This window comes from Candidatus Ozemobacteraceae bacterium (genome assembly GCA_035373905.1).
Classification (GTDB): Bacteria; Muiribacteriota; Ozemobacteria; order Ozemobacterales; family Ozemobacteraceae; genus MWAR01.
In genome coordinates this window covers 115343-173013 of the sequence record DAOSOK010000006.1, presented here as the reverse complement: position 1 = coordinate 173013, position 57671 = coordinate 115343, and the positions used below count along the sequence as shown (strand labels likewise).

45 protein-coding genes and 3 tRNA genes (2 of these 48 running past the window's edge) are annotated in these 57671 nt (G+C 62.6%); 27 read left to right on the top strand and 21 right to left on the bottom strand.

The window, feature by feature from the left end:
* Window positions 1-217, bottom strand: partial view of a hypothetical protein gene (locus tag PLU72_04670; GenBank protein HOT27460.1) — the beginning only. Its footprint begins 269 nt before the window's first position; only the first 217 of its 486 coding nucleotides appear in the window; it begins with the start codon at window positions 215-217; the stop codon falls past the left edge of the window.
* Between the two features lie 162 nt (window positions 218-379).
* On the opposite strand from PLU72_04670, the gene polX reads away from it, so the two are divergent.
* The 10 genes from polX (at window position 380) to PLU72_04620 (ending at window position 9114) form a co-directional block, all read left to right on the top strand.
* On the top strand, window positions 380-2107 hold the full coding sequence (gene polX / locus PLU72_04665) for a DNA polymerase/3'-5' exonuclease PolX (GenBank protein HOT27459.1): 1728 nt from the start codon (window positions 380-382) through the stop codon (window positions 2105-2107).
* A 5-nt stretch (window positions 2108-2112) separates the two neighbouring features.
* On the top strand, window positions 2113-2859 hold the full coding sequence (gene nth / locus PLU72_04660) for an endonuclease III (GenBank protein ID HOT27458.1): 747 nt from the start codon (window positions 2113-2115) through the stop codon (window positions 2857-2859).
* A 55-nt stretch (window positions 2860-2914) separates the two neighbouring features.
* Window positions 2915-4024: an alpha/beta hydrolase fold domain-containing protein gene (locus PLU72_04655; protein HOT27457.1), complete on the top strand. Its 1110-nt coding sequence runs from the start codon at window positions 2915-2917 to the stop codon at window positions 4022-4024.
* Window positions 4025-4166: 142 nt separating this feature from the next.
* On the top strand, window positions 4167-4454 hold the full coding sequence (rpsF, locus tag PLU72_04650) for a 30S ribosomal protein S6 (GenBank protein ID HOT27456.1): 288 nt from the start codon (window positions 4167-4169) through the stop codon (window positions 4452-4454).
* A gap of 15 nt (window positions 4455-4469) precedes the next feature.
* Window positions 4470-4916 (top strand): single-stranded DNA-binding protein, encoded by a 447-nt coding sequence (gene ssb, locus PLU72_04645; GenBank protein HOT27455.1) that lies wholly within the window; start codon window positions 4470-4472, stop codon window positions 4914-4916.
* 66 nt (window positions 4917-4982) lie between these two features.
* Entirely contained in the window at window positions 4983-5228 is a 246-nt protein-coding gene (rpsR, locus tag PLU72_04640) for a 30S ribosomal protein S18 (protein HOT27454.1), read from the top strand.
* 65 nt (window positions 5229-5293) lie between these two features.
* On the top strand, window positions 5294-6442 hold the full coding sequence (locus PLU72_04635) for a DUF2232 domain-containing protein (GenBank protein HOT27453.1): 1149 nt from the start codon (window positions 5294-5296) through the stop codon (window positions 6440-6442).
* Between the two features lie 12 nt (window positions 6443-6454).
* Window positions 6455-6919 carry a 50S ribosomal protein L9 gene (gene rplI, locus PLU72_04630; protein HOT27452.1) on the top strand — a complete coding sequence of 155 codons (465 nt, stop codon included), beginning with the start codon at window positions 6455-6457 and terminating at the stop codon, window positions 6917-6919.
* Window positions 6920-7077: 158 nt separating this feature from the next.
* Entirely contained in the window at window positions 7078-8442 is a 1365-nt protein-coding gene (gene dnaB, locus PLU72_04625; GenBank protein ID HOT27451.1) for a replicative DNA helicase, read from the top strand.
* 12 nt (window positions 8443-8454) lie between these two features.
* Complete coding sequence (locus PLU72_04620; GenBank protein HOT27450.1) at window positions 8455-9114, top strand: phosphatase PAP2 family protein; 660 nt, start codon at window positions 8455-8457, stop codon at window positions 9112-9114.
* Between the two features lie 116 nt (window positions 9115-9230).
* On the opposite strand, the gene lpxK is transcribed toward PLU72_04620, so the two are convergent.
* From lpxK to PLU72_04600, 4 genes are read right to left on the bottom strand one after another with little or no spacing between them, the layout of a single operon-like run.
* On the bottom strand, window positions 9231-10271 hold the full coding sequence (gene lpxK / locus PLU72_04615; GenBank protein ID HOT27449.1) for a tetraacyldisaccharide 4'-kinase: 1041 nt from the start codon (window positions 10269-10271) through the stop codon (window positions 9231-9233).
* Window positions 10268-11257 carry a polysaccharide pyruvyl transferase family protein gene (locus tag PLU72_04610; GenBank protein HOT27448.1) on the bottom strand — a complete coding sequence of 330 codons (990 nt, stop codon included), beginning with the start codon at window positions 11255-11257 and terminating at the stop codon, window positions 10268-10270. Before PLU72_04610 ends, lpxK begins: the two co-directional genes overlap by 4 nt.
* Complete coding sequence (locus PLU72_04605; GenBank protein HOT27447.1) at window positions 11254-12291, bottom strand: glycosyltransferase; 1038 nt, start codon at window positions 12289-12291, stop codon at window positions 11254-11256. The genes PLU72_04610 and PLU72_04605 overlap by 4 nt, the downstream gene beginning before the upstream one ends.
* An 11-nt stretch (window positions 12292-12302) precedes the next feature.
* On the bottom strand, window positions 12303-14438 hold the full coding sequence (locus tag PLU72_04600) for a glycosyltransferase (GenBank protein HOT27446.1): 2136 nt from the start codon (window positions 14436-14438) through the stop codon (window positions 12303-12305).
* A gap of 231 nt (window positions 14439-14669) precedes the next feature.
* Here PLU72_04600 and PLU72_04595 point away from each other — a divergent pair, with 231 nt between their 5' ends.
* Both PLU72_04595 and PLU72_04590 read left to right on the top strand, forming a co-directional pair.
* Entirely contained in the window at window positions 14670-15104 is a 435-nt protein-coding gene (locus PLU72_04595) for a hypothetical protein (protein HOT27445.1), read from the top strand.
* On the top strand, window positions 15094-17298 hold the full coding sequence (locus tag PLU72_04590; protein HOT27444.1) for a heavy metal translocating P-type ATPase: 2205 nt from the start codon (window positions 15094-15096) through the stop codon (window positions 17296-17298). Before PLU72_04595 ends, PLU72_04590 begins: the two co-directional genes overlap by 11 nt.
* A 147-nt stretch (window positions 17299-17445) precedes the next feature.
* Here PLU72_04590 and PLU72_04585 read toward each other — a convergent pair whose 3' ends face one another.
* Window positions 17446-20193 carry a PilT/PilU family type 4a pilus ATPase gene (locus tag PLU72_04585; GenBank protein ID HOT27443.1) on the bottom strand — a complete coding sequence of 916 codons (2748 nt, stop codon included), beginning with the start codon at window positions 20191-20193 and terminating at the stop codon, window positions 17446-17448.
* Between the two features lie 294 nt (window positions 20194-20487).
* Here PLU72_04585 and PLU72_04580 point away from each other — a divergent pair, with 294 nt between their 5' ends.
* From PLU72_04580 to PLU72_04565, 4 genes are all read left to right on the top strand, one after another.
* Entirely contained in the window at window positions 20488-23361 is a 2874-nt protein-coding gene (locus PLU72_04580; protein ID HOT27442.1) for a clostripain-related cysteine peptidase, read from the top strand.
* Between the two features lie 104 nt (window positions 23362-23465).
* The gene (locus PLU72_04575; protein ID HOT27441.1) at window positions 23466-25898 is read left to right on the top strand and encodes a GAF domain-containing protein; all 2433 of its coding nucleotides are present in this window, start codon (window positions 23466-23468) and stop codon (window positions 25896-25898) included.
* A gap of 60 nt (window positions 25899-25958) precedes the next feature.
* A complete protein-coding gene (locus PLU72_04570; GenBank protein ID HOT27440.1) occupies window positions 25959-28223 on the top strand; it encodes a xanthine dehydrogenase family protein molybdopterin-binding subunit in 2265 nt (754 codons plus the stop codon).
* Between the two features lie 27 nt (window positions 28224-28250).
* The gene (locus PLU72_04565; protein ID HOT27439.1) at window positions 28251-29549 is read left to right on the top strand and encodes a hypothetical protein; all 1299 of its coding nucleotides are present in this window, start codon (window positions 28251-28253) and stop codon (window positions 29547-29549) included.
* A 121-nt stretch (window positions 29550-29670) separates the two neighbouring features.
* Here the strand turns inward: PLU72_04565 and PLU72_04560 are convergent, their stop codons facing one another.
* A complete protein-coding gene (locus tag PLU72_04560; GenBank protein HOT27438.1) occupies window positions 29671-31200 on the bottom strand; it encodes a phosphatidylserine/phosphatidylglycerophosphate/cardiolipin synthase family protein in 1530 nt (509 codons plus the stop codon).
* Window positions 31201-31372: 172 nt separating this feature from the next.
* On the opposite strand from PLU72_04560, the gene PLU72_04555 reads away from it, so the two are divergent.
* From PLU72_04555 to ftsY, 3 genes are all read left to right on the top strand, one after another.
* Window positions 31373-32488 carry a methyltransferase domain-containing protein gene (locus PLU72_04555; protein ID HOT27437.1) on the top strand — a complete coding sequence of 372 codons (1116 nt, stop codon included), beginning with the start codon at window positions 31373-31375 and terminating at the stop codon, window positions 32486-32488.
* Window positions 32489-32614: 126 nt separating this feature from the next.
* Complete coding sequence (gene smc / locus PLU72_04550) at window positions 32615-36295, top strand: chromosome segregation protein SMC (GenBank protein HOT27436.1); 3681 nt, start codon at window positions 32615-32617, stop codon at window positions 36293-36295.
* The gene (ftsY, locus tag PLU72_04545) at window positions 36292-37734 is read left to right on the top strand and encodes a signal recognition particle-docking protein FtsY (GenBank protein HOT27435.1); all 1443 of its coding nucleotides are present in this window, start codon (window positions 36292-36294) and stop codon (window positions 37732-37734) included. The genes smc and ftsY overlap by 4 nt, the downstream gene beginning before the upstream one ends.
* A gap of 62 nt (window positions 37735-37796) precedes the next feature.
* Here the strand turns inward: ftsY and PLU72_04540 are convergent, their stop codons facing one another.
* The 6 genes from PLU72_04540 to PLU72_04515 form a co-directional block, all read right to left on the bottom strand.
* Window positions 37797-38627, bottom strand: a complete 831-nt coding sequence (locus PLU72_04540) for a hypothetical protein (protein HOT27434.1) — start codon at window positions 38625-38627, stop codon at window positions 37797-37799.
* Between the two features lie 107 nt (window positions 38628-38734).
* Window positions 38735-43282, bottom strand: coding sequence for a hypothetical protein (locus PLU72_04535; GenBank protein ID HOT27433.1), 4548 nt, complete (start codon window positions 43280-43282; stop codon window positions 38735-38737).
* Window positions 43283-43332: 50 nt separating this feature from the next.
* Window positions 43333-44265, bottom strand: a complete 933-nt coding sequence (locus PLU72_04530; GenBank protein HOT27432.1) for a hypothetical protein — start codon at window positions 44263-44265, stop codon at window positions 43333-43335.
* A 33-nt stretch (window positions 44266-44298) separates the two neighbouring features.
* Window positions 44299-45066: a prepilin-type N-terminal cleavage/methylation domain-containing protein gene (locus PLU72_04525; GenBank protein ID HOT27431.1), complete on the bottom strand. Its 768-nt coding sequence runs from the start codon at window positions 45064-45066 to the stop codon at window positions 44299-44301.
* Complete coding sequence (locus PLU72_04520) at window positions 45056-45736, bottom strand: hypothetical protein (GenBank protein HOT27430.1); 681 nt, start codon at window positions 45734-45736, stop codon at window positions 45056-45058. Before PLU72_04520 ends, PLU72_04525 begins: the two co-directional genes overlap by 11 nt.
* Before the next feature lie 5 nt (window positions 45737-45741).
* Window positions 45742-46506, bottom strand: coding sequence for a prepilin-type N-terminal cleavage/methylation domain-containing protein (locus tag PLU72_04515; protein HOT27429.1), 765 nt, complete (start codon window positions 46504-46506; stop codon window positions 45742-45744).
* Between the two features lie 146 nt (window positions 46507-46652).
* Here PLU72_04515 and PLU72_04510 point away from each other — a divergent pair.
* From PLU72_04510 to tilS, 4 genes are all read left to right on the top strand, one after another.
* Window positions 46653-46736 (top strand) — tRNA-Leu (locus tag PLU72_04510).
* 9 nt (window positions 46737-46745) lie between these two features.
* Window positions 46746-46819 (top strand) — tRNA-Met (locus PLU72_04505).
* A 45-nt stretch (window positions 46820-46864) separates the two neighbouring features.
* Window positions 46865-46938, top strand: a tRNA-Met gene (locus PLU72_04500).
* A gap of 131 nt (window positions 46939-47069) precedes the next feature.
* Entirely contained in the window at window positions 47070-48437 is a 1368-nt protein-coding gene (gene tilS, locus PLU72_04495) for a tRNA lysidine(34) synthetase TilS (protein HOT27428.1), read from the top strand.
* A gap of 26 nt (window positions 48438-48463) precedes the next feature.
* On the opposite strand, the gene PLU72_04490 is transcribed toward tilS, so the two are convergent.
* The 8 genes from PLU72_04490 to PLU72_04455 form a co-directional block, all read right to left on the bottom strand.
* A complete protein-coding gene (locus PLU72_04490) occupies window positions 48464-48943 on the bottom strand; it encodes a hypothetical protein (protein ID HOT27427.1) in 480 nt (159 codons plus the stop codon).
* Window positions 48943-49923, bottom strand: coding sequence for a hypothetical protein (locus tag PLU72_04485; GenBank protein HOT27426.1), 981 nt, complete (start codon window positions 49921-49923; stop codon window positions 48943-48945). The genes PLU72_04490 and PLU72_04485 overlap by 1 nt, the downstream gene beginning before the upstream one ends.
* Before the next feature lie 95 nt (window positions 49924-50018).
* Window positions 50019-50627: a hypothetical protein gene (locus PLU72_04480; GenBank protein ID HOT27425.1), complete on the bottom strand. Its 609-nt coding sequence runs from the start codon at window positions 50625-50627 to the stop codon at window positions 50019-50021.
* 3 nt (window positions 50628-50630) lie between these two features.
* Window positions 50631-51086, bottom strand: a complete 456-nt coding sequence (locus PLU72_04475) for a prepilin-type N-terminal cleavage/methylation domain-containing protein (protein HOT27424.1) — start codon at window positions 51084-51086, stop codon at window positions 50631-50633.
* Window positions 51079-53136, bottom strand: a complete 2058-nt coding sequence (locus PLU72_04470) for a hypothetical protein (GenBank protein ID HOT27423.1) — start codon at window positions 53134-53136, stop codon at window positions 51079-51081. Before PLU72_04470 ends, PLU72_04475 begins: the two co-directional genes overlap by 8 nt.
* Before the next feature lie 47 nt (window positions 53137-53183).
* Window positions 53184-53723, bottom strand: coding sequence for a hypothetical protein (locus tag PLU72_04465; GenBank protein HOT27422.1), 540 nt, complete (start codon window positions 53721-53723; stop codon window positions 53184-53186).
* Window positions 53720-54166: a hypothetical protein gene (locus PLU72_04460; GenBank protein HOT27421.1), complete on the bottom strand. Its 447-nt coding sequence runs from the start codon at window positions 54164-54166 to the stop codon at window positions 53720-53722. The genes PLU72_04465 and PLU72_04460 overlap by 4 nt, the downstream gene beginning before the upstream one ends.
* Window positions 54163-54687 carry a hypothetical protein gene (locus PLU72_04455; protein ID HOT27420.1) on the bottom strand — a complete coding sequence of 175 codons (525 nt, stop codon included), beginning with the start codon at window positions 54685-54687 and terminating at the stop codon, window positions 54163-54165. The genes PLU72_04460 and PLU72_04455 overlap by 4 nt, the downstream gene beginning before the upstream one ends.
* Window positions 54688-54799: 112 nt before the next feature.
* Between PLU72_04455 and PLU72_04450 the strand changes: the two genes are divergently transcribed.
* The 4 genes in view from PLU72_04450 to PLU72_04435 are tightly spaced (at most 44 nt apart) and all read left to right on the top strand, a layout consistent with a single transcriptional unit that may run on beyond the window.
* A complete protein-coding gene (locus tag PLU72_04450; GenBank protein ID HOT27419.1) occupies window positions 54800-55426 on the top strand; it encodes a carboxypeptidase regulatory-like domain-containing protein in 627 nt (208 codons plus the stop codon).
* A 44-nt stretch (window positions 55427-55470) separates the two neighbouring features.
* Window positions 55471-56226 (top strand): hypothetical protein, encoded by a 756-nt coding sequence (locus PLU72_04445; protein HOT27418.1) that lies wholly within the window; start codon window positions 55471-55473, stop codon window positions 56224-56226.
* 41 nt (window positions 56227-56267) lie between these two features.
* A complete protein-coding gene (locus PLU72_04440) occupies window positions 56268-57065 on the top strand; it encodes a MotA/TolQ/ExbB proton channel family protein (GenBank protein ID HOT27417.1) in 798 nt (265 codons plus the stop codon).
* A gap of 1 nt (window position 57066) precedes the next feature.
* A protein-coding gene (locus PLU72_04435) for a flagellar motor protein MotB (GenBank protein HOT27416.1) crosses the window boundary here: on the top strand, window positions 57067-57671 show its 5' portion. Its footprint extends 139 nt past the window's final position; 605 of the gene's 744 nt are visible here — the first part of the coding sequence; the start codon lies at window positions 57067-57069; its stop codon lies beyond the right edge, outside the window.

Below are 57671 nucleotides of genomic sequence, written 5' to 3'. Positions count from 1 at the left end.
GGACGGCCTTGCCCTTGAGGCAGGTCATCTTGAAGCGGATGCGGTCGATTTCCTTCTGGTCGCGGGTCCAGCCCAGGAGAAGCTGGTCGAAGCGGACGAGAACCTTGCCGTCGAGATACAGCGAATGGTTCTGCTTCGTGTAGCTTCCGGCTTCGGCGGAGGCGGCCATGAAGAGGAACGCGGCCAGGACGACCAGGAACAGGGACATTTTTTTCATTGGTACAAGCTCCTTTCACGATGTGGGCGGGTCTTGTGTGTCTTTTGCAGCCCGCCCATTCTACCCATTCAATCTGCCTCATTTGGTTCGAAATTGCAACCCGGTTGACCGAGTTTCATGTTTGACGATACCGTGCATCCGAGTCCGAATGGGAGGTGAGCGATGGAATCCCGTGAACGGCTGATGGCGCTGTTCGAGGAAATGGCGGACCTGCTGGAACTTGCGGGCGCGAATCCGTTCAAGGTGCGCGCCTACCGGAACGCCGCGCGGACGCTCCAGGCCCAGGTCGTTCCCCTGAAGCAGCTTCTCGAATCTCCGCCTAAAGGCTTCGGGGACTCGATGTGCAGGCACGTCGGGGAGTTCATCGAAAGCGGTAGACTCGCCGAGATGGACGAGCTGAAGGCCTCGTTTCCCCCGGGACTGTTCGAGATGATGCGCGTTCCCGGCCTCGGGCCGAAAAAGGTCGCGCGACTCCGGGAAAAACTCGGCATCGATGACCTGGCCAAGCTCGAGGCTGCCTGCTCGGATGGCCGGATCGTCGCCCTCGAAGGGTTCGGCGAAAAAAGCGTTAAAAATATTATTGAAGGTATAGAACTTGTCAAAAAGTTCAGCGGCCGCTTTCTCTTTTCCGATGCGGAAGCGGTCGTGAACCGGTTGCTCGAATGGCTTCGCCGGGAGGCTCCGGGGGCCGAATACCATGCCGCCGGAAGCTTCCGGCGCCGGCGGGAGACGGTCGGCGACCTGGACGTGCTTGCCGCGACGGACGGCGGGCCTGCCGTGATGGCGGCGTTTCTGCGGTTTCCCGGCGCATCGAAGACGATCGCAGCGGGTGAGACGAAATCGTCGATCCTGCTGGAAAACGGCCTGCAGATCGATCTCCGGGTCGTTCCGCCCGAGTCGCTGGGCCCGGCGCTCTGCTATTTCACCGGCTCGAAGGAGCACAACACGCAGATGCGCTCACTCGCCCTCTCGAAGGGGCTGAAGCTGAACGAATACGGCCTGTATGACGGGGAAACGGCGCCGCCCATGGCGACCGAGCAGGAGGTCTACGAGGCGCTCGGCCTCGAGTGGGTCGCACCCGAGCTTCGCGAGGGGCTGGGCGAGGTGGAATGGGCCGAAACCGGCAAGCTGCCGGCGCTCGTCGGGGCGGAAGACCTGAAGGGTGCGATTCACGCCCACACCACGGCTTCCGACGGCCTGGAGGAACTCGACGGCATGGCCGCCGGCGCGCGGGCGCTCGGCTGGAGCTGGCTCGGCATCAGCGACCACTCGGTGTCGGCCCATTACGCGGGTGGTCTCGGCGAGGCGGCGATCAGGAAACAGCGGCACGATATCGACGCCTGGAACCGCACGCACGCCGGCGGCGGCTTGGTCCTGCTGAAGGGGATCGAAAGCGATATCCGGCCCGACGGATCGCTTGATTACCCGGAGGATGTTCTCGAGGGGTTCGATTTCGTCATCGCCTCGGTTCACTCGGGATTCACGATGCCGCGCGACGAGATGACCCGCCGCGTGATCAGGGCCGTGGAAAATCCCTTCACTCGCGTGCTGGGCCATCCGGAAGGCAGGCTGTTGCTCGCGCGGGAAGGATACGAGATCGAGCTGGACCGCGTTCTCGAAGCGTGCCTCGCCAACCGGGTCGCCGTCGAGATCAACGCCCAGCCCCAGCGGATGGATCTCGATTGGAGGCGAATCCGCGCCTGGCGCGACCGGGGGCTGATGTTCGTCATCGGCCCCGATGCCCATGACAGGGAGAGCCTCGCCTATATCCGGTTCGGACTCGGGATCGCCCGCAAGGGCGGCCTCGAAGCCGGACAGCTTCTGAACAGCATGACCTCGGATGAGGTGACAGCCTGGTTCCGTGGACGGAAAACCGGGCGGAAAGGATGAACCGGATGCCTGCGAAACGAATGGCTGGAACGAAGACGGCAGCTGCTGCCGGAACCAAGGCGCCTGCTCGGGGAAAGCACCTCGTGGCGGCCGTCGCGCCGAAGGCCGGAACCGATCCGGTGAAAACAGCGCCGGCCCGCGTGCCGGCCCTGCTCGAGTCGCTGTTCTCGATCTATCCCGATCCCCACTGCGCCCTGAAACATGAGAACCCGCTCCAGCTGCTTGTGTCGACCATCCTGTCGGCCCAGTGCACCGACGAGCGGGTGAACATGGTCACGGCGACGCTGTTCGAAAAATACCGCACGGCTGCCGATTTCGCCCGTGCCGATCAGACGGCGTTCGAGAACGATATCCGCTCGACGGGATTTTTCAGAAATAAAGCGAAAAATATTATATCGTGCGCGAAAGCGCTCGTCGAAAAACACGGCGGCATGGTTCCCAAAACGCTCGAGGAGTTGGTCGTCCTGCCCGGCGTGGGCCGCAAGACGGCGAACGTGGTGCTGGGCACGGCGTTCGGTATCGCCTCCGGCGTCGTCGTCGACACGCACGTGACGCGTCTTTCCTGGCGGCTCGGCCTCACGAACGAGACGGACGCCGAAAAGATCGAAGCCGACCTGATGAAGCTGATCCCAAGGAACCGCTGGATCGCCTTTTCTCACGCGATCATCCTCCACGGCCGCGCCCGCTGTTCCGCCCGGACGCCCGACTGCGCCGGTTGCGAACTCGCCGCTCACTGTCCAAAAAGGCTTTGACACGGACATGAACATTCGGAATCACGCAAGGCGATATCTGGGGCGGGCATCGTTGATGGTCCTTGTCGCGTCGTTCTGTCTCCTGGGAAGCATTTGTCCGGGAGAAACCGTCGAAGGTCCCGAGCGGAAACCCCTTCCTCCGGGGCCGCCGATGTCGGGGCCGGGCGCGCCGGTCTATCCCCACGCGCGGACGGAGCGCCTCTGGCAGGGTGCCGGGGAAGAGGCGTTTCTTCTCGTCACGCCGGCCGACCCGGTTCCCGCATCGGCGCCGCTCGTGGTTCTCCTGCACGGGTGGCTGGGGATCAATCCGAGAGGGCAGGGCGCCTGGATCGAGCATCTCGCCCGACGCGGGAACATCGTCGTCTGGCTCGTTTACCAGACGGGCCGGATGCAGGTGCGCGAGCCGGTGCCGCATGCCGTCGCGGCCCTGAAACGTGCGCTTGCCGAACTCGAAAAGCCGGGCCGCGCCAGGCCGCGCCCCGAAGGGATGGTGCTGGCCGGCCATTCCCTGGGCGGCTGCATGGCGATGAATCTCGCCGCGGTGGCCGCCCGCGAAGGATTGCCGAAGCCGCTCGCCGTCCTGAGCGTCGAGGGCGCCGATGCGGTGGACAGCGAGTCGGCGAACCGGCTCCATCTGCGGCCGAAGAGCCTCATCGAGGACCTGGCGCAGATTCCGTCCGGCACGATGCTGCTGACGCTGATCGGCGACGAGGACCGGCGCGTGACGCTCGAGCGGGGCCGCGTGTTCCACGACCGGGCGACCGGCGTCGCTTCGGCTGACAACGTGATCGCGCTCGTGCGGTCTGATCGGCACGGGGAGCCCCCGATGGTCGCCGATCACTTTTTCCCGCTGGCAGCAGATGTATCGTATGATATAGACGGCGCGACGGGCCAGCCGAGTGCTCCGACGCGTTTTCCGAGGCTGAAGCGACTGGCCGGAAAAGTGTTCGAGAAACTGCTCGGGGCGCCCGGACTCGAACGAAATGCCGCCCGGCAGCCCGACGCGCTCGACTGGTGGGTGACGTGGCGGTGCCTCGACCGGTTGATCGACGCGGCGTTCCACGGCGGAAGCCGCGACGACGCGCTGCTGCGAACTCCCGCTTCACGCGCGACCGGAACCTGGAGCGACGGCGCGCCCGTCGAGCCCCTGGAGACGATTGAGTGAACCGCCTCGCTGTTTTCCGTGAGCGGGACTTGAAACGGCATTCGATTCATGTTATCCTGCAGGGTACCATTCCCTGCTCCCGCGTCCGGGTCAGGCCGGGGGCTGAATGTTCATTCATCCGGAGGGAGGTCATTACGACCCTGTGAAACCTTACGAAACCCTGTTTTTCACCGAACCCAACATTGCCGAGGACGCCGTCGACGCTGTCGTTGCGAAGATCGAGGGCGCCATCACCCGCTACGGCGGCCAGGTCGAGAAGGTCAACCGCTGGGGCAAGCGCATGCTCGCGTATCCCGTCGAGAAGCACAATGAGGGCTACTACGTCCTCATCGACTTCAAGGGCACCGGCGACGTTCTCCGCGAACTGGAGCGCTTCTATCTGATCAATCAGAACATCCTGCGCTTCATGACCACCGCCCGCCCCCAGTAATCGAGAACGACGCGCATGGCCGCTAATCTCAACAAAGTGTTCCTGATGGGGAACCTCACTCGTGACCCCGAGTTGAAATACACCCCTCAGGGAACGGCCGTCGCAAAGTTCGCGATTGCCGTGAACCGCCAGTTCAAAGGCGGCGACGGCGAAATGAAGAAGGAAGTCAACTACTTCAACATCGTCGTCTGGGGCAAGTCGGGTGAAAACTGCAGCAAGTTCCTCACGAAAGGCCGGCCGGTCTTCGTCGAGGGGCGCCTGCAGAATCGCACCTACGAGACCCAGGACAAGCAGAAGCGCACCGTGACCGAGATCATCGCCGACAGCGTCCAGTTCCTCGGCGGCGCCGGCGGTCCCGGCGGTGCCGGCCGCGGCCCCGACGAGGGCGGCGACGTGGCGCCCGACTACGGCGGCGGCGATGCCGATTATCCGGCTCCCGGCGGCGACGAAGTGCCCTTCTGATCCGATTCGAATTCCGTGCCGGGCATGGCCCGGTCTGTTTGAAAAATTCTGGAGGATATAGGTATCATGGCCGAAAACGATTCCCCTCGCGAAATGCGTCGTCCCCGCCACCGGAAGGTGTGCCAGTTCTGCAAGGACAAGTCGACGTTCATCGATTATAAAGACACCAACAAACTTCGCCGCTTCATCAACGATCGCGGCAAGATCGTCAGCCGCCGCACCACCGGCACCTGCAGCGAGCATCAGCGCATGCTGACCGGCGCCATCAAGCGCGCCCGTAACATCGCCCTGCTGCCCTTCATCGCCGCCTGAGGCGCGGGCGGCCGCGGAAGGGACGCTTCCTTACCGCGGCCGATGCCCGACAAGAGCTGCGCATCATGAACAAGATCGTCGAACAGCGTCCCGCTGGGACCGCCCTCATGGCGGCTCTCACGCTGGTGACGCTGTTCGTCTCTCTACACACCCCGCTGTTCACTACGCTGCTGATGGCGGCGGCCGGCGTGCCTGCCGTATTCGCCGGGCTGGCGTGGGGCGGCGACTGGTTCGTCCTGTATGCCGGTTTGACGATCGCCGGGCTGACGGCCTACGGCGGCCCGGCGGCGGGAATCCTGTTCGTTCCGGCCCTGCTGCTTCCTGCGGGCCTGCTGGCGCGCGCCATGGCGCAGGGAACGCCCGCCCTGCGGGCGATTGGGGTCTCGCTTGCCGGCGCGATGCTGTTTTCCTTCTGTCTCTGGAGTGTTTCCCCGCTGTTCGGCGATGCGGGCGTCCGTGTCTGGAAGCTGAGAAGCGTGTTCGAGAGCCAGGCGAAAGTCCTCGAAGAGCAGGTGCGCAAGCTCAACACCCGGAGCGTCGTATCGAAACCCGCCGCGACGACTCCCGGGAAAACGCCCGGCGACGACGTCTCCGCGAAGAGCGCTGCACCAAGCGAAACCGCGGTCGTCCCCGGTTCCGATACCTCCGTCATCGGCTTGACCGAAGCGGCCGAGGCCGCCGAGGCGACGGAAGCGGTGATGCGCCAGTTCCGCGACTGGATGGAGTTCGTCGCGCTGCTGGTTCCGGTGACCTTTTTCTTCGGCTGGCACCTGTTCTCCCTGACGGTCATGTATCTGGGCATGTCGATGGCGGCCCCGAGGCACGGGCTGGTGGTGCAGCCGCTTCCCGCCTTCTCAAGCTGGCGGTTTGACTGGAGGCTGATCTGGATGTTCCTCGCCGGCTGGCTGCTCTACAACGGCGCCGACGGGATCGTTCAGATCGAGATCCGGCACATCGTCCGGGTGATTGGCGCGAACTGCATCGCCGTCAGCAAGATCCTGTACTTCATCGTCGGGATGTCCCTGCTGTTCTACTTCTTCGAGAAAAATGAGATCAGCACGCCGAACCGGTTCGGCCTGTCGATCCTGGCCCTGCTGATGACCCAGTTGCTCGTCTGGGCCGGCATCGCCGACGTGTGGCTCGATTTCCGGGCCCCACCGCCCAAAAAAGTGAACAACGACGACGGAGAGTCGTCATTCTTCGATCAATTCTGAGGAGGAATTACCATGCAAGTCCTGTTGATCCAGAACGTCGGAAGCGTCGGCAAGCGCGGCGAGACCAAGCGCGTCGCCGAAGGGTATGCCCGCAACTTCCTGTTCCCCCGCAACCTGGCCGTGCCGGTCACCCCGGGCACCATGAAGAACCTCGAGATGCTCAAGCACTCCTGGAAGCGCCAGGAAGTAAAGGAAAAGGAAGAGGCCCAGGCGGTCGCCAAGAAGATCGACGGTCTCACCATCAAGATCACCCGCAAGTCAGGTGAGAAGGGCCGCTTGTTCGGCTCCGTCACCAACACCGAGATCGCCGAGCTGATCGGCAAGAAGATCGACATGCAGCTCGACAAGCGCAGCGTCGTCGTCGAGCACATCAAGGAGCTCGGCGAACACGAAGTCACCGTGAAGCTCTTCACCGACGTGAAGGCTACCGTGAAGCTCGTCGTCCTCCCCGAGGAAGCCGCCGAAGTCACCGCCTGATCCGTCTGTATCGACGAGGGGATCCGGAGAAGATCCGTCTTCTTCGGATCTCTTTGTCGAAAACGGCAGTTTCTGCGACGTGTTTTGGCGTGGTCTTTGGGGTAGAATCGACGTGATCCGGGAAGAGTGCGCGACGGCGACGGGTTCGAGGTGAGACGATGAGCGATACGTTCCAGAAAATTCCCCCGCAGAATCTCGAGGCGGAGCAGGCCCTGCTCGGCTCGATGATGATGGACGTCGATGCGGTCGTGAAGGCCGTCGAGTTCATCGTCGCCGACGACTTTTACCAGGCCTCTCACCGTGCCATCTTCCAGGCGCTCGTGAACCTGTATCAGGCGAACAAGCCCTGCGACATGGTCACGCTGCAGGAGGAGCTTCGCGCGCAGAACCAGCTGCAGGACGTCGGCGGCGCGAGCTACCTGGCCCAGTTGCTGAACGTTGTTCCCACGGCGGCGAACGCGGAGCACTACGCGAAGATCGTCAAGGAAAAATCCCTGCTTCGGCAGCTGATCGGCGTCAGCGGCGAGATCGCACGCACCGCCTTCGAGCCGCAGGTGGTCGCCCAGACCGTCCTTGACGAGGCGCAGCAGAAGGTGCTCCAGCTCACCCAGATGGGCAAGACGCAATCCTACGTGCGCATCCGCGACCTGGTCGCCGACACGTTCAACCAGCTCGAACGCCTGTATGAGCACAAACAGTCCGTCACCGGCGTGGCGACGGGTTTTACGAAGCTCGACGAGATGACCTCCGGCTTCCAGCCGTCGGACCTGATCATCGTCGCGGCCCGCCCGTCGATGGGGAAAACCGCCTTCTGTCTGAACATCGCCCAGCACGTGGCCGCCGTCAACGCCGTTCCCGTGCTCATATTCTCGCTCGAAATGTCGTGCAAGCAGCTCATGCAGCGCCTCATCGTGTCCGAGGCCCGCATCGACGGCCAGAAGATCCGCAACGGCTTCCTTGCCGACGAGGACTGGGCGAAGCTGACCATGACGGCCGGGGTGCTCGAGGAAACCCCCATCTTCATCGACGACTCGCCGAACGCGACCCTCATGGAGGTCCGCAGCAAGGCCCGCCGCGCCAAGGCCCAGGAGAACATCGGCCTCATCGTCATCGACTACCTGCAGATGATGAGCCTGCAGAGCGGCGGCAGCAGCCAGGACAACCGCGTGCAGGAAATCTCGGCCATCTCCCGCGGACTCAAGGGAATCGCCCGCGAGCTGAATGTGCCCGTCATCTGCCTGTCCCAGCTGTCACGTGCCGTCGAGTCGCGCACCGACAAGAGGCCGATGCTGTCCGACCTCCGCGAATCCGGCGCCATCGAACAGGACGCCGACGTCGTCATCTTTTTGTATCGCGATCAATATTATAATCAGAAGAAAGAAGAAAGCAAAAACAAGGCCGAGGTCATCATCGCCAAACAGCGCAACGGGCCGGTCGGCACCTGCGAAATGGCGTTCTTCCCGCATTTCGCGCGGTTCGACAACCTCGAGACCGTCATGACCGAAGACTACATGGGCGAGTAGGGCCGACGGCCCATGGAGACGATTCTCGCGGCCGACCGGGCCCTGTTCCACCTGCTCAACGGCGTCTGGACATGCGGCTTTCTCGACGTCGCCATGCCGCTCGTCACCGACGCGAAACTCTGGGCGCCGTTCCTGATCCTTCCCTGGCTCTGGCTGATCTTCGGCGCGCAGGGGAAACGCCGCGCTCTCGCGCTTCTGTTCGCCCTCGGGATCGGAGGAAGCGATTACGTCACCTCTGGGATCATCAAGAAATCCGTCGGCCGCAAACGCCCCTGCTGCGCGGAACCGGGCGCCCGTCTGCTGGTTCCCTGCAAGAGCAGCAGGTCCTTCCCCTCGTCGCACGCGGCGAACACCGCCGCCGCGGCCGCCGTCATCTGGCTCGAAGCCGGGGCGCCCGCCGGCGCGACATTCGCGTTCGTTTCGTTCGTTGTTGGATATTCAAGAATATATATTGGTGTGCATTATCCTGCCGACGTCGCCGCCGGCTGGCTGGCCGGCATTCTCGTCGCAAGCATCGTCGTTCTGGCCCGACGCCGCTTCTTCGGCCGGCCGGCTCCGCCGGCGGAATGCCTTTCGGTGGAGGCGCCGGCGGCCGGTCATGAGTCCTTGGAGGGTCCTCCGGGCCCTGAAGCGTCTCGAGTCCTGCAGAATGAACACCCCCGTTCGCCCTGAGCTTGTCGAAGCCTGTCTTTAGTCTCCCGAAGGGGGCGAGAGCCTCTCGCGCTTCGACAGGCTCAGCACGAGCGGGAACGTGAAATTGGATTTTGTTCTGCAGGGGTAAAGAGGCTTCAGCTCGTGCGCCTGCAGCGCGAGAGGTCGATGCCGAGGCGTTTCAGCGCTTCCCCCAGAGGCTCGCCCGTGACGGGACGCATGCGGATCTCGAGCGTCCAGATGCCGTGCTCCGCCGCCTGCGGGGCGGAAATCTTGATCCGGTCCTTGGCCGTGCAGACCGGCGTTGCGCCGAGCCGCCGGGCTGCTTCCGCCACGCTCGCCAGACGATCCGCGGAAAACGCGTCGTGATCGCGAAAGGCGCGGGTCTCGAGAACGGTGTTTCCTGCGCGCTTCAACTGGGCGGCGAACGTTTCCGGTTGCGCGATGGCGGCGAACGCGAGAACGGGATCCGGCCCCTCGCCGACCGGGAGACGCCGGCCCTGGGGGTCGATCCAGCCAGCCGGCTTCGTCTCCATCTCGAGGATGGGAACGCGGGGAGCCGTGGCGGTGAACCAGTCGAACCACCGCCGCTTCGTCGGATCATCCGCGAGTTCGCACCGGGTGAGAACGATCAGGTGGGCGTCGCGCAGGCGCTCGGGGGGCTCGCGCAGCCTGCCCAGCGGAAGCGGTTGCGCGTGTTCCGCGGGCATCAGGGCGTCCCACAGAACGATATCGATGTCGCGGCTCAACCGCCGGTATTGAAAACCGTCGTCGAGCAGCATGACGTCGGGTTCGAACCACCGCTCCGCCTGTCTCGCGGAATGGGCGCGGTTCTTCCCGACCAGGACGGGCACGTCGGGAAACAGGGCGGCGAGGAGGCGCGTCTCATCCGTCAGATCTTCCGGATGCGGCCCGGCGCCGGTCACGAGGTAGAAGCCGCGCTCCCAGGGGCTTCGATACCCGCGGGTGAGGACGACCCGGTTCGACGGCAGAGACGGGTCCGACAGGAGTTCGAACAGGAACGGCGTTTTGCCGGTGCCGCCGACCGACAGGTTGCCGACGCTGATGACGCAGGCGGCCGGCCGTTCGACGAGGAAGGGGACGGCTTTGAAAAACCGGTGCTCGGTCCGGGCAAGCCGGCCGTAGAGGTGCGAAATAGCGCTCAGAAACCTTTTCATGAGACGTCTTCCCAGGTCCGTCGCAGGAGGTCTCTCATGACGGCGATTTTCCCGGTTTCGGCGGAAATGAAGCCGGGATCGGCGGTGCGCGGCTCCGGCGGTTCGGGATCGGCCGGCGAGGGAACCGGAAGGCCCGCGTTCGCGGCGAGTTGACTCGCCTTGTGATCGTACGGCAGAGCGCGGACGGGAATGCCGGACCGAAGCAGCGCGAGCAGGACGTGGTATCGCATGGCCCAGCCTTCCCTGAACCTGGCGGCCGTCGAAAGCAGCGTCGGAAAATTCGCGGGTTCATGCACGGGAAGGCCGGCGAACAGATGCTCCAGCAGACGCCGGTCTTCCCCGCGGGCCGAAATTCCAAGCCGGTTTGCGTTGCCGGCGCGAGGCCACCAACGGAGGGCGGCATTCTGCCAGTCGGGAGTGAGCCAGGGGCGTATATTTATAACTATTGAATTGTCAGGAATTCCGCTGGCCTCGGTGCAATCCGGACTTTCAGGATTCAATGCCCACGACCAGTCTGTGCCAAGGTCGGCCCGGCGGCCGGTCAGCCGGTTGAACAGACCGACCGACTCGGCGTCACGAAGCATGCAGACATCAATCCCCGTAAGTGCGGCTGTTGCCAGCTTGCGCGCCGCCCTGCCGCGGAGGGGGCCGATGCCGGCGCCGAGCAGGGCCGCGGGTACGCCGGCCAGGCGCGCGGCGCACAGCCGGAGGGCGTAGAAGGAAACGCCCTCGAAAGACCAGTCCTGGAGCAGGCCTCCGCTGGCGACGACAAGTCGGGAGCCTCGCAGGGCGCCGATGAACGACGGCCACGATGCGATGCCGCGCCGCCGGATGGCGGCGACGCAGGCCGGCAAGGGCGTGTTGCCGGCCGTGGCGACGATCGGGGTGCCGGGCGGCATGGCGGAGGCGATTCCCCGGAGAATCGCGTCGTCTCCGAGGTTGCCTTCGCCGAAAAAGCCGATCAGCAGCAGGTGCCTGGCGGTCATCGTCCCTTCCGTTCCTTCAACAATCTGCAAATCACGGCGAGCCGGTCGTCCCAGGTCGCAGGCCTCAGCGTCAGAGGCGCGAGCGAGGCGTCTGCTCCGAGCCGGTCCGCCGCTTCGACCGGCGTCAGTGTCCGTGTGACCAGGGGATGCCGGCGCAGGGATTCGATGCGCGGGGCCCAGACGGCAAGCCCTCTCGCCGCATACTCGTAGGCTTTCACCGGATCGACCCCGGCCGTCAGCGGATCGTCCCGGAACGGTATCAGGCCGATGTGGCACCGGTCAAGCAGTTCGCGGAGCGCCGCATGGTCGAGGACGCCGTGCCAGGTGACGCCGGGGCGGGCCAGCAGGTCTTTCCAGCCCCGGCCCCGGCCCGGACCGGCGATGTGCAGTTCGACGCCGGGGTGTTCGGCGAGGGCTGCAAGCCACGCGTGGTCCGTCCATTCGTAATGCGCACCGGCCGAAACCAGCCGGAACGGCGGGCCGGCCGGTCGTTTCGGCGGCTGCGGAAAAAGCCAGCGCGCGTCGACGGCGTTCGGCACGAGATGAACCGAAGCCGCCCCGGCTTCGGCGGCTTCGTCGGCCAGCAGGGGCGAGGAGGCGAACACGAGATCGGCGCGCCGGTACAGCCGCTGCTCGTGAACGAGCCATGGGAGCCGTCGCTGGCCCGGAAACGCACCGTGCCTGTCACACCGGTCGTAAACGATCGAATTCCAAGGAAATCGGGATAATGGCGAAAGCGAGGGTTCGCCCACCCAGAGACGTGTTTCGGACGGTCTGACGCCGTTCGCCGCCAGGTGAATCATGGCAAGTTTCATCGCAACAGCCTGGAGACCGGGAAATCCGGCGGCCCGAAAGGGAACGCGGATCGAAAGCGTTCTCAGCCTGCAGCCCAGTTCCCGCAGCCTGGCTCCCCAGCCGCCGCTTAGCAGCGGATCGAGATACGTCACGTCCCAGCCGTCGCCGGCAAGCCCCGAGGCGAGCGCCTGGTGCCGCTGTCGGAGGCCGTTCCAGGGAACGGCGCCCGCGAAGAGCATCGACCGGCCGCTCATGACGAGCGAGGGACGGCCGTGTCGAAGCCGGGCAGGCCGGAAACATCGGCGCAGACGTGCTCGAACCGGTCGATCATTCCCTCGAAATCATTGATCGCCTGAAACTTCGCGCGTGCGGCGGCGCGGAATGACTCGTATGCCGGTCCGGAAAGAAGCCTGTTCAGGCCGTCGATCAGCCCCGCTTCGTCGCCGGGTTTCACGAGTACGCCGTTCGCGCCGTCCTCGACCACTTCGGGAATGCCGCCGACATTCGTCGCGATGCAGGGGAGGCCCCACCGCATCGGCTCGATCAGGCTCAGCGGGATGCCTTCGCCGAGGGACGGAAGCATGACCAGGTGGAGTTTCGGATACCAGGCGTCCATGTCGGGCTCAAATCCGTGAAACGTCGTGATCCCCTTCAGCGGGCCTGATGTGACGAAGGATTGGAGGGCCGCGCGCTCCGGGCCGTCGCCGAAAATCTCGATTCGCAGATCCGGCAGATTATGAATATTACTTGCTATAGCATTGAACGCCCAGCGGTGTCCCTTGTTCGCGTGGAGTTTCGCGGGAATGCCGACGACCCAGGGCGGGGCCGGGGGAGCGGTTCGATGCATCGGCTTTCCGGGAATGCGGTTCGGGATGACGGAAATTCGCTCAGGCGGAATGCCCTGGCTTCGGAGATGCTCGCCGACGGATTCCGAAACGGCGACGAGATGGTCGGAAAACCGGTAGTAGATCTCCCGGTTCAGGCCGTGAACGTGGGAGATCACGCTCGGCCCGCCGATGAGACGCAGCAGGCCCGAGGCCAGGGCCGCCCGGTTCAGGTGGGCGCTGACGAGATCGGGACGGTGAATCAGGAGGTCCCGGGCCAGGCGGACGCCGAAGAACAAGCCGCCGGCCGTCATCGGAGCGACGGACGTCGCGATGCCCGACTCTCTGAGCTTGGCCGCGAGCGGATCGCCGGCGCAGGTGGCCGTGATGCGGAATCCGCGACGCCGGAGCGCCTGCGCGAGCGAAAGAGCCAACCGCTCGCCGCCGCCGAGTTCGCATGACGAAACGGCAAGATGGACGGCGGCCCGATCGCCGGGCCAGTGATGCAATATGTTATGATATAATATCATGTGCGTGTCGAGGCATGATTTTCGGCGGAACTCCGCATTGACGCGGCGGTTGCCGGAGATGCCCATCGCGAGCCGGCTCGGCTCGTCCTGCAGAAGCCGCTCGATGGCCCGTGCGAGGGCATTCCTGTCCTCCGGCGGCACCAGAAGACCGTCGACGCCGTCACGGACGATTTCGGGGATTCCGCCGACCCTGCTGGCGACGACCGGAAGGTTGCGATCCATGGCTTCGCAAATCGTGATGCCGAAGGCCTCCTCGCGCGAGGGTGCGACGAAGATGTCGAGGGTGTCGAGAAACTCCTTCGGGGAGGAAACCGGGCCGGTCCATTCCACGCAGGCGTCGATGCCGAGACGCGCGGCGAGTGTCCCGAGATTGCCCCGCTCCTTCCCGTCGCCGCCGATCACGATCCGCAGGGGATACCTGGAGCACAGTCCGGCGCACGCCTCGAGCAGGATGTCGACACCCTTGACTCGATGAAGGCGGGAAAGCGTTCCGATCCTGATGGGGCGCCCCGGCGACGTTCGCACCGCTCGGGGCGTCGTCGAGGTTTCCACCCCTGGGTAGATGACGGATGCGCGGCCGGGCGGCAGTTTGTGGATGCTTTTCTCATACCAGTCGGCAAGAAACCCGCTCGGGAAGAGAATGTGGTCGGACAGGCTCGCCATGCGCTTTTCGACGGAGTGGAACCTGCCCGATTCGAAGCCGTGGATCGTCGTCACCAGCCTGGTTTCCGTCAGTCGGTTCCGAAGAACCCGGGCCCAGAAGGTCGCCCGCGACAAATGGGAGTGGATCACGTCGGGGCGGAACTCCCGGCAGAGCGCGAGAAGCCGCCAGGCCGCGGCGATGTCGAACAGTTCCTCGCCCAGGATCCTGACGTCGAAGCCTTCCCGGCGCAGCGGGGCACTGAGAGGCCCGTCGCGGAAGGCGGCGATGACCGTGGCGTGGCCGGCCCGCCTGGCTGCACGCGCCAGGTCCGAGACCAGGATCTGCGCGCCGCCCCAGGTGAGAGCGTTCACCAGTTGCAGAATTTTCACGTGGATGTCCGTGGAGGTGGTTTGTGTTTTGGCTATCATCATGGTTAAATGAAACGTGTCGCTTTGGCAATCTGCATGCGGATGTTTTGCGTTTATGCGGGGAAGACGGCGTGCAGCCGACCGCCAGAGCCCATCCCCGGGAAAAGGAGAAGTGTCATGAAACACTCCTGGTGCGCACGAACGATTCCTCTTGTGCTCGGTATGTTGCTCGTGATCGGAGGCGCGTTTGCCATGATTCAGACCATCCCCAACGATCAATTGATCGCCGGCTCGGAACTCATCGCGGTTGTCAGCCTCAAGAAAAGCACCGAAACGGGCACGGATGAAAAGGGCTTTGCGCAGGTCGAGAACGTTCTCACGGTCCATGAAACCCTGAAGGGCGAGGCGAAACCCGGCGACGAGATTCTCGTCGACACGATCGGCGGCGGATTCGAGGATGAGGTCGTGTTCAAGCCCCGCCGGCAGGTGCTGGTGTTCCTGGTGCCCGGAGCCCCCGGGCGCTTCCAGGTGAATAACTTCGTCCAGGGCGCCTGGCCCGTCGATCCCGACGGCAGACTGCACGGCATGGGTGAGGGCGAAACCCTCGAGACCGTGAAAAAGACCATCGAGCATCTGAAGACCAACCCGCCGGCCCCTGCATCCGATACCCGGGGCGATGCCTTCTGACCAGCCCGGCGCCACGAGGCGCACCCCGGCAGATCTCTTCCTGCTCATCGGGGGAATGAGCTGCGCGAACTGCTCGCGCGGCATCGAAAAGGGGCTTTCCAGGCTCGACGGCATTCTTTCCGCCCGCGTCTACCTCGCCGACGAATCGGCGGAAATCTCGTTCGATCCTGAAAAGATCGACCCCGAAACGATCCGGAAACAGATCGTCAGCCTGGGATACGAGGCCCGGCCCCTCGATGCCGAGCCGGTCGGGGAAACCGGCCGCGCCGGGCTCGCATTCACCGCGCTGCTGGCTCTTCCCGTCGCCGTTCTCGCGATGGGCGCCGCCGATACCTGGGCGAACCGGTTCTCCCAGATGGTGCTGTCGGGACTTCTCCTGATGACCTCCGGGCGGCATTTCTTTTCGGGTGCCGTGCGATCGCTGAAAAACCGCAGCACGAACATGGACGTTCTCGTCGCGCTCGGAGTGGGCGCAGCCTGGGGCTACTCGGCCCTCGTCCTGACCATGCCCTCTTTCGCGGGGCATCACGGCATGATCCATTTCGAGGCGGCCGCCCTGCTCATCCTGTTCATCTCGATCGGAAAACGCCTCGAGTCTGTCGCCCGGCGCGAAGCCGCCGCTTCTTTGCGCGGCCTGACGAACCTCCAGCAGGGAACGGCCCGCCGCGTCGGCCCTGACGGCGCGGTCGTCGACATCCACGTCGATGCCGTCGAGCCCGGAGATCAGCTGGTGATACGCCCGGGCGAACGCTTCCCGACCGACGGCGAGGTCTCGGCCGGCGACTCGTCGGCGGACGAGAGTCTGCTGACCGGCGAATCGATGCCGGTCGCGAAGTCGCCCGGCTCGCCCGTGGTATCCGGCAGCGTCAACCTGAACGGCGAACTGCGCGTGCGGGCCACACGCCGCGGCGCCGAGTCGACGCTTCAGAGCCTGATCCGGACGATGCGTCGCGCGCAGGCGGACAAGCCGCGCCTCCAGCGGTTCGCCGACCGGGCGTCGGACGTCTTCGTGCCGGTTGTCGTCTCGCTGGCCGCAGCGACGTTCGCCGGCTGGTTGTTCGCCGGGAAAGGCCTCAACACGGCGCTCATGCACGCCGTCAGCGTGCTCGTCGTCGCCTGCCCATGCGCTCTCGGCCTCGCGACGCCGACGGCCATCGTCGTGTCGAGCGGCATTGCGATGGCGAGAGGTCTGCTCGTGAAGAAGCCCTCGTCGCTTGAAGCCCTCGCCGGCGTGAAATATATTTTATTCGATAAAACAGGCACGCTCACCGAGGGCGTGCCCGCCGTTGCCGACGTCGCATGGCTCGCGCAGGACGGATGCCGGCGCTTCGCCCCCGCGATCGCCGAACTGGCGTCGCGGTCCCTGCATCCGTTGTCGCACGGCATTCATAAAAACCTTTCTCAATATATAGAAAAAAATAATACCCATTCCTTCGTTTCCGTCGAGGAAAAACGGGGCTTCGGGCTCGTCGGAGTGTCGTCTTCGGGCGAACGGCTGGTCATCGGCAGCGAACATCTGCTTGCCGAGGAAGGAGTGAAGCCCCCGAAACTCCCGGCCGGATTCGCAGAAAAGGCGCTGACACCCGTGTTCGCCGCGTCGGGCCGCGAGGTTGTCGCCGTCTTTGGCCTTGCCGACCTGCTTCGGGCCGAATCACCGGGCGTTTCAGCCGCACTCCGGGCCGCGGGGATCGAGCCCGTCATCATCAGCGGCGATAGGCCGGAACCGGTGCGCGCCGCCGCGGCCGCCTCCGGCATCACGGAGTTCCGTGCGGGCGTGCTTCCCGGGCAGAAGCTGGAAATCCTGCGCGAATACATCGGGCGCGGCCCGACCGCGTTCGTGGGCGACGGGATCAACGACGCGCCGGCGCTTTCCGCCGCCACGGTGGGGATCGCCCTCGGCTCCGGCGCTGACGCGGCCCGCGAGGCCGTCGACCTCGTGCTGGTGCGCCGCGACCTGTCCCTCGTCCCGTTCGCCGTCGACCTCTCCCGCGCGACGATCGCGAAGATCCGCCAGAACCTGGCCTGGGCCGTCTTCTACAACATCCTGACCCTGCCCCTCGCGGCCGGCCTGCTGGAGCCCTTCTGGGGCCCCGGCTACAGCCTCACGCCCGCCGTAGCAGGCATGACGATGGCCCTCTCCTCCATCTCCGTCGTCCTCAACTCCCTGACCCTTCGCCTGAGGTGGCGGGCCTGACGGCACAGGGCCTTTTCATGAGGTGAGACCGTTCGCCCTGAGCTTGTCGAAGCCTGCCCTGAGTCTGCCGAAGGGGGCGAGGGGGCATTCGTGCTTCGACAGGCTCAGCACGAACGGAATGATGATGCGGCTCTGGTTTCCAAGGTCTCAGGGTTTGACGGGGCGTTTCTGGGCGGCCGGGGCGGCGGGTGCTGAAGCCGGAGCGGCGTGCGGGGTTCCCGACTTCGGAGTCATGCCCTGCATCAGTTGCTGGAAGGATTTTTTGTCCTGCACGTGCGGCATGACCGTTTCGACGGAGCAGATCTCGTAGGCGGCGAGGCGGGCGAGCGCCTGGTCCATCGTCTGCATGTGCTCTCCGGACGCCGTCTGCATGATCGAGATGATCTGCTCGGTCTTGGCCTCCTTGATCAGGTTGCGCACGGCGATGTTGCAGATGAGCATCTCGTGGGCCAGCACGCGCCCTTTCCGGTCGCTGCGGGGAAGCAGTTTCTGGGAGATGATCGCCCGCAAGACGCCGGCCAGTTCGAGCCGGATCTGGTCCTGGTGGTCGGCCGGGAACGCGCCGATGATGCGGTTGATGCTCTCGCTCGCGCTGATGGTGTGCAGGGTCGAGAAGACGAGGTGGCCCGTTTCCGACGCCGTGAGGGCCAGCTTGATCGTCTCGGGGTCGCGCATCTCGCCGACGAGAATGACGTCGGGGTCTTCCCGCAGGGACGAGCGCAGGGCATCGGCGAACGAGTGGGTGTGGGTGCCGAGCTCGCGCTGGTTGATGCTGCACCGCTTGTGCTGATGCACGAACTCGATGGGATCCTCGATCGTCAGAATATGCTCATGGCGCGACTTGTTGATGTAATCGACCATGACCGCCATCGTCGTCGACTTGCCCGAGCCGGTCGGGCCGGTCACGAGGATCAGCCCGTTCCGGTTCTCGCAGAGCGGCTCGAACACCGACCGCTGCAGGCCGAGCTCCTCGAACGTCGGAATCTGCGTGGGAATCAGCCGGAACACGCCGCTGACGCCCTGCCGCTGCCGGAAGATGTTCGCCCGGAACCGGCCGACGTGCTTCACCTCGTATGAAAAATCGATTTCCCAGTGTGACTTGAATCGCTCGAGCTGCTCCTCGTTGAAGATCGACAGGATCAGCTGCGACGCGCGTTCCTCGGTGATCGAGGGAAGATTGGTACGCGTCAGTTCGCCGTGAACGCGGAACATCGGCGGCAGGCCGACGTTGAGATGAAGGTCTGAACCGTGCTGCTCCTTGAGCTGGGCCAGCAGGTCGTCGAGAGTGCGATACTGGGAAAGCGGCACCGGCACGTATTCGTCGCTCGGCAGCTGGTCGGGATCGAAGTCGGCCATCGTCACTTTTTCCCGGCCGAGAATCTTGTGCAGCTGCTCCGCCTTGAGATGGTGCAGGTAGGAAATGAACTTCTCCTGCTGGGCCGTGTCGAGCGTCACGAGGATGCCGAGCAGGCTCGAAAGGGCCGGATATTGAAGGGCCTTGAGCGTCTTCTCGCACCAGAACGAGATCGACTTGTCGCGATCGAATAAATAGATGACAAGATATTTGATGACCTTCAGCCGGCTCATCTGGACCAGCCCCTCGGAAATCGCCGTCCGGACCGAGGGAGGCGCATCGCGGAAATTGAGGATGAGCAGCTCGGCCACGTACTCGACGTCGAGTTTGCACAGCGCCTTCACGGCGCAGACCCGCACGTTCGGGTTCGGATGGTGATCGACGAGCGTCAGCAGAGGCCGCGCCGCCGATGCGTCACGGCCCGAGCCCAGCGTTTTGGCCGCCCAGAAGATCGTGTCGAAGGAGGGATCGTTGAGGGCCGCGATCAGCTCCTCGTGTGCCCGCGGGATGAGATTCGCGAGCAGGTCGGACGCCAGCCGCCGGATGATCCAGACGGGATCCTTGAACGCCCGCACCAGCAGCCGGACGCCTTCCTGGTCTGGATTCTGCCCGATGGCGCGCAAAGCGTAGAACCGGTCGTCGGGATCGGCACTCTCGAGTTGTTCCCTGAAAAAATGGCGGCTGCGTTCCGCGAGGATCTTGCCGGTCATGACGTTCAGCTCATCCTTCAGTTCGGGGCCTTTCTCGCGGATGAACTTGACCGCTTCGTCAAGGGCGCGCTCCCCTTTGGTCGCGAAGATATGGGCGGCCTGGTACCGCATGACCGGCGACTCCTCCATCAGGGTCGCGAACAGGAAGCCGAGGGCCTGGTCACCCGGGACGTATTCGAGCGCCGCGATGGCGTACAGCTTGACCGTGAAATCCTTCGAGGTCAGGAATTTCCGGATGTTGTGCATGGCCTTGGGGCCGGAGAGGTCGATCAGCAGCTTGAGGGCCCAGTATTTCTCGTGCAGGTTCCCCCCGGCGAAAACCGTGCTGATGGGTGACAGCAGTTTTTCGCCGTATGCCGCCAGCCGCTTGTTGAGATGACGCCGCAACGCCCAGCTCGGGTCGCCGAGATGCCGGATGAGCAGCTCGAACGTCGCCGGGCTTTCCGGGCCGGCAAACAGCAGGTCGGCCGCCAGGATTTTCGTCTCGTCTTTCTCGTTGCGCTTGAATACCTCGGCCAGTTGGTCGTGGTTGAGTTTTCCCGCGCCGCCGAGAAGCGAAAGGGCCCAGTAACGGACGTTCTCGTTCGGATGGTTGAGGAGCACCAGGAGCGGCTCCGTCACCTTGCCGATATGCGGCTGGACGAGCGCGACGCACTTCTGCTGGACGTCGGCGTCGGGATGGGCGAAGCCTTTGTATATTAAAAACAATAAAAGTTGCTCGTCGTCGGCCTTTCCGGCTTTATCGAGAAGCGAGAGAATCTGACGGGTGTCATCGAGCTGAAACGCCCTCTGCAAATTGCTGAGAAGTTCGGCCGAAGAAGTGGAACTCATGCGCGTGCCCTCCGGTGCCGGAGAAGTCCTGGAGCGAGACCGTTCTGAAACGATTCCGGCGTCATTCTATCCGGTTCGTTCGAAGCTATGCAAATCACCATTCGGGGCAGTCGTGCTTCGACGGGCTCAGCACGAACGGTATCGAGTAGGCGGGTGATCGTCGTGTTCCATGTGAGACGAGCGAGGAGGAGAAGGAGCGGGAAAGAACATTGACAGGCGTACAGGAATCGGTATGATTGATAGATAAACCTCCCACTGCTGGGCGGAGTTGTCACGAATGAAGGAGATGCTTCGATGAAAGCTTCTTTGCATAAATTTCTCGCGGGAATCCTGAGCGGAGTTCTGATGTTGTCTGCGGCCGCGGCATGGGCGGTGGCGGGCCTCGATTCGGACCTGAAGCTGATTCGTGAAGTTCAGCAGAAGAAGGTGACGCTGCAGTATCTGGCCGATCCGCGCTCGAAGGCGTTTCTGACCGACCTGCTGAAGGATTTTCCCGAAAAGATCCGGAAAAATTTCCGGGCCAATATCACCGGCGCCTACCGGAAGCAGCTGCTCGCGAATTACGACGCCAAGCTGGCCGAGCTCACCGTCGACATCCTGACCGGCGTTACCGGCGACGCGGCCCGGGAAAAGATCATCGGTGCGGCCGAGACGTCGCCGTTTCCCCTCGACTTGGCCTATGCGGGCGTCATCAAACACATGTCGGACGCCCTGGCGTTCGGTCGGGCCCAGCGCATCGGTTCCTCGGGCCTGATCACGTCCCCGGAGTCGATTCGGCTCGCCGACCGGCTCGAAACGCTCGTCGGCCGCTTCCAGAACAGCGCCGCTCTCGATTCCTGGGATGCCGTGAAGGGCCTGTATGCGGATGTTCCGCGCAAGGATTTCCCGATCTGGTGGTATGACGACGCCCAGCACGACGACGTGCCGTATATCACGCACGGCCCGGCGACCGTTTCCGCGCTGGTTCCGCAGAAGCGCAAGCAATGGACGGTGCTGGTCTTCCTCAACGCCGACAACGACCTCGAAAACAGCGGCATGAAAGACCTCAACGAGATGGAGCTGGTCGGCTCTGACGAGAACCTCAACATCGTCGTGCAGATCGACCGCCAGAAGGGCGCGAAGGGCGAGACGATCGAGGACGGCAACTGGATCGGCACCCGCCGGTACGAGGTCGTCCGCGAGCGCACGAAGAAGATCGGCTCGAAGCTCGTCGCGAACCTTGGTGAGCGCGATATGGGCAGCAGGAAGGAACTGGCCGAGTTCCTGACGTGGGGCATCGAGAACTATCCCGCCGACCGGTTCATGGCGGTCATCTGGAACCACGGCGCCGGCTGGGTCGGCATCTCCTACGACGACGAGTCCGGCAACAACCTCACCGTGCCCGACATCGTCTGGGCCTGCAACCAGGCCAAACCCGCCCTCGAAAAGGTGAATCCGAAACACCCCCGCTTCGACATCATCGACTTCGACGCCTGCCTCATGGGCATGATCGAGATCGCCTACGAGCTGCGCGACGTGTGCGACTTCATGATCGCGTCCGAAGAAACCGAGCCTGGCCAGGGCATGCCCTACCAGGACACCCTCAAGCCGCTCAGGGAAACCCCCGGCATCACGCCGCGCATGGCCGCCCGGGAAATGGTCGCGGGCTACGTGAAATCCTTCGCCGCCGGCGGTTCGCAGACAACGAAGGTGCTCGGCGGGGCTTCGGTGACGAAGTCCGCCTACGACCTGTCCCGCATCCAGCCGCTCGCGGCGCTCGTCGGAAAGCTCGGCGAGGCTCTCTCGGCGAACCACGACGCCTATACCCAGGCGCTGATCGACGAATACGGCAGTTTCGCGAAGATCCGCCGCTACAGCGAGGCCAGCTTCGTCGATTTGCACGACCTCGTGGTTCGGCTCGCCACCATCAAGTCGATGCCCGATGAGGTCAGAAATATATGTGTTGATATTGTAAAAACGATCGGCTATCCGAAGCTGGTCGACCGCCTGTCCCAGCCCGTCGTCATCAAGCGCCGCACCCCGGGCGCGGTGATCTGGGGCTACAACGGCTGGAAGCAGCCGCCGGCCGAGCTGAGGCCCCGCGGAAGCACGGTCTGGCACTCGCGGTTCGTCCGCACCCCCCTGCGCGGGCCCGACGCGAACGGCGACTACGTCTGCGCCATCGGGCCGTTCGGCCTGGTGATCGACCCGGTCGCCAAAAAGCGCGAATACGTGACCGAAATCAATTATCGCATCGAGTATACAAACGGGAAGACGAGCCCCGACTTCACCGACCGCACCGGCCGCGAATACGTGATCGTGAACGATTTCGCCGCAGGCTCCCCGCTCATCGCCGAGGGCCACACCCAGGGGATGGGCAACAGCTACGGCCTGTCGATCTATTACCCTTACTGCCTCGAGTTCCGGACTGCCTACAAATCCCTCCGGTTCGCCCGCGACACGGGATGGGACGAGTTCATCGCGCGGGTTCCGCAGTATCGCGCCAACTCCCCGGTGCTGGTCACCGGCGGCATGGTCGAAGACCCGGGCACGCTGCCGCTTCTGCTTCGCGCGTTCAAGAACCTCGGCCTTCAGCCCGATATCCTGTGGGACCCCAAGGTGTTCGGATATAAATACGCCGATATTCTTCGCCAGTACCGGAACGGCGCCGTCTTCACCGACAGCGTCTCGGTCAGTTCCTTCGGCGAACTCGCTCCTTCGGCCGACGACCTCGCGAACTACCTCTCCGGCGGCGGAGCCCTGTTCCTCGCCGCCCAGTCGGTCGAGCAGAAGAACACCAATATGCCCCTGCTCGAAGGGTTCTTCAAATTCCGCTATCTCGAAGACGACCGCGATCTTCCCCGCCTGTCGTTCGCCTCGAAGGACGGCGCCGCCGTTCCCTTCGAACTGAACGGGGAAGACTCGGCGCAGTCGGCAAAAGACGTGACGATCATGGCGTGCGATGCTCCCGCCGCGCCCTTCGTGAAAACCGAAGACGGCCGGACCGCCGGCCTCTCCGTGTCCGGCACATCGGAATCGGGCAACGCATATCGCGGAATATACCTCGGCTTCCGTTTCGAAGCGGTGACCGGCGAATCCGTCCGCACGAAACTCATCGACACCGCGCTGAAACTGCTCGTCCCGTCCCTCGGAAAGCTTCCGAAACCCCTCGAATCGAACGGGGAGTGAACGAACCGAACGAAAGGCCCGCGCCGATGTGCGCGGGCCTTTCGGCACCTGGAGGGATTGTATTCGGGGATGTGCGCTGATAGACTGGCGGTGAGAGAGGATGCATGAAACTGGCCAGCGTTGTGGAGAATCTGAAAAAGATTCTTTCGGGTGAGCGGGTCGACGGTGCTTCGGCCTGCGACGAGACGGGGGAACCGCTTCCACCGGACCTGCTGTCTGCGCTGGCCGACGGAAGCCTCACGTCGGCGCAGGTGGACGGGCTCATCTCCGCCCTTGCCGGTCGGTCGCCCGAAACGGGACGCGCCATGCTGAGCGGGGTGCTTTCCCATGTCGCCCGGCTGCTCGACGCCTCGACGTCCCTCCTCAACAACCTGCTTTCCATCACGGTCGGCATCGCCGTCCGGATCGTCGGGGCCGAGCGGGGAACGCTGTTCCTGCTCGACCCCGAAACGGGCGAACTGTTCTCCCGCGTCATGCACGGGAACGAGGTCGAGGAGATCCGCCTGTCGCCGGGAAGCAGTATCGCATGCGCTATTATGGCGTCAGGCCAGGCCGAGATCATCACCGACGCATACGGCGACGTTCGCTTCAATAAGGAAATCGACCGCCAGAGCGGTTTCGTCACGAAATCGATCCTCGCTGTCCCGCTACGGGTCGCCGGAAGCGACATTCCTGTCGGCGTCATCGAGCTTCTCAACAAAACATCCGGCGAGTTCACCCCGGCTGACCTTGCCGCCGTCGCCGACATCTCGGGCAACGCGGCCGCGGCCCTCAGAAACGCGCGCGATCTCGAACTGACCCGGCGGGCGCGCGAGAGCGAGGACCGCATGCAGGAAGTCACTGCGGCGATCTCTTCCGAGCTGAACCTCAAGCCGCTTCTCGAGAAGATCATGCAGGCCGTGACGATGATCCTCGACGCCGACCGGGCGACGCTGTTCCTGCACGACGAGAAAACCAACGAACTCTGGTCGCAGGTCGCGCTGGGCCTCAACGACCAGGAGATCCGTTTCCCCGCCCACCTCGGCATTGCGGGAAAGGTGTTCACGAGCGGCGAGACGATCAATATCCCGGACGCCTACGCCGATCCCCGGTTCAACAAGGAAATCGACCGCAAAACCGGCTATCGCACGAAGAACATCCTCTGCATGCCCGTCGTCAACCGCACCGGCAAAACGATCGGCGTCACGCAGGTGCTCAACAGAAGGGTGGGGGTGTTCACCCGCGTCGACGAGAAGAAGCTCAAGACCTTTTCGGCGCAGGCGGCGATCGCGATCGAGAACGCCAAGCTGTTCGACGAAGTGCTGAACATGAAGAACTACAGCGAGAGCATCCTCGAAAGCCTCAGCAACGGCGTCATCACGGTGAACGCCATGCGCAGGATCGAGAAGTGCAACGCCGTGGCCTTGCGCACATTCGGCGTGACGACCGACCAGATCCTCGGAAAATACGCCGACATCTTCTTCACCGGCGACAACCACTGGATCGTCGACAGCCTGCGCCGCGTCATCGCCACCCAGGAGGCTGACAACTTCCTCGACGCCGAGATCGTCGACCGGCAGGGGCGCCGCGTCTCGCTCAACATGGCCGTCGCGCCGCTGCACGACGCGCAGAACCGCCCCATGGGCGGTTTGCTCGCCTTCGAGGACCTGACCGGCGAAAAGCGCCTCAAAAGCACGCTTTCACGCTACATGAACAAGGAGGTCGCCGACCAGCTCCTCAACTCCGACGGCATGCTCGGCGGCAAGATGCAGGAACTGACGGTCCTCTTCAGCGACATCCGCAACTTCACCACGATCTCCGAGCGGCTCGGCGCCCAGGACACCGTTGCGATGCTGAACGAGTATTTCACCACGATGGTCGACATCGTGTTCCATCACGGGGGAATTCTCGACAAGTTCATCGGCGACGCCATGCTGGCCGTCTTCGGCGCGCCGTTCACGACCAGCGAGGACACCGACCGCGCCGTCATCACCGCCATCGAGATGCAGCGCGCGCTCAAGGAGTTCAACGGGAAGCGCGTCGAGAAGGGCCTCCAGACGATCGACATCGGAGTCGGCATCAACACCGACACCGTGCTGGTCGGCAACATCGGCTCGCTCAAACGCATGGACTACACGGTCATCGGCGACGGCGTGAACCTCGCCTCGCGCCTCGAGGGCGCCAACAAGTTCTACGGCACGAGCATTCTCGTCAGCGAGAACAGCTTCAGCCGGCTCGTCTATCCGCACCGCTCGCGCGAAGTCGATCTGCTGCGGGTCAAGGGCAAAAACCGCCCCGCGAAAATTTACGAGATCCTCGACCACCACGACACGACCTCGTTCCCGAACATGGACGACCTGCTCGCCTGCTACAAAAACGCCATCGACCTCTACCACAAACGCGAGTGGGAAGCGGCCGGCCGGGCGTTCGGCGAGGCGCTCCGGCTCCACCCGGGCGACACCCTGTCGAAGGTGTATGCCGACCGGTGCGCGCACTTTCTGCGCGAACCGCCGCCCGACGACTGGGACGGCATCTGGGTGATGCACACCAAGTCGTGACCGTGATACACTCATGGCGAACCATTCGTTCCAATTCCAACTGCCCCGAGGAGGTCCCTCATGCCTGCCGTCGGTTTATCGCTTCCGCGGAAAGACGCCTGGGATAAGGTCAACGGAAAAGCAAAATATATTGATGACTATTCATTTCCCGGCATGCTCCATGCCGCCACGGTCCGCTCTCCCGTTGCCTACGGCAGGCTGAAGGGAATCGACGCGTCGAAGGCGCTCGCCATGCCCGGCGTTCACCGGGTCTTCACGGTCGCCGACATTCCCGGCCGGAATGTGAACCCCCTTGTTCTCGACGACCAGCCGTTCCTCGCTTCCGAGTTCGTGAAGTTCCACGGCGAGCCGGTCGCCCTCGTCGCTGCCGATACGCCGGAGCAGGCATATGCCGCCGCTGAGGCGGTGAAACTCGACATCGAGCCCCTCAAGCCGATCCTCTCGATACGCGAGTCGCTCGAGCCGTCCGCGCCGCGGCTGTATAAAACAGACAATATTTTCAGCAGATACGTCATCAGACACGGCGACCTCGACGCCGCCTTCGCGAAGGCGACCCGCATCTTCGAACGCGAATACGAAACCCCCTACCAGGAGCACGCCTACCTCGAGACCCAGGGCATGATCGCGGTGCCCGGCATCGAGGGATCGATGACCGTCTACGGGTCGATGCAATGCCCCTTCTACGTCCATGACGCCGTGTCCGACATCCTCGGCTGTCAGCGAAACAAGGTGCGCATCGTCCAGACCACGACCGGCGGCGGCTTCGGCGGCAAGGAGGATTTTCCCTCGATCCTCGCCGGACACGCCGCGATGATCGCGCAGTTGCTCGAACGGCCTGTGAAACTCGTCTACAAGCGCGAAGAAGATATCATCGCAAGTTCCAAACGCCATCCGGCACTGATCCAGATGAAAGTCGGCACCGACGCCGACGGGAAGATTATTGCTGCAGATATAAAATACTACGTCGACGGCGGCGCCTTCGCGACGCTCAGCCCGATCGTCCTCTGGCGCGGAACGGTCCACGCCCTCGGGCCGTACGTCTGCGACAACGTCCTCATCCAGTCTTTCGCGATGGCGACCAACAAGGTGCCGTGCGGCGCCTACCGCGGCTTCGGCTCGCCGCAGGTCATCTTCGCGGGCGAAACCCTCATCGACGAGATCGCCGACGAGCTGAAGATCGACCCCGTCGAGATCCGGCGGCGCAACGGCCTGAAACTCGGAGCGAAGACCGTCACCGGCCAGGTGATCGACCAGTCGTGCGGTCTTTCCGAGACGATCGACAAAGCCGTCGCGAAGTCCGACTGGACCAAAAAATGGCAGCATCCTTCCGCCCGCAGCGGCAACGTTCGCCGCGGCATCGGTATTTCGACCGTATATTACGGCGTCGGCCTCGGGGCTGGCGGCAAGCATCTCGACCGCGCCGGCGCGAGCATGATCATCATGAAGGACGGCACGGTCCAGTGCGCCGTCGGCAACACCGAGATGGGGCAGGGGGCCCGCACGATCCTTCCCCAGATCGCCGCCGATGCGCTCGGCATCCCCTTTGACAAGGTGTTCCTGGTCGAGACCGATACCGGCTTCGTTCCCGACTCCGGCCCAACCGTCGCGAGCCGAACGACCTTCATGTCCGGAAACGCCCTGGCGGCGGCGGCGAAGGAATTGAGACCCCGCCTCCTCGAATCGGCCGCCGGCTTGCTCGGGGCGAAGCCCGACGAGGTCGACCTGGTGGATGGCGTTGCGTTCATCAAGGCTGCCCCGCAGGGGAAAAAGGTCGCGTATCCCGACGTTGTCAAGGAAATGTATCTGCGCAGGCTTCAGCCAAGCGCCTTCGGCTGGTATATCGCCCCCGACTCGACCTTCGACAGGGAGACCGGCCAGGGAAACGCCTACTTCACCTATAGCTACGCCACGAACGTCGCTGAGGTCGAGGTCGACATGGAAACCGGCGAACTCCGCGTGTTGAAGATCACGTCGGCCCACGACATGGGCAAAGCCATCAATCCCCAGCAGGTTGAGGGCCAGATCGAAGGCGGGACTCTCCAGGGCGTTGGATACGCGACCATGGAGGAGATTCGGCACGATCCCCAGGGGCGCATGCTGAACAATGCCTTCGCGACCTACATTCTGCCGACGACCGAGGACGCGCCCGAGATCGACCCGATCATCGTCGAGCACGGCTACAGCGAAGGCCCCTATGGTGCCAAGGGATTCGGCGAAGTGCCCCTGATGGGCATCGCGCCGGCGGTCGCCAACGCGGTCTACAACGCCACCGGCCGGCGCATCCGCGTCATGCCGATCAAGCCGGAAAAGCTGGTCGACTGCTGATCAGGAACCCCTGAGGAGGGACGAAGCGTGGAAAAAGACGCAGAACTCCGTTCCAGCCCCGCCGCGGAACCGCCAGAGGCGGCGCGCGCCGCAGTTCCCATGACGTTTCCCGTCGCGACGGACGAGCCGGACGAAGCCCCGCCGTGGGATTGGGAGCGCATCTTCGCCCTGCTGGCGACGATGACGGTGCTCTTTTTCTACACCCGATCCTGCCCGTTCTCCTCGGGCACTTACTGGGACCTCCTCTTCGCGCGCGAGTTCGACCTGAACATCAACTGGGCGCTCCTCCCCGAGACGATCGCGCTCGGAATCGCCCAGTCCGCCGCGTCGCTGGCGGGACTCAAGACGCTTTGCCACCTCCTGTTTTTCGCCCTGGGGTGCCTCCTGCTGAACTGGATCTTCAGGGGGCGTGAAATATTGCCAGGTTTAATAACCTTAGGAATATTTTCTTTCGCCATGCAGCCCCTGCTCGGGCTGAGGGCCTTGCTGCAGATGATCTTCACCGTCGGGCTCCTCGCCCTCCTCGATTCCGACGCGCTGAAGGAAAAGTTCGGGGTGATGCTGATCCCGATTACGGCCGCGGCGAGCGCCCTCGGGCTCAACAGCTGGGTGCTGGTCGCCCTTGTCACGTCCTACGCGCTGTTCAGGTCGGATTACCGTCTGACGCTGATCCTCAGTGCCCTCATCGGGATCCTCTGCTTCCCCGAGGGCGCCGCCAGCGCCGTTTCCGGCGACATGCCTCTCTCGACCCTGTTTCCCAATCCCGACGACCAGCAGTTGATGAGCCTCATCGCCGGCATCTTCCTGATTCCCAATCTCATGGCCCTTTCCCGGATCGACGAGGAAAACTTCCCGATCGTCATCTTCTACGCCTTCACCGGACTGCTGGCGCTGGCGAACCCGGGCGGCATGCCGTTGTTCGTCGTCACCGGCGTCGTCCTGCTTCTGAAGGCCCTGGGCGACATCGAACCTCTGTCCCTGAACACCCGGCTCGCGGGAACGGTGATCCTCGTCGTCCTGATTCACTTGTTCCTGTTCCTGAACCCTTCAGGATTCTCCATCAATCCGACCGTCCGCGGCGAACTCGGAGCGGAAGTCGAAGCCCTCCTCCAGGGACGCATCAAGAGCCGCGCCATCGCGGCGCACGATCTCGGAGAGTTGATGTGGAAAGGCCTTCTGAACATGAAGCCGGACGACATCACGGCCCTGCCGCACATCCCCCGCCTCCGCATCATCGAACGAAACGGCGCTCTCGAGCTGATTCGGGAAGAAGAGGAGGAGGTCGCCTCCGACACGATGGCGGCTGAACGCGCCCCAACTCCGTGACTCCCCGGTAGACATCAGGGCAACTGCAGGGGCGGGTTTCAAACCCGCCTCTACGTGCAAATAGATACGAAAATACAACTCCCCCGGGGGATACCCGGGGGAGTTGAGCTTGAACTGCAGGTCAGATCACGGGGCGCAGCCAGGTCAGCTTGCGCAGGAAGTTCATCTTCTTGACGATTTCCTTGGAGCAGTGATCTTCGGGGCCGTAGGCCTTGGTCACGTTACCGTCCTTGTCGACGGTGATCTTGTATTCGACGGTCACCTTCATGTCGTCGAAGAGGCGCAGAGCGGTCATCGTCGCAAACTGCGGATCGCAGATGGCGGCGACGACTTCCGAGTTGATCTGCTCGCTGAGAGCATCCATGTTGTAGGAGCCCACGACGGCGATCTGCCGGTCGAACACGAACACTTTCGAATGAAGCCGCTCGTTGATGGACGGGGCGACCAGCAGACGGCAGGTCGGCATCTCCTGGAGCATCTTCTTCCAGTCGGACATCAGGAACGCCTGGGGAAACAGTGAGTCGGTCGAGCCGCCGCTGTTGGTGTGCATGATGATCTTCACGCCGCGCGCCGACGCGCGCTTGAGGGCCGCTTCGGCCTCGGCGGTGAGAACCAGATAGGGGTTCTGGATGATGATCTCGTTTTTGCTGCAGTCGATGAACTTGACCAGAGTGGGGGTAATGCCGTTCAGGGCGCCGAGGCGGGAGTGCTTGTCGAGGATCTTGACGGGCTTCGGGCGTTCGCCCCGGAACAGCTGGAACGATGCGTAGCTTGAGAGGTTCTTGTATTTGGAAAGCTCTTCGTTGAATTCTTTCAGCGCCTCGGGCAGCTTGCCGGACAGCTTGATCTTCGATGCGTCATACAGGCCTTGGCCGAGCATGAACCGGCGCAGCGCCATGTTCGCCAGGTCGAGCCGGGCCGACTGGTCTTTCCAGTTGAACGTGTCGGGCTTCACGACCGAGTTCTTCAGGCAGCTCCACTCGTCCTCGAACGCCTTCTTGAGCTGGCCGGCCACGTGCTCGCCGCTCATCAGCACGTCGGTGTCGCGGTACACGATGCCGTATTCGCCTTTCCCGACGAAGTAGTCCGGGCCGATGTTCCGGCCGCCGATGATCGAGGTCTTGCCGTCGACGATGATGATCTTGTCATGGTTGCTGGCGAACGCCGCGCGGAAGTCTTCGAACATGGCCAGAAGCGACTTGCCGATCGAGTTGAACTGCTTGATCTCGACATTGGGAACGGCCGCGAGCTCCTCGAAACGGTCGGGCATCCCCTTCATATAGCCTGATCTATAAATTCGCCCGTCGATCATCAGGCGCACCCGGACGCCCTCGCGGGCCTTTTTTGCGAGCAGGCCGAGGAACGCTTGGCCGAAGATGTCCTTGTCGACGATGAAATACGTGCAGTCGATCGTCTCCTTCGCGCTCTCGATCATCTTCCAGCGGGCATACAGAGCGTCGTCGTTCTTCCAGATCAGCCGGACGCGCGTGCTGATGTCGCCCTTGGGAACGGAGATCGAGTCGAACGCCGATTTCAGGTCTTCGTTCGGAGCCAGGGTGGGGTTGCCGGCGCCAAGCCACGCGGTGACGACGATCACGGCGAGGAACGCAAGGGCGATTCCGCGGACCACACTCGTATTGAAGCGCTTCATCGAGGCCCTCCTTGAGGGAAAAATCGTACGGATACGAGGAATATTCTTAAATTCTCCACGAAAACGACGGTTTCGTCAAGTAATGATGCGCGTTTGAAAAAGATTTCCCGCATTGACGGTTGAACTTTGCCCGGAAACGCTGGTACCCTGAGGCTCGCATGGAACGCAACCGGTGAAGAACATCCACCTCCCTCTCCTGCGGTGCATCCGCTGCGGAGGCGATCTCGGGATCGCTTCCGGCCTGGCCGCGACCGAATCCGGTGATGAAATCATTCATGGTTCCATTGCGTGCGGACAATGCGGGGCGGAGTTCCCGATCGTCGACGGGGTCTGCGTCTTCCTCGATCCCGACATGATGGAGGCGCTGCTCACCCCGGCCGAACGCCGGAGCATCGCCAAGACCGGTTGCAGACGCTCGTCTGCCGGTGCGGGAACCGGCTCTCCGGGAAACGAGACGCTGGTCAGAACCGTCGAAAACTGGAGTTATCAATGGAATCAGGTTCTCGGCTGGTCTGCCGAAGATTTCGACGGAAAAGGGTTCTGCGGGGAAAAATGCTTCCGTGAGTTCATTCCGATCCGGCCGGAGGAGTATCGCGACCGGAACGTCGTCATCTGGTGCGGGGGAAACGGCCGCGAGGCCTATCACGTCGCCCGCTACTCGCCGGCGTTGATCGTCGTGGTCGAGATCGGCGACGAAATCTACCGGATTCGTGATCTCTTCGGTCCCGACGCGAACCTTCTTCTCCTGCGTTGCGACATGCTCAAAAACCCGCTCAGGGAAGGCATCGCAGACATATCGATCTGCGACCACGCGCTGCAGCACATCATCGACCATCGGCAGGCCTTTTCCGTTCTGGCCGGGGTTCTGAAACCTGGCGGGCTTGCGGGTGTCTGCGCATACAGTCACGAAAACAATTTCCTGATGACCGGGCTGGTCGAGCCGCTCAAGTCGGTTCTTCACAGGCTTCCGCTCGTCCTCCTGAGATTTCTGGCCTGCATCCCCGCCCTGGTCATCTTCTTCTGCATCCATTTCGTGTATCTCCCGCTGCGTCGGTACGATGAAAAGATGGCAAGGCGCATTCCTCTGAACGAGCACATGATATTCTGGTCGGAATGTAACCTGAAGTTCATCTGGACGGCCTGCTTCGACCTGCTCCATGCGCCGGTTTCCTATCATTTCCGCCGGGACGAGATCGTCTCCATGGCTGCCGCGGGAAAAATCGAGATCAGAACGCTGGAAAACACCCACCAGACGACCTGGTCGATGCTCGGAACACGCCTTCCCTGACAAGACGTCATCTACTTACCCTCTGGGGACTGTCATTTTCCGGCCGGATATGGTACTTTTACTGACCGGCTTTTGCCGGACATTCCCCCGGTGGAATGAGCTTTCCCGAAGGACGCAGGAGAGACCATGCATCTGAAATCCCTCGAAATCATGGGATTCAAATCGTTCGGCCGCAAGACGGTCTTCGATTTCCAGCCCGGCATCACCGCAATCATCGGCCCCAACGGGTCGGGCAAGAGCAACGTGTGCGACGCCATCCGATGGGTTCTCGGCGAGCAGAGCGCGAAGGCCCTGCGCGGCAACAAGATGGCCGAAGTCATTTTCGCCGGTTCCCCGACCCTGCGGTCGGCCGCGTTTGCCCAGGTGAAGCTCATTCTCGACAACGAAGACCGGATGATGCCGCTCGATTTCTCCGAGGTCACCATCGGACGGCAGTTGTTCAAATCCGGCGAGAGCAACTATCTCGTGAACGGCACCCGCGCCCTGCTGGGCGACGTCAGGGAAATGCTGATGGATACCGGCATCGGCAAGGACGGCTACTCGGTCATCGGCCAGGGCGACATCGAGGACATCATCTTCCAGCGCACCCAGTCCCGGCGCGCCCTCATCGAAGAGGCCGCCGGCATCACGAAGTTCAAGCACCGCAAGGCGAACACGCTCACCAAGCTCGATCACACGCGGGCCAACATCACCCGCCTCCAGGACATCGTCGGCGAGATCCAGAACCAGCTCGGGCCGCTCGCCGAGCAGGCCGAAAAGACCCGCCGCTACCAGGCGCTCGCCGCCGAGATCCGCACCCTCGAGATCGACCTCGTCCTGTTCGACCTGTCGCAGCTCTACGGCGACGCGGAAAACGTCGATTCGATGCGCCGCGGCCTCATCGCCAAAGTCGCCGAGATCGAAAAGTTCCTCGAAGAGATCGACAGCCGCAAGAGCGGCGTGCGAGCGAAGGTCCAGGAGTTCGAGACCCAGCTCCAGGCCCGCCAGAACGAATCCCGCGAAGTCGTTCTCACCATCGACGGCATCCGGGAACGCATGGCCGTCCTGAAGGAAGAGGCGCGCGGCCACGAGGCGCGGCGCCAGGCCATCACCGAAGAGGTCGCCCAGATCGAGAAGAACCTCGCCGACGGCGGCCAGGAGATCGCCGACGCCGAAGGCCGCCTCCGCGACGAAGAGGCTGCGGAAATCGCCGTCGCCGGCCGCATGGCCGAGATCGACGCGAACCTTTCCAAGGTCCAGGATGAGCTCGACGCCCACCTGAAGAGCGTCAGCCAGGACCGCGAGTCCTCCTACAAGATCGCCGGCGAGATGGTCGCCAGGAAGAACACGATCAACTCCGCGAACTCGCAGATCCAGATCCTCGAACGCCAGCTGGAAAAGGGGGCCGGCGACGTGACGACCCTCAACGTCGCCCTCGAGAAGCTGAACGGCGAAAAGGCGAACATCGAGAAGGAACTCAAGGCGATGGAAGCCACCATCACCGACGAGGGAACCCGCCTTTCCGACGATCAGTCCCACGCGAACCGTCTCGATAAAGACCTGCGCCGCGCCGAGGAAGAGCTCGTCTCGACCGTCGACCAGTTCAAGGTGCTCACGGCGAAGCGCAACATTCTCGAAGATCTGAAAAATCGCTCCGACGGAGGCATCCATCGCGGCGTACGCGAGGCTCTTGCCCTGAAAGACCGGGAATTGCCCGGCATCTGCGGCATGGTCGGCGACCTCATCACCGTGCCAAAGGGCTACGAGATGGCCTTCGAAACCGCCCTCGGCGGCAGCATCCAGGACATCGTCACCCGCGACGCGGAAACCGCCCAGCGGGCGATCGCGATCCTGAAGGAGCGCAAGGCTGGCCGCGCCACGTTCCTGCCGATCGACATGATCCAGGCGCCGTCCCGCGTCGAACAGACGCGCGCGAAGGGCTGCCTCGGCGTCGCGCTCGACCTCGTTCAATATGATGCGAAATATTATTCCATCATGAACTTCCTGCTGGGCCGCATCCTCGTCTTCGAGAACCTCGACGACGCGGTCGCCTACTCTCGCACGACCCGCAACTTCAATCGCATCGTCACCCTCGACGGTGACATCGTCCGCTCCTCGGGCGCGATGACGGGCGGCGCCGAAGGCCAGAAAACCGCTGGTCTCCTTGCCCGCAAGCGCGAGCTCGAAGAGGCCGAAGAAAAGCTGAAGTCGCTGGCCGCGGCCGAAAAGAAGCTGACCGGCCTCGTCACCCGCCTCAGGTCCGAGCGCGGCTCGCTCGGCCAGGTGATCCGCCAGCGCGAGGAAAGCCTGAACCGCACCCGGCAGTCGATGGAGTTCTTCCAGAAGCGCCTGGTCGTCGTCGAAGGTGACCTCTCGACCCGACGCGCCGAGTTCGACAGCCTCGACGTCAACCGCCGCGAGATCCAGAAGGAACTCGACCGCGTCCGCCAGATGCAGGCGACCGCCCAGCAGGAGCTCGTCACGCTCGAAAGCCAGAATACCGAGCTCACGGCACGCCTCCAGGAAATGAGCGGCCGGGAAACGGCCATCCAGACCCGACTTACCTCCCTGCGGGGCCTGCTGAACGACGAGAAACTCGCCCAGGCGCAGATCGTCGAACGGAAGAAGGCGCTGAAGCGCGAGATCGAGGCTGCCGCGAAGCGCCGCCGCGAGGCCCAGGAACGGCGCGACCGCGCCACCGCCGAGATCGAGCAGCTCGAAAATGCCCGGAAAGAGGCCGAACGCGGCATTGCCGGGTTCCAGAACGAAATCCAGGCCCTCGAAGCAAAGAAGGCCGGAATCGAGAAAGCCTACGAGGCGCTCCAGGTCGAATACCGCGCCTGCGCCAAGGAGCTCGAGACGCTCGATCACACCTGGCAGAGCCGCTCCAAGATCGCCGACTCGACCCGCGCGAAGCTCGGCGAGCTCGACGTGAAGCTTGCCGAAATCAAGACGCATATCTCGAACAAGGAGAGCATTCTGCGCGCCGAATACGACTTCGACGTGGCGCAGATCGGCACCCAGCTCCGGAAATACGAGAGCAGGGCCGACCTGGCCGAGCAAATCGCCGCTCGCCGCTCGGAACAGCAGATGCTCGAGCCGGTGAACCCGCTCGCGATCGAGGAATACGAGAAAACGAAAGAGCGCTTCGAGTTCCTGACCGGCCAGATCCGCGATATGACCGATGCCGCAGCGTCTCTCGAACAGGTCATCGCCGAGATCGAAAAGATCTCGAGTGAGCGGTTTCTCGAAACCTTCGGCCAAATCGACAACGCCTTCGGCGAGATCTTCCGGGTCGTCTTCCCCGGCGGCTCGGCCCGGCTGAAACTCACGACGCCCGAGACCCCGCTGGAGAGCAACGTCGAGATCGTCTGCCAGCTTCCCGATAAAAAACTGTCGACGATAGAATTGTTCTCGGGCGGCGAAAAGGCGATGATCTCGATCGCACTTCTGTTCTCCATTCTGCAGGTCAAACCGCCGGCGTTTTGTATACTTGATGAAATAGAAGCTTCGCTCGACGAGGCGAACGTGCGCCGGTTCACACGCCTGCTCCGCAGTTTCGCCGACAAAACCCAATTCTTCATCATTACCCACAACAAAGAAACGATGCAGGCCGTCGATGTCATCTACGGCATCGCGCTCGAAAAATCCGGAACGTCGCGCCAGATCTCGATCAGGCTCGAAGACCAGGAAAAGATCCGCGAATTCACCGCCCGTAAGGGGGGCAGCGTGACCGAGCGCCTGAAAGCCGCCGTCGCCGCCGAACGGGCGCAGGCGACCGGCGTCGATGCCGGCCAGTTCAGTCAGCCCAGGGAGTCAGCTTCATGAGTGAAAGCAGCGAACCCAAAACCCAGGCGCCCGAAGCCGCAGCCGCACCGGAAAACGCTTCCCCCCCCCCGGCGCCCCGCAGCGAATGGACCGAGCCCCGGCTCGTCGTTCTGCTGATCGGCCTCTGCCTGTTGATCGAAGGCGGCCTGATTTATTACCAGAGCGGTCCGAACCAGATCATCATCTCGTCGGTGACCGCTCTCTCGGGCCTGACGCTGCTCCTGTTCGCCTGGCTCGTCCCGATCGAGGACGAGCAGGAACCGCCGCCGGAAGGCGAGATTCTTCCAGGCGAAAAAGCTCCTCCCCCGGCGCAACTCCAGGCTGAACGGCCTCCTGAGCAGATCCCCGTCCAGCCGCCCACGACGGCGCCCCCGCCTGTTGTCGGCGAGACGCCGGTCGTCCAGCCGCTCGTCGAAACGGTTCCGACACCCCCCGTCACGGCGGCCGAAGTCGCGAGAAAGCCCGTCGTCGAGGAAGAGCCTGCGCTTACCTGGTACGAGCGGCTCAGCACCGGCCTGCGCAAGACCCGCGAGAGCTTCGTCGGCAAGGTGAAAAACCTCGTCCTCGGTCGGGCGAAGATCGATGACGACCTGCTCGAAGATCTCGAAGCGACGCTGTTCGAAGCCGACCTCGGCGTGAAGACCACACAAGAACTCCTGCAGTATCTCCACGCGAAGGTCGCCGAAGAGCGCATATCCGATCCGAACCGTATCTACACGCTCCTGCGCGAACAGCTCAAACTGCGTCTGACGAAGTTCGCCTCCGTGCCGAAGTTCAACGAGAACGGCCTGACGCTTTTCCTCATCATCGGCGTGAACGGCGTCGGCAAGACCACGACCATCGCGAAACTTGCCCGGAAATTCGTCAAGGACGGCAAAAAGGTCATGCTCGCGGCCGGCGACACGTTCCGGGCCGCCGCCATCGATCAACTCTGCATCTGGGGAGACCGCGTCGGGGTCGAGGTTATCCGCGGTCAGGAGGGCGGCGATCCCGGCGCCCTTGTGTTCGACGCCATCGCGGCGGCGAAAAAACGCGGCGCCGATCTGCTGATCGTCGACACTGCTGGCCGCATGCACGTGAAGGCCGACCTGATGGCCGAGCTGGCCAAGGTCCAGAAGATCGCTGCGAAGGAAAGCGACGGCGGGCCGCATGAAATTCTCCTCGTGCTCGACGCGACGACCGGCCAGAACGCCGTTCAGCAGGCGAAACTGTTCAACGAGGTGCTTCCCATCAGCGGCCTCGTCATGACGAAACTCGACGGAACAGCCAAGGGCGGCGTCCTGTTCGCCGTCGAGGAACAGTTGTCCGTCCCGGTGAAGTTCATCGGCGTCGGCGAGAAGATGGACGATTTGATGTCTTTCGATCCCGAGCAGTTCCTCGAAGCCCTCTTCGCCGAAGGCGAAGGCAAAAGCAAGGAAAGCGACTACACCGTCCTGTAAGTTCCCGCGGGGCGCATCGTGACTCGCCCGAGTTGCCTGGGCGGTGCGTTTTACACTGCCCGTTACTGGTTCGCGGGTTCAGCTTGCGATGCCGTTTGCGATGGTTGCCAGAAGGCGATCGGCGAAAGAAACGCTACTTCGTCCCGCAGGCTTCCGAGGTGAAGCTCCAGCAGTGCGCGCCGGTCCTCGTCGTTCAGCGGCAATTCTCCCTCGATCGAATCGGCGGCGGAGGCGGCATCCTGGGGAATGTCCGCGGAAAGCGCCGTCAGGCTCGAATACAGGGTCGACAGGCGGGCCCGCAACGCCGGAGCGTTTTCGCACATGCCGCTGATGAGCGCGAACGACTGTCCGATCTCCCGGTCGGCCGCCAGATACGTGGGTGACAGGGGCGTTGACGCGGAGCCGATGCCGGCCAAGATCGATTCGAATCTTCTCGTCGCCGTGGCCAGGGCGTTCTGAAAGGGAAACAGGTGGTCGGGTTGGGCGAGGAGTTCGAGCGGGAGCGTCATCAGGTCGAGCGCTTCAGGAGACACCGGTTCTCCGCGGCCCAGTCCGCCGATCCGGCTTCCGAGGCTCCTCATCCCGTTTTCCCAGGCGGGCCCCGTCAGCGATGCGTAGACCGGCGGCGGCGTAACGCCATGGTCGAGAAAGAAGGAAAGCCACGCGTCCAGCAGCAGGGCCGACCGGCTCGCCGCATCCGGAAACCGCATCCTGTAGGAAAGCTCGGTATCCCTGATCTTCCCGGACAGGTCCGTGCAGCGGGCTGCGAAGTCGTCGAGAATGAAGTCCGAAGGCGAGCATGCGCGAACAGGCCACCGCTCGGAAACGCAGGGAAGAAGGAAAAGGACGGCGCATAGAAAATAACTAATAATATAATAATATGGAATTTTCATTTTCGCCTCTGCGGGCCCCGCCTCATGAATTGCGTCCGTCGAGACAGCGGAAAAGCGGGGACGCCGTAGAGGCGTCCCCGCTGATCTGGTGAAACGAAGGTCCGGGGTCAGTTCCTGTTTTCCTTGCTTTCGAGCACGCGCGCGTCGAAGGAGCTGTCGACGATCACGATCGGCAGGACGAGCGTGCGAACGTTGCCCTGGGCATCCGTGGCCGAAACGGTCATGGTCACCTGGGGCTGGTTGGGCAGCACCTTCATCGGCATGTCGACCGTGTAACGTGCCCGCGGCGACTGGACCTGCGGATTCGGCGAGTTGTCGGCCAGAAAAGCCGCGTCGAGAGGCAGCGACACCGCGTTTCCGCCCGGCAGGAGGCTTCGCGTGCCCCCGGCTTCCAGGTTTTCCGTGATGTCGAACGTGGCGGCCGTCAGACTCTTGTAGTCGACGTTCTCGAGAATGTCGAGATTGACGAGCAGGCGACTCGAGCGGCGCACGCGGGGCATCAGCGTTGGATCGAGGGGGAGGCTTCCTGCGTCCACCGTCTCGAAGGCGGCCCCGAGTTGGGTGGGATATCGGGAACATCCGTTGACGCTCGCCATGGTTGGGCCGCCGCCAATCATCGTGCCATCGAGATTGAAACAGGCGACGGACAGGGAGGCCGGCGCGAGTTCCCCGTCTGTTTTCGGGCAGCAGACGATATCCTGAATGCCTTCAGCGAGCGTGGCCACCCAGCGGCGGTTGTCGTTCTGGGAGATCAGTTCGATGCGGAAACCCGGAGGATCGTTGTCATAGCGCTCGAGGGCCCAGTTCGTCGTGACGATCGCGCCAGTCGGAATGGGAGCCGTGAACGAGCCGAACTGGTGGGTGATGTTCTGCGAATCGGTGCCGAGCCCGTCGTAGAGACTGCCCTTCGCGTGATAATACAGAAGACCGACCCAGTTCGTCAGCAGACCGTTGGGCCTGAACTCGCCTGCGAGACCGTAATCGGATATCTGGGCCGTGTATGTGGCCCCGATGCGATAGGTATCATCCTTCCAGAAATCGGCGTAATTCGGTGCCTGTGCAATGCCCGAATTCGTCGTGGCCGCGGTTACGGAGAATTTGTTCGACTCGGCCGTGTCGCGCGGGCGTGCCGAGTTGACCATTTGATACTCGATCTCGAACGGATCGAACCGGGCCCGGGGATTGTTGTCCGAGATGGTGAACGAGGCTGTCACGTTCGGCACGGGGTCGCCGGTCGTATGGATGATAGGTTTCGACCAATCCGAAATGGTCGGCAGGGTGGCATCTCGGGATCTGATCAGCCAGGATTTGATCGAGGCATTGGTGAAAGCGGATCCGCCTCCGACTGCCGTGTCGGCCGTGGGGAGGACCGGATGCGACAACTCACAGATCGCGCTGACCGGAACGGTGTCCGGAATGATGCTGCGATACTGCTTCTGAGCGGCATTCTCGGGAAGAGCGCTTTCCTGCCACTTGACGCGCGGGTAGATGAGTTCGAGCCTGAGCGTGTATTGGTCGGGATCGATCGGCGTGGCGATCTTCTGGTTGTTCTGTGCGCTGGAAGGCAGGTTCAGGGAAACAAGATACTCGTTCGGATTCGACGTCGGCGTGATCGTCGCGCCGGTACAGTCTCCGGATGCCAGCTTCACCCCGCGTGAGGGAGGCGTGACGCCAGGGACCGAGGCCCCGGTGCAGGTGTTTTCAAGCCACAGATTCCAACGGAGGAATTTTCGATCGTTCGTGGAAAGCGTGCTCGCATCGACCCGGGTTCCAAAGTCGGCCGGTGAGGGCGTTCCCGGCTTCGGCCATCCGGGATTGAACGCATTGGTGACGGAATATCCGCCGCCGGACGCCTGGTAATTATAGACGTGGCTGCCCTGGAGAGCGTAGTTCGGAGCGTCGCCGGCCGCATTGTAAAGGCTGTAATATGTATCGTAATCCCAGACGCCCATCCCATCGAAGGTCGTCAACAGGGCTGACTGGTTGGTCCGGTAGTTCGCATCCCGCAGGAACTGTGCCTTGAAGGAAATCCGAAGATTCTCGATCAATTCATCCTCGGGGAGGTCGTAGCCGGAATTTGCGTAGGACGAGCAGTTCTGGAAGGCGCCCGTCCCGGCGCGAGCAGGTTCGAGGCTGATCGCCGAGATCAGACTCGGCGGCCCGTTCAGCGAGGTCGTGGAAACGACCCGCAGGAGGCGCTTCGAGGTCGTGACGGTGCGCTGGCTGGAGGTCAGGTCCGTCGGGCGGTTCGCGCCGGCGAAGTTGAAGTAGTTATAGGTGATGTTCGCCCAGACGGCGTAGTTGCCCGGATGCGGGGGAGTGAAGCTCCAGTCGCACATGGCGCCGCCGAAAGACTGGTTCGATGCCGACGCCACCGCAACGCTGCTGATGACTGGGGAGGTGACGCTGTTTCCATCGACCAGGTCGGCATACCAGGTGATCGACGTCGAGAACCCGTTTGCCTCGAACAGACTTGTGGGAAATCCGCTGTATACGCCGTCGCCGTCTTCGTCATGGTTGTAGTCGCCGGCGGCGGTCGGCAGATAATTGATTCGAACGTTTGTGTAAACGGTGCCGAAACTTCCCAGGGACTTGAGATTTCGGCGTGTCGTGCCGTCCGTGTCCGTAATGTAGGGTTTGTATCCCTCGACTTTGAATTTGACCGCCGTGTCTTCGGTAACAGGAGTGCTGAAAGATCCTCGATCTTCTCTGGTAATCTGGGGCGTTCCAGGGTTCTCGTTGAAGACGGCGGGAAGCTTCGCGATGTTCACGACGGCGAGTTCCGCCGGAATCTCCGAGTCGCGACTGGCCTTCGCTTCGAGACTCCAGTTGCCTTCCCAGACGGCGACGGAGCCGTTCCAGCGGATTTTTCTCGTCCACTCGTCGGCGTAGTAGCCGGATAGCTGGCCTGACGTCACGGGAGTCGCGAGAGTGCCGTTGCCGGCCGACGGGGGATACTTCCTGACAACCTTGGAAATACCCTGGAAGTAGATGATTTCCCGGTAATCGTTGTTGGCCTTGGAGGCATCGGAAACGACGATCGGGGTGGCCTCGTAGACCGGCCGGTACCATTGGGTTTCGGAAGGCTTCACGATATAGCTCGGATTTCCGATGACCGAGTTCGTCGGCGGGGCGAGAGCGAGAACGCTAGCATCCGAAAGGTCTTTCTCGGTGGTCATGATATACAGGAAACCGTCGCCGTCGACGCCGATGTTATCAACCTTTCCGGTGAGCACGCCCAGATACTCCGGAGACGGATTCGTATTGTTCGTGTAGTCAAGCTTGTACAGATCGCCGGTATCCCTGTAATACTCGTATCCGATGCCGCCTTTGCCCCACCAGGAATCCTGCATGGCGAAAAGATCGGCCTGCGAGCCGTAGATGAAGTCGACGGTGGCGCCCGCCTCGAAGTTCGACGACACGCCGAACGACTTGATCTGCGAGGCGGTGACGCCCCTGGCATTCAGATAGGCCGCGTTGGCGATATTCGAATGAACCGTTCCGTCGGCGTTCGCCATGTCGATGGTGGCCTCGACGCCGGCGGCGCTGACGACGCGAAGAGCCGCCTGCTTGCTGTCGGCGTAGGGAGCCGACATTTTGCCCTTCTGGTTGAACCCGTACCGGCGGCCGAGGGTGGAGGTCACGACCTTTACGTTCGCCAGCGTCGAATCGATCGCAACGCCGGGGCCGGAACCGCCGGGAATACAGTTGTCACCGCAGGCGCGCGCGAAATACTCGGTACCTCGGATGTCGGTGGCGCTCAGAACCGCCCCTGACTGGTCTGCCAAAGCGGCGAACGGATTGTCGGAACCGCGCATGAGGGTGAGGGCCCGGTCGCGTTTTTCATACACCCGCTTCACGACGCAGGAAAATTTCTCCTGATCGCTTCCGTGATAGGTGGGAACCGCGGTTGCCAGCACCAGGGGGCGGTATTTGCCCGACCCGACGGGGTCTTCGCGTCCGTCGAGGGCTTTCCACGGGTAATCCGGATGTTGCGACGTGCCGTAGGCGTAGTAGGACATGCCCGCCCAATGGGAGGGGAGAATGTATTTATTGGTATCGGCCGGGTTCTGACTGCCCTGCGTTCCGTTCCAGATCGGGGTTCCTTTCGGATCGTTTCCGGAACCGTTCGGATTCAGATATTTCACCGTGGTGGGGCCGCCGGCGACCATCGCATACGCATACGTCGTTCCGTTGATGGCAAAGTCGGATTTCCAGTAGCTGGATCCATGAACGGAAATCCAACTGTTGCAACTGCTTCCGGCAATCATTCTGAGAAAAATATCGGAATCGGTCGAGTAATCGCTCGCATTGGGAACGAAACCGACGGTCGCCTGCGACCAGCCTTCGTTCGCCCCCAGGATGGGCGATCGGAGCAGGAAGATGTCGCGCTCCTGGCTGACGGCCAGCCCGAAATACTGGCCGGCCGGATATCCGGCTGAGCCGGGCGAATACAATTCGGCCTGGGGCGTCGTCACGCCGGAGGGATCCTGGTGCTGCAGTCGAACGATATACGCCGGGTCGGTGTTCGTCGACGGCAGCAAGATATACGTCATACCGTTGTTCGACGCGCTGGCGCCATACGCGGCCGGAGCACCGATCAACCCGAAACACAGGAGAACCCCCAGCATCAGCCCGGATGTGATGTTCTTCATACTCGATACCTCCTTGCCGCGCAGGCCCGGTCAGCCCTGCCGAAACAGCATCATTTCATGAGTTGCGTGCGGAACAGTTTCTGGACGAGATCGCAGGCGCCGGCAGGCACCTGATGCTTTTTGTACACCTCGTTCACGACATCGGCGGTGATATCCTTGCCGCCTTTCACCACGAATTGCGTTAGACGAACATCGCCGCAGTGGTACAGCTGCGCTTTCTCTCCCGTTGCCCAGCGATACAGCCGGCTCATGGCGGCGAATTCCTGGTCCGAACCGGCTTTTGCCGTCGGTTGCGAGGAAAGAAGCCCGGCGATGGGATTTTCCACCGCGCCCTGGCCCGAGGGCATGGCGAACCGGTAGGTGGTGGCGCTGTTGAAGGTGAAGGCCAGTTTCTCGCGCTCGATGACGATGTTCGCCGCCTCGTACACGTCGTCGAGGATGAGCTTGAACACCCGCTCCGTGTCGGTCACCGGCAGCAGGTCCGTCAGCCTGGCCTCGGCGTTCAGTTTTTCCAATTCTCCCTCCCGGGCGGCGAGCCTCTCGCGAACGGTAATGATCTTCTGGCGGTGTTCGTGTTCCAGAAACCGCCTTCTATTACTATACTCATCTGTACTGGGAGTCGGGGAAGTCTCATTCTGACCGGCCTTCGCGGGCTTGTCACGCTCGCGGTTCAATTCATGAAGCTTGCTGATGAACTCCTGGTTTACTTTCGCGAGTTCCTGCCGGAGGTCGCTTGTCTGCTTGATGAGCTCCTTCCGTTGTTCGTCGAGCTCGACGGAAGCCTGGCCGACCAGGGCGCCGCCGTTCGGAAGAGCGTTGCTGTGGAATCGACCCGTGGCCGTGTCGATCTTCGCCATCAGGGGATGCAGCATGACGGCCATCGCAATGTTGCAATGCCCGACCTGCGGAGCCTGCTCGGCCGTCACCGGCGAAACAAAGCCTGCCGCCAGAACGAGAAGAACCATCATCCGTCGAACGATCATCTGAGACCTCCGGGAAGTTGAAATGCGGCCGGCTCAGTTCAACCGCCAGTCCGCGTCGGTCGTCGCATTGTGCTGGAACGTCGGAACGTTGGGAAGCGCGACGGCGCGCTCGCTCCGCCTGGTCTTGCCGCGCGGCCATGCGCACTCGATATCGATGAGAATGGGGGTGATGGATGCCGTCGTGGCGGAAATGCTCACGCCGATCGACGCAACGTCGGTGACGAGCTCCACGCTCTCGACGAGCGTCGTGTCTCCGCTCGGAACGGCCGCCTGGCTGATATCCTTGATGTAGTTCGGGGCAACGGTCTGCGGGATGTTGCGCTGATACCGGTTGTAGATCAGCCTGCCGTCTCTCGCGAGCGAGTAAACGTGATAATACAGGATGGCATTGTTGGTGAGCGCTCCGCCGGACTGCTCGGGGATCGACTCGGTGACGCGCAGAAACTGCGTTCCCGGCGTTGTCTTCGCCGCGACCGCCTTCGCCCGGCTCGCCTCGATGCAGGGCTCGGACGAGTAATGGGCCTTGAAGTCGTCCTTGTCGTTTTCCACGATCGTTCCGGGAAACACGATCGTCGAAGGATAACTGCTTCGAGAAATAGTAGTAGATATATGACGCGTGGCGTTCCGGAGCTCGGTGACCGTTTTCTGCAGCCAGAGCCCCTGCGCGCCGACCTGCTGACCGCCGCGGAACACGCCGAACAGACCGATCATGAAGAATGATAAAATAGACGCTGCTATAATAACTTCCATCAGCGTGAATCCGGAGCGGAGTCGTTCCGGAAGACGGCTGTTACGGGGCATTGTCACGTGATACGCGCACCGTCCTTTTCAGGGTCGCATCCCAGGTCTCGTTCCGGGCGCTCGTGATCGAAGCGCCGACGGTCACCTCGACGATGCTCTGGTTGTTCACGATGGCCGACTGCTCCACCGTGTTGTTGGCGGCGATGCCGACGGTCGAGACGGTGTAGCCGCCGGTGAAATGCTCCCGCATCAGCCCGGAGACGGCGGCCGGCGGGGAGGTGAAGCTCAGGCACGAATTATACTGGACGCCGTCGATCGTTGTTCCGGAGACAAGATCCTCGGTAAACGCCTGGATCCAGGCCGTGAAATTGGGTTTCGAGAAGTTGGGCGTGAAAAAGCCGTTGGGTGAGAACTCGCCCGACGTGTAGAGAAACGCGGGCCCCGGGTTGGTCGGGCCGATGGGGCGTGAAAAATCGTAGAGCGGGTTACGGCCCTGGGAGAGGCAGATCGCGTCGTACAGCTCGCGCTGGAGATACTTGATCTTCAGCAGGGCGTGCTCCATGCCGGCGCGGGCGACGAAATGCGCCTGGAGCTGGTTATAGCTCGTGAGGTTCTGTCGGCTCGTCTGTCGGGTCGTCTTGATCAGGACGGTGCCGATGACGGCCAGGACGGTGGCGAACAGCAGCACGAGCGGAATCGCCATTCCCTGTCTTCTGCCGGTGAAGTTCATTTCGATCAATCCTGCCTCGAAAGATGCGCCTTGGCGGTATAGATCGTGACCGACCGTTCGATGCCGCGCGGCATCTGCCACTTCACCCGCAGGAGAAGGCGCTTCATGACGCAATAATCGCCGGAGGGCCCGGCCGGCGCGCCAAGCTCCCGGGCCGACTGGATGACGGGAGCCGGAAGGGGATACGAATAGGGGCTCTGCGCCGCTGAGTTCATATACAGGTTGCCGGGATTGGTCGTATACCAGATCTGCTGGTTCTGGGCATTGACCGCGTTTTCATACAGCGGCCGCGGGCGATACCGGAAACTCACGTCGTTCGCGATGTTGAGGGGAGCGTTCCCTGCGATGGGAAACACGAACAGCTTGACCTTGTATCTGATGCCGCGCTCGTCGATGATTTCTCCGCGCGTGCTCATGTCGGCCGTCGTGTTGTTGCCGAGTTGAGCAAGGAAGGTGCGCTCGTCGTAGCCGGGAACGTCGACCATCAGCCCGACGTTCGATTCGTCATTCGATTCGCCAATGTCGGCGATCTGGCCGGTATTCACCTGGATGCTTTCGAATGGCACCGAGTCGAGCGCCGTATCAAGCACGTTCCTCGCAATGGTCTGGGCCGAGATATACGAGTTCGTGATGTCGGAATCGGCCGTTCCCGTGCTGATGACCCCGAAAATCGGGATGAAGGCGAACGCAAGAATCAGCATTGCCGACAGGATTTCGAGCAGCGTCACGCCCCGCCGCTTACGGGCCGCGGGAACGGGATGCATGGGCATGGCGCTTTTCTGCATGGTTCCATTATACCACAGACAATGCGAATGGAAACCTTCTGTACAAATGTGAATCGGTGAAAGATTGCCCTGCTTTGAAAAATACCGGCTTGACTTCGTACGCGATCGGTGGTATTCTCAATCTACGTTCCGCCGGGATGGCGGAATAGGCAGACGCACCGGACTTAAAATCCGGTGGGGTAATACCCGTGCCGGTTCAACCCCGGCTCCCGGCACTGTTACGACGCGGGGTGGAGCAGTCTGGTAGCTCGTCGGGCTCATAACCCGAAGGTCGGCGGTTCAAATCCGTCCCCCGCAACCGATGGAACAAGGGTCGGCTGGCTATTAGCCGGCCCTTCTTCATGGCAGGGTAGCTCAGTTGGTCAGAGCACACGGTTCATACCCGTGTTGTCGAGGGTTCGACTCCCTCCCCTGCTACCGCAGGACGTTGCAGGAACGTCCGATGTTTTTGAAAACCCGCCTCAAAAGCGGGTTTTTTCGTTATTGAGACACTTTCGGTCTTTCGAGAGACCGGGGTGTTGTCTATGATGGCTGCGAAGGAGAGCGTCGTGCGTTCTCAGGCTTGGAAGAAAAAGATCGACGGTGTGGCGGCCCGGCTGCCGGGAAAGCGGATCGGGGTTGCCGTTTCCGGCGGCGGGGACTCCGTCGCGCTGGTTCGAATGCTGCAGCCGCTTCACGAGACCGGGCTCTGCACGCTCGTCATTCTGCATGTCGATCACGGGTGGCGGCCGGAAAGCGGCTCCGAGGCGGAATGGGTCAGGCGTCTTGCCGGCGGGCTGAACATGGAATTTTTCGGCGTTACCCTGGCAAAAGCTGTCGGGAACAAAATCAACGAGGCATCGGCGCGGGCGGGGCGTCTCGCCGCATTTGCTCGGGCGGTTGAAGAGCGTGCCCTCGACGCGGTTGCGCTGGGGCATACCTCCGACGACCAGGTTGAAACCCTTCTCATGCGAATCATTCGCGGAACCTCGCTTCAGGGGCTCGGCGGCATCCGGGAACGGCGGCGTGTCCGCATCGACGGGAAGCCGTTGACGCTCTGGCGACCGCTTCTCGCGTTCTCACGAGCGGAGTTGCGCGGATTTCTCGGGGAGATCGGCCAGGAGTGGCTGGAAGACCCGTCGAACGCCTCCTCGAGATTCTTGCGGAATCGCATCAGGAACGAGCTCGTTCCGTTCCTCGAAACCCTCCGGCCTGGAATCGCGGGCCGGATCTGTCCGCTGGCGGAGGACCTGCAATCCGTCTCGAAGCTCGTCCGCTCGTTGACCGGGCGTTGCGTTGCGGCATCAGATGCGGGCGCGATCGCGATTTCTCCGCACCACCCGGACTTTCTCCTCAGGGAAATCCTGCACCGGTGGCTGATAAGCCGGCTGAAGGCCGGGGAACCGTCTCGGGCTCTGCTCGACCGCCTCGCCGAACTTGTCCGGGCGGGGGCGTGCGGGCGCGGCGTTCCGTTCCGGGACCGGATGATCGTCAGAACGCGCGACGGGCTTGCAGTGATTTCTTCCGGAACGCAGGGGCCGTCGCTGCCTGAAACGATCCTGAAACCCGGGCTTCCGGAGAATATCGCAGACTGGATCTATCTCGTCGCCGATAAAGCTGATTCCACGGAAGTTGCTGAACGAGCCGCCGGCGAGTGCCAGGCCGTATGGATAAATGATGATATATATCCTGGCCCGTTCGTCGTCCGCACGCGAGCGCCGGGCGACCGGTTCCGTCAAGCCGGCGGGATGGGAGAGAAAAGGTTTTCCAGGTGGCTCATCGACAGGCACATTCCGCGCCATCTGCGAAACGACCTGGTGATCGTCGTCTGCGGCCGAAACGTCGTCTGGATTCCCGGACTTGCCGTCGCGGATGGCGTGAAAACATCGCCGATGCCCGGATGGCGGATGCTGAGAAGATGCAAAAAAGCCCCCTGAGGAGGGGGCTTTTTTTGTCGCTCGCTTCAGTTTTTCTGCTGCTTGACGAGTTCCTCGATCTGGGAGATCGCATATCCGAGGCCCATGCCCGTGGGCTTTCCGCCGACGATCGGCCAGACGCCCTGCACGAGGTTGACGATCTCGAGCTTATCGACGTCGACCCGCTTCAGGAAAACGAGGCACTGGGTGCCCTTGTCGGGAAACTGCGGTTGGTCTTCGATCCAGCCGATCTGGCCGGGCTTGCCGCACTGGCGGGTCATGACGACGAAGGGCGTGCCTGGCTTCCAGAAGCCCTTCAGGATTTTGTCGGGTTTCAGCTCGTTGCGGAACGTGGAGATCTGTTCCCTGTCCGTTTCCGTTTCCGTCGACGAGACGACGGTTGCGAGCGCGATGATCTCGGATTGGCGCACCAGATCTGGCAGTTTGAGGGTTGCGATCATCGCCTGCCCGGCAACGGTCACGCCGATGAGGAAGAGAATGAGGAGGAAAGAAGAACGTGCGTTCATCAGTATTCCGTGCCTCCCATCACATGGTTTCGGATGAATTCATACCGGGCCGGCTGACTTTTCTTCATGGCTGCACCGTTCTGCCAGTAGCTTCTGACTGATTCGGCGAAATCTTCGACGGCCTGGGTGTTGCCGTAGCTGGAGACGGAGGGCGGGTTGGGGAGGCCGCTCGACCAGAACTGGCTTTTCCATGCGTTGACGAGGTGCATGTTGTTGGCTTGGAACGTGTGGGTCATCTCGTGGACGAGTGTGCCCTGGAACGTGCGGTCGTAGCAGGAACTGTTCATCATGTGGACCGTGGGGATGCCCATCCGGACATAGCCGAGGACCCCGGGGCTCATGTATGACGCATCGCGCTGGATGCTCTTCGTGTTTGAGCGGAAGCTTTCAGGCAGGGTTGCAAGCACCTTGTTCGCCTCTTCAAGCTGGCGCTGGCTCCAGACGGCGCCGTCCCCGTCCGTTGCGGTGATGCCGTATTTCGCCTTCATCTCGGCTTTCAGGCCGGCGACCGAGGACGTGCCCGGGGTGGCCGGAGGCGTCGTCGGGGACGGGGTCGTGGGCGTCGGCGGCGCTGCCGGGGGCGTCGCCGGAGGGGGGCACGTTCCCGTGGTTCCGGTCGTGCCGGTCGTTCCCGTCTGGGGGATGCGGATGATAATCACCCGGCCGCCCATTCCGCACCCATACTTCGAAAGGATCTGCTGGATGATGTTCCTGATGAGGGCCTCGACCTGCGACGCCGTCATCTGGCACTGTTGGAAGTGAACGGGAGAGGCTCCCAGGGCGCTCGGGGGGGCAGCCTGTTGATCGGACGGGGCTGTCGTTTCCGCGGCCGCCGCCGGTTCTTCGTTCTGGCCCGATTCGCTTGCCTGATACAGTGTGTCGAGGTAGCTGCCCGACTGCGCAGGTGCGGGAACCGCCTGGAAGACGGTTGCGAGGGCGACCATGAGAACGAGCATGAGCGTTCTGACGCGCGCGTTCATGAAGAACCTCCCTGTCCGAAAGAAATACGTCTCCTCTATTATACTTCACGGGGGGATGTCTTGGGAAACCCGCTTGGTGACTTTCTTCGAGCCGATCAGTTCAGACTGCGGATTAGCCTGGCCGGGAAAAGCTTGGTTGCAACGACGATTTCCTTGCCCTTCGTCCCCGGTGTTTTCTCTCCTCTGAAACTGGCTCGAAGATCGATCCAGAGGAAACGGGTTCCCGATCCGGTGCCTTTGTCCGCGATCTCTTCCGTTTCCACGGACCATGTGAGGGATGCGATGCGGCCGTTCACGAGCTGCCGGGTTCTGGCTCCCCCTTCGCTTCTGGTGATGGAGCCTTTTCCGTTCCCGGCATCGTAGCGATACTCGACGACCGACGTCCGGTCGCTCTCGCCCGTGTACACCGTGAAAGAGAGTGTGTTCGGCGTGGCCTCCACCGACTCTCTCCATCGATCGGGGGGGAGACGCTTGTCGGGAACGGCGTTGATAAGATCGCTTCGCAGGCGAGCCAGGAACATTCCGCTTTCCTGGAGGGTTATTCCCGTTTCCTCTCCCTGCGAGAACCCGCGCCGAAACTGTGTGAATGCCTTCATGATCCCGCCGATGACGAGAACCGCGAGAACGATGACGACTAGGATTTCGACGAAGGTGAACCCGCGAAATGCTGTGTACACCGCGTTTTTCGATTCACGTGAAACCATGGTTCAGTTTTCCCTCGCCAGGAGGCATTTGAGCGAAAAGAGACGGGGCGGCGTCTTCGCATCGGCGGACGAGAGCGCAATCGTCACCGTCACCTTTTTCAGGCAGACCCGGCCGTCCTTCATGACCTCGGCGATCTCGAGCTTCCGTTCGATGCCGGGAACGTCACTGATGTGAAACCGCAAGGGCGTTGCGGGCGAGAACGGCCGGCCGTCGCGGATCCTGTCGTTGGCGAACGTGCCTGTCGGAACCAGGTCAAACGGAGCCGCCATGACCTGTTCGAGCAGTTCGATCGCGGCCGTGTGAACGGTCAGGTCCTCGGCGCTCATTGCCAGCCCGCGGCTTCCGGCGGTGAACGAGAAGAGAACGGGGATCATGACGGCGCTCAGGAGAGCAACCGCGACGAGGATCTCGACGAGGGTCACCGCCCTTCGCCTCATATATTTATCGGTATTATTCATGCCACACGCTGTCCCGGTCGTCTATATGGATCTTGTAGAACGCCTGATAGCCGGCCTGCGTCGGATCCTGCGCCTGCCGGTACCGCAACACCCCGCCGGCGGAACGGGGGTCGGGCGGGAGATTTCCGACGGCGACGGTCCCCGTCAGGTCGATACGCGCCTGGGCGGTGAGGTCGGCCTTCGGGGCGAGTACGTTCACGTGGTTCGGAAGGGCGTTCTCGATGGAAACCGTCGAGCCGTTCACCGCAACGATCGTCAGGGCGTCGCCGGGGGCGGTCATCTGGACACCCCTGAGGGCCACGTTGCCTTCGTCGAGGACGACGAGGCCGCCGCCGGTCACTTTCAAAGGCGGGTTTTTCCCACCGGGCGGGAGGACGAACGTCAGTTTCTCGTCGTTCCGGATACGGACGAGATCGTTGACGTGGAGCATGCCCGTCTTCTCGTCGAGGTATGCCTTCCAGAACTCGGCGATGCTTCCGAACTCTCGCCGGGCGCGTTTTCGCATCACCTCGGCCGCGTGCGGCGCCTCGGCCCGGCCGCGGTACAGAAGCGCCGCGTCGCGCATCAGCTCGATTGTCCCGCCGTCATCCGCGTCGAGAATCGTTTGTCCGGAAGGATACTGGCGTGGAACCGCGTTTTCGAGAACGTCCTGCATTGTATTATAGAGCTTGGCGTATGGCAGCTCGACGATGCCGCTCATCAGCGGGGCATATCGCCGGTAATCGGGACAGAGAAGCCCCGCGACGAGCACGGGGCCGCCGGTTTTGCGGCCGAGCACGTCGGAGATCATGCGCCCCGGGTCGAAGTCGGATTCCGCCATCGAAGGGAGCAGATACATCGGCGGCGGCCGAAGGGCGGAAAACTGCCGTGCGACATCCGGTTCTTCCGGGGTGACGTCGATGTTCGCGAACCTGGGAAACGCGGCGTGGACGTTGCCGACGACCTTCGTCCGTGACTGGAACCCTTTCCGGGCTTCGCCGAAGATATGCAGTTGGGACGACTGGGCGCCGTACGCCGCCTTTTCCTTCGACGAGAGGACGTTTCCCTGATACATGGCGTCGTGGTCGGCCCGGCTGCTCCGGTCGTGGAACCCTTCGATGACGAAGCCGTGGCCGAGGGTGTAGGAAATCTGCCGCCGGGGATCCTGATCGACGGGCAGCATCGCCGGGCTCGAGAAGATCTCGGGAAGCTGTGCTGCCGGCGTGCGGAATCGGACGGCCTGGAACATGTTCACGTTGCTGACGTCGTAGAAGTGGAAAATCTCGCCCATCGCGCCGGCGCCGGAGGTGATCTGCAGGCGCACGCGGCGGCCGCCCAGGAAGATCCAGCCACGATGTTTCCAGACGTCGGGCGGGGCGTTCGCCGACAGGGCCTCGGCGAGAGCTTTCGGTTCGAGTGGCGATTCGGGCGTGTCGTGGTTGAGGCATATGAGGGGCTTCGGGCCGTCGGTGATGCCTCCAGCATAATCATTTCGTATGATATTATATCTGCCCTCGTTCCCGCGCGCGGCGTCGGCGACGTGAAGAGTGAATTTCGAGACCACCGGGGGAAGGATGTTCGATACATGTACGAGGCGCTTCACGGCGAGGGTTCGTCTGACCCCCTTGTACTCCCCGGTGGATTCGATCGACAGGTATCCCGCTTTCGCGCACGGGTCTGCCCAGACGGCCGGGTCCGTCTCGGTCGGAACGAACTCACGCAACCAGACCTCGACGCCGATCTTCGCGGACCGGTCGACCTCCGCGGCGAAACCCCGGAGATCCTCGTTCCAGGTGTCCTTGAGAAGCGACATGAGAGAGGTGTCGGCGAGCGGCCCGGGACGGGTCAGGAGGCGATGCAACTCGAGGCTCCCGGCGTCGCCGTCGATTCCGGCGGCCTTGAGGGCGTTTCTGACCGAACGGATGGAAACGCTCAGACCGGACTCGGCGAGAAAATGCGCGACCTCGCCGGAGGTGATGTGGTGGATGTTTGCCTCCTGCCGGACGGCATACTGATGAAGCGTGATGCCGAGGAGAAGCAGCACGCTTCCGAACACGATCACGAGAATCATCACGACTCCCGCCCGGGGGGGCATCTTCCCGGGCACGGACAGCGGATTCAGGGATTCGCCCTTTCCCCGGGGGGCGGGGTTGCGCCTTCGCCGGGAGGCAGGAAAAAGATCCTCCAGCGGCTGGCAGGGGCCCCGTGGGATGTCGGGGACACCGGAGTGGCCGTTTCCCCGGTTTCCGAAGCCGTGGGAACGGCAACAGGGTTCTCAGCCGCCTGAGGGGGGCGAGAGACCGCGGGTGTCCTGACGGCGCGGGCCGAAAGCGTGCGGGTCCACGATTCCGCCTTGACCCGGGCGTCGAGAATCCATTCGTCGTTTCCTGCCGGCTTTGCGGTAACCGTCAGCCATGCTCCGGGAGCGATTTCCTGGCGGACGAGAGGTTCGTCCGATGCCGCCTTCAGATCGTTCAGGCGCGACAGGCAGAACACGAACGCCGATTCCATCTGGTAATCGGCCTTCTGTTCGAGCAGGAACGGCGGCGGCAGAATTTTCCGCATCGCGTTGAGGGCGAACGTCGTGCCGATGATCACGAGCCCGAGTACCATCGCGAGGATCATGTACAGCGTGACGCCGGAACGAGTCGACATCATAGGCCGTTCCCCCGCAAAGCAAACGATGTGAACAGCGGCATGGCTGAGACGTCGGCCGGGACCATCCAGATCGAAAACAGGCCCGGGGTCGGGGTGGCAGTGGTGAAGCCTCCTTCGCGGATGCCGCTGACGACGGTTTCCGGAGCGGCGGAACCGGCCGCGCGCCTGAGGTTTCCGCCCGAAAAGCTCCATTCGATGCTTTCTGCGTCGGACTCGAGGCGCAGGAGCTCGCGGCCGGCGATCATCGCCCGTGCTCTTCGGGCATCGTTCGCCAGCAGATCCACGGCATGCTCATACGCCGTGACGAGATCCTTTCCGGGCTGGGCGTTGGGCACGGAGATGCGGGAGAACTGCCAGACCATCACGAGGGTCGAGCCCATCATGACCATGAAAATGGCCAGGAGAAAGATTTCCAGCGAGCCGATACCGCGACGCATGTTCATGGGGTGTCCTCCTGGAGGGAGGTCGGAGCCGGCAACAGGCGTTCCAGGAAGACCCGCTTCGTGCGTCCGCTTTCATCATACTGGATGTAGACGATGACCTTGTAATAGCCGCCGTCGAGGTAGTAGGTGTCGATGCGGCACCGAAACGGTTCGAGAGCGTTGAACAGGTCGGTGTTGTCTGCCTTTTCGAGACCGTTTTCCCGCCCGAACAGGCCCTTGAAGTGCTCGGAAACCGCCTGGAAACCGTCGGTCGTCGAGACAATCGGCTCTTCCGGAGTCATGCCGGGGAGATAGGCCGGGTCGGCATGTCGAAGGGCGACGATGCGCTCGATGACGTGCCGGGCCAGGAGCGTTGCGGTGAATTCCATCTCGGACTTCCGTTCCGGGGCCCGCGAGATGCGATACAGCTGAACCAGCGGAACGAGTGCGACCGTCATCAGGCACGCCGCAAGGAGGAGCTCCAGGAGGCTTTCGCCGCGCCTGCGCGGCCCGATCGATCGATATGTGGCAATCCGGGTCATGGAGGAATTATACCATGGGTCGGGAAATGTACCTAAGTTCCGCTTAACTTCCCCGTGAAATGTGCCGATGAGAAACCGTATGGATTCACACCACGGAAGGAGTGGGGGTTCTATGTTGAAACGATATCAGGTGTTCCTGGCTCTGGTGCTGGGTGTTGCACTGCTCACCGCCGCCGGCTGCGGAACGAGTACCTCATTGCGCGGAAGTATCACGGGAACGATCGTCGATTCCCAGACGGGGATTGGTATCTCGGCCGCATCCGTTATGACGTCGCCGTCGACCACGACGGTCAAGACGGATATCAACGGCAATTTCACCATTCCTGACGTCCAGCCGGGGGTGTATACGGTCACGGCGAACGCCACCGATTACAACTCCAATTCCATCACGGTCACCGTCGACAACGGCCTGACCGCGACGACCAATCTGACGCTGGTTTCGATGGGCGGAAGCTTTTCACGCAACGTTCTGCCGATTCTGATGGTGAACTGCTCGATCGTCGGCTGTCACGACGACAGCACGGCGGCCGCCGGCCTTCGGCTGAACAGCTACACCAGCCTGATGAAGGGCTCCAGATATGGTGCCGTTATTTACCCGTATGATGCGCAGAGCAGCAAACTCATCAAGCGCATCAAGGGAATCGAAACCCCCCGTATGCCCAAGAACCGGTCGGCTCTCTCGACCGCCGATCAGGGGCTCCTCTCTAACTGGATCAACGGCGGCGCCCGAAACAACTGATGGCGCGAGCGGCTGACAAGAGTATTACTGGAGGAATGAATTCTATGGTGGACAAGAAAAAAGTGTTCTTTATCGGATCGGGGATCCTCATCATGGGAAGTCTCTCCTGGGCCGCTTCGACCATGCCGCAGGCGGCTGCCACGACGCGGGTGAAGAGCGCCGTTCCGGGCTACCAGCGTGCGTCAACCGCGCAGCCCGCCCGCCCCGCCGCGCCGCCAGCCGTTCCGGGAAGTCTCGCGCTTGTTCCTCCGCCGGTCGAGCTGCCGAGCACGAACGCCCCGATCGCCGTCACCCCGGTGAAACCGGGCGGAGCAGTCGCGGCGGCAACGGCGGCGCGGACGCAGCCCGCGAAGAAAACCGCAAAACAGCCGGAGAGCCGCGTGAAAGCGGCGACGGCGATGGCGACTGTGAAAAAATCGGACAACCTGTTCTCCTACGTCCGCATGCTCAACTATAGCCCTCATCCGCAGGAGGAAGAGTTTCTGCGCGACAAGCCGCTCGTTCTCAACGGTCACCGGTACTGGCTGAAAGTTTCCTACAAGGAGTCGTGGGACGTCATCGACGATGAGAACGGCCGTTTGAAGCACATCGGGTTCGGCATCAAGCTGATGGAAGGCGACAAGGTCGTCCGAGATCTCCAGATCCCCGCGACCAAGCTCGATGCGAAGAAACTGAAGCGCGGACAGGTTCTCGGCATTGCCGAAGTGGCACCGTACAAGTTCAACATCGCCGTCGACGAGTTCAAGGTCGTCGGAGGCGGCCTGAGCGAGCTGGTGTTCAAGTTCGACCTGAGAGGTTGATCCCGGCCCCCCGCCCCCAGAACATTCCAGGAGCTCCGCCCGTGGACAAGATAACGATCTTCGGAACCCTGCTCGCCGTTTCGAGCCTGCTGACAGGCCTCAAACTGGGCGGCGGCGACGTGATGACTTTCCTCGATTTTCCGTCCGTGCTTGTCGTGTTCGGCGGATCTCTCGGAACCATCTGGATCGCCTACAGCCGGGAACGAATCGTGACTCTGTTCGGCCAGATCCGGCAGGCATACCGAATGCCTGCCGATTTCGAATATCAGAAGATCGTCGGGGAGATCCTTTCCCTCTCGGATCTCGCCAGGAGAAACGGCGTTCTCTCGCTCGACAAGAAGCTCATCGAGATCGAAAACCCCTTTCTGCAGCGCGGGCTCCAGATGGCCGTCGACGGGATCGACGCGAAGGTCATCGAGGACGTCATGACGGCCGAGATCCATTCCCGGGCCATGCGGCATGCCGACGTGAAGTCGTCGATCGATTTCTACGCCAGCATTGTTCCCTCGTTCGGTCTGATCGGCACGATCCTCGGCCTCGTCACGCTTCTTCGGAACATGGATGATCCCTCGACGATCGGCTCGTCGATGGCTCTCGCCCTTCTGACCACGCTGTACGGAGCTCTCGCCGCCAACATGTTCCTTCTCCCTTGGGGCCGGAAGATCGAGGAACGCAGCAACAGCGAACAGCTCTACGGGGAACTCATCCTGCGAGGGTGCCTGATGATCGCGACCGGCGCTCACCCGCGCATCGTGCGGGAACGCCTGCTGGCGCTACTGCCGGGCCACTCCCGGCATCTTCTTGGAAGCCCGACCTCGGCTGCCGGGGAGTCGAAATAGGGTGGTCACCCGAAGATCCACCGGCCCGACGGCGCCGCTCTGGTGCCTCACCTACAGCGACCTGCTCACCAACATGCTCTGCTTTTTCGTGATGCTCCTGATGTTCACGACGTTCGGCATGAAAAAGGCGAACAAGCAGAAGTCGCAGGCCCTCTCGTCGGCATTCGAACAGCCGATGGGCACTCCGCGGAACCAGGGGGTGTATCAATGGCTCGTTTCGGGTGGCAAAGGCGTTCTTCTCCTGCCCAATCCCCGGAACGTCTCCGAGATTCCGCGCATCGTGAGGCGGTTGAAAACGCAGATCCAGGGCCTGAACATGCGCGATCAGGTGCTCGTTGCGAGTGAAAGCGACGGCGTGAAAATCCGCATGCCCGCCAAGGCGATCTTTCAGGGTGGAACGGCCTCGCTGAAACCGGAAGGGGAACAGATTCTCGGGGCCCTTGCGACGGTTATCGGCGAATCGAAACATTTCGTCCGGATCGACAGTCATTGCGATGACCGGCCCGCAAAAAGCTCCGTATATCCGAGCAACTGGGAACTGTCGTCGGCGCGCGCGTGCTCGGTGCTGAGATTTTTCACCGAAAAGAAGGGACTCGAACCCGGCCG

Bases quoted from the DNA above. Each gene is read 5' to 3' on its own strand.
- PLU72_04575 (HOT27441.1), top strand. From the start codon at position 23,466: ATGAAACTGGCCAGCGTTGTGGAGAATCTGAAAAAGATTCTTTCGGGT.
- polX (HOT27459.1), top strand. From the start codon at position 380: ATGGAATCCCGTGAACGGCTGATGGCGCTGTTCGAGGAAATGGCGGAC.
- PLU72_04480 (HOT27425.1), bottom strand. From the start codon at position 50,627: ATGGTTTCACGTGAATCGAAAAACGCGGTGTACACAGCATTTCGCGGG.
- ftsY (HOT27435.1), top strand. From the start codon at position 36,292: ATGAGTGAAAGCAGCGAACCCAAAACCCAGGCGCCCGAAGCCGCAGCC.
- PLU72_04450 (HOT27419.1), top strand. From the start codon at position 54,800: ATGTTGAAACGATATCAGGTGTTCCTGGCTCTGGTGCTGGGTGTTGCA.
- PLU72_04610 (HOT27448.1), bottom strand. From the start codon at position 11,257: ATGACCGCCAGGCACCTGCTGCTGATCGGCTTTTTCGGCGAAGGCAAC.
- PLU72_04535 (HOT27433.1), bottom strand. From the start codon at position 43,282: ATGAAGAACATCACATCCGGGCTGATGCTGGGGGTTCTCCTGTGTTTC.
- PLU72_04580 (HOT27442.1), top strand. From the start codon at position 20,488: ATGAAAGCTTCTTTGCATAAATTTCTCGCGGGAATCCTGAGCGGAGTT.
- PLU72_04520 (HOT27430.1), bottom strand. From the start codon at position 45,736: ATGAACTTCACCGGCAGAAGACAGGGAATGGCGATTCCGCTCGTGCTG.
- PLU72_04455 (HOT27420.1), bottom strand. From the start codon at position 54,687: ATGACCCGGATTGCCACATATCGATCGATCGGGCCGCGCAGGCGCGGC.
- PLU72_04655 (HOT27457.1), top strand. From the start codon at position 2,915: ATGGTCCTTGTCGCGTCGTTCTGTCTCCTGGGAAGCATTTGTCCGGGA.
- PLU72_04530 (HOT27432.1), bottom strand. From the start codon at position 44,265: ATGATCGTTCGACGGATGATGGTTCTTCTCGTTCTGGCGGCAGGCTTT.
- ssb (HOT27455.1), top strand. From the start codon at position 4,470: ATGGCCGCTAATCTCAACAAAGTGTTCCTGATGGGGAACCTCACTCGT.
- PLU72_04560 (HOT27438.1), bottom strand. From the start codon at position 31,200: ATGAAGCGCTTCAATACGAGTGTGGTCCGCGGAATCGCCCTTGCGTTC.
- PLU72_04485 (HOT27426.1), bottom strand. From the start codon at position 49,923: ATGAACGCGCGCGTCAGAACGCTCATGCTCGTTCTCATGGTCGCCCTC.
- PLU72_04490 (HOT27427.1), bottom strand. From the start codon at position 48,943: ATGAACGCACGTTCTTCTTTCCTCCTCATTCTCTTCCTCATCGGCGTG.
- PLU72_04475 (HOT27424.1), bottom strand. From the start codon at position 51,086: ATGAATAATACCGATAAATATATGAGGCGAAGGGCGGTGACCCTCGTC.
- PLU72_04585 (HOT27443.1), bottom strand. From the start codon at position 20,193: ATGAGTTCCACTTCTTCGGCCGAACTTCTCAGCAATTTGCAGAGGGCG.
- PLU72_04445 (HOT27418.1), top strand. From the start codon at position 55,471: ATGGTGGACAAGAAAAAAGTGTTCTTTATCGGATCGGGGATCCTCATC.
- rpsR (HOT27454.1), top strand. From the start codon at position 4,983: ATGGCCGAAAACGATTCCCCTCGCGAAATGCGTCGTCCCCGCCACCGG.
- PLU72_04605 (HOT27447.1), bottom strand. From the start codon at position 12,291: ATGCTCTTCGCGGGCGCCGTTCCCTGGAACGGCCTCCGACAGCGGCAC.
- PLU72_04590 (HOT27444.1), top strand. From the start codon at position 15,094: ATGCCTTCTGACCAGCCCGGCGCCACGAGGCGCACCCCGGCAGATCTC.
- rplI (HOT27452.1), top strand. From the start codon at position 6,455: ATGCAAGTCCTGTTGATCCAGAACGTCGGAAGCGTCGGCAAGCGCGGC.
- PLU72_04525 (HOT27431.1), bottom strand. From the start codon at position 45,066: ATGCCCCGTAACAGCCGTCTTCCGGAACGACTCCGCTCCGGATTCACG.
- PLU72_04470 (HOT27423.1), bottom strand. From the start codon at position 53,136: ATGATTCTCGTGATCGTGTTCGGAAGCGTGCTGCTTCTCCTCGGCATC.
- PLU72_04540 (HOT27434.1), bottom strand. From the start codon at position 38,627: ATGAAAATTCCATATTATTATATTATTAGTTATTTTCTATGCGCCGTC.
- PLU72_04595 (HOT27445.1), top strand. From the start codon at position 14,670: ATGATTCAGACCATCCCCAACGATCAATTGATCGCCGGCTCGGAACTC.
- lpxK (HOT27449.1), bottom strand. From the start codon at position 10,271: ATGAAAAGGTTTCTGAGCGCTATTTCGCACCTCTACGGCCGGCTTGCC.
- dnaB (HOT27451.1), top strand. From the start codon at position 7,078: ATGAGCGATACGTTCCAGAAAATTCCCCCGCAGAATCTCGAGGCGGAG.
- nth (HOT27458.1), top strand. From the start codon at position 2,113: ATGCCTGCGAAACGAATGGCTGGAACGAAGACGGCAGCTGCTGCCGGA.
- PLU72_04465 (HOT27422.1), bottom strand. From the start codon at position 53,723: ATGATGTCGACTCGTTCCGGCGTCACGCTGTACATGATCCTCGCGATG.
- PLU72_04515 (HOT27429.1), bottom strand. From the start codon at position 46,506: ATGCCCATGCATCCCGTTCCCGCGGCCCGTAAGCGGCGGGGCGTGACG.
- PLU72_04460 (HOT27421.1), bottom strand. From the start codon at position 54,166: ATGAACATGCGTCGCGGTATCGGCTCGCTGGAAATCTTTCTCCTGGCC.
- PLU72_04620 (HOT27450.1), top strand. From the start codon at position 8,455: ATGGAGACGATTCTCGCGGCCGACCGGGCCCTGTTCCACCTGCTCAAC.
- smc (HOT27436.1), top strand. From the start codon at position 32,615: ATGCATCTGAAATCCCTCGAAATCATGGGATTCAAATCGTTCGGCCGC.
- PLU72_04635 (HOT27453.1), top strand. From the start codon at position 5,294: ATGAACAAGATCGTCGAACAGCGTCCCGCTGGGACCGCCCTCATGGCG.
- PLU72_04570 (HOT27440.1), top strand. From the start codon at position 25,959: ATGCCTGCCGTCGGTTTATCGCTTCCGCGGAAAGACGCCTGGGATAAG.